At 71.3% G+C, this 57671-nt stretch carries 43 protein-coding genes, 1 tRNA gene and 1 pseudogene (2 of these 45 running past the window's edge); 18 read left to right on the forward strand and 27 right to left on the reverse strand.

What is annotated here, in order from left to right; all coding sequences use genetic code 11:
* Positions 1 to 46 carry the start of a 5'-methylthioadenosine/S-adenosylhomocysteine nucleosidase family protein gene (locus LIV37_RS12595; RefSeq protein ID WP_020867498.1) on the reverse strand. The gene continues 1148 nt to the left of window position 1, outside the view, so the window shows 46 of its 1194 coding nt (coding positions 1-46); the start codon lies at positions 44 to 46; the stop codon falls past the left edge of the window.
* A gap of 6 nt (positions 47 to 52) precedes the next feature.
* The gene (locus tag LIV37_RS12600) at positions 53 to 811 is read right to left on the reverse strand and encodes an NUDIX hydrolase (RefSeq protein ID WP_020867499.1); all 759 of its coding nucleotides are present in this window, start codon (positions 809 to 811) and stop codon (positions 53 to 55) included.
* A 286-nt stretch (positions 812 to 1097) separates the two neighbouring features.
* Here LIV37_RS12600 and LIV37_RS12605 point away from each other — a divergent pair, with 286 nt between their 5' ends.
* The 3 genes from LIV37_RS12605 to LIV37_RS12615 all read left to right on the forward strand — a co-directional run bounded on the left by LIV37_RS12605 (position 1098) and on the right by LIV37_RS12615 (position 3040).
* Positions 1098 to 1679 carry a transposase family protein gene (locus tag LIV37_RS12605; RefSeq protein WP_349345250.1) on the forward strand — a complete coding sequence of 194 codons (582 nt, stop codon included), beginning with the start codon at positions 1098 to 1100 and terminating at the stop codon, positions 1677 to 1679.
* 21 nt (positions 1680 to 1700) lie between these two features.
* Positions 1701 to 1991: a cupredoxin domain-containing protein gene (locus LIV37_RS12610; protein ID WP_020867500.1), complete on the forward strand. Its 291-nt coding sequence runs from the start codon at positions 1701 to 1703 to the stop codon at positions 1989 to 1991.
* A 245-nt stretch (positions 1992 to 2236) separates the two neighbouring features.
* Positions 2237 to 3040: a hypothetical protein gene (locus tag LIV37_RS12615; RefSeq protein WP_020867501.1), complete on the forward strand. Its 804-nt coding sequence runs from the start codon at positions 2237 to 2239 to the stop codon at positions 3038 to 3040.
* Positions 3041 to 3046: 6 nt separating this feature from the next.
* Here the strand turns inward: LIV37_RS12615 and LIV37_RS12620 are convergent, their stop codons facing one another.
* Positions 3047 to 3277: a hypothetical protein gene (locus LIV37_RS12620; RefSeq protein WP_020867502.1), complete on the reverse strand. Its 231-nt coding sequence runs from the start codon at positions 3275 to 3277 to the stop codon at positions 3047 to 3049.
* A 568-nt stretch (positions 3278 to 3845) separates the two neighbouring features.
* On the opposite strand from LIV37_RS12620, the gene LIV37_RS12625 reads away from it, so the two are divergent.
* Positions 3846 to 6374, forward strand: a complete 2529-nt coding sequence (locus LIV37_RS12625) for a hypothetical protein (protein WP_020867503.1) — start codon at positions 3846 to 3848, stop codon at positions 6372 to 6374.
* Positions 6375 to 6848: 474 nt separating this feature from the next.
* Here the strand turns inward: LIV37_RS12625 and LIV37_RS12630 are convergent, their stop codons facing one another.
* A complete protein-coding gene (locus LIV37_RS12630) occupies positions 6849 to 7361 on the reverse strand; it encodes a hypothetical protein (protein ID WP_020867504.1) in 513 nt (170 codons plus the stop codon).
* Positions 7362 to 7887: 526 nt separating this feature from the next.
* On the opposite strand from LIV37_RS12630, the gene LIV37_RS12635 reads away from it, so the two are divergent.
* Both LIV37_RS12635 and LIV37_RS12640 read left to right on the forward strand, forming a co-directional pair.
* Positions 7888 to 8340 (forward strand): ASCH domain-containing protein, encoded by a 453-nt coding sequence (locus LIV37_RS12635; RefSeq protein ID WP_020867506.1) that lies wholly within the window; start codon positions 7888 to 7890, stop codon positions 8338 to 8340.
* 173 nt (positions 8341 to 8513) lie between these two features.
* The gene (locus LIV37_RS12640; protein ID WP_020867507.1) at positions 8514 to 11090 is read left to right on the forward strand and encodes a GmrSD restriction endonuclease domain-containing protein; all 2577 of its coding nucleotides are present in this window, start codon (positions 8514 to 8516) and stop codon (positions 11088 to 11090) included.
* Positions 11091 to 11297: 207 nt separating this feature from the next.
* Here LIV37_RS12640 and LIV37_RS51740 read toward each other — a convergent pair whose 3' ends face one another.
* Both LIV37_RS51740 and LIV37_RS12655 read right to left on the reverse strand, forming a co-directional pair.
* The gene (locus LIV37_RS51740) at positions 11298 to 15560 is read right to left on the reverse strand and encodes a caspase family protein (protein WP_148717849.1); all 4263 of its coding nucleotides are present in this window, start codon (positions 15558 to 15560) and stop codon (positions 11298 to 11300) included.
* A 10-nt stretch (positions 15561 to 15570) separates the two neighbouring features.
* Positions 15571 to 16425 (reverse strand): lipase family protein, encoded by an 855-nt coding sequence (locus LIV37_RS12655; RefSeq protein ID WP_020867509.1) that lies wholly within the window; start codon positions 16423 to 16425, stop codon positions 15571 to 15573.
* A gap of 247 nt (positions 16426 to 16672) precedes the next feature.
* On the opposite strand from LIV37_RS12655, the gene LIV37_RS12660 reads away from it, so the two are divergent.
* The 3 genes from LIV37_RS12660 to LIV37_RS52560 all read left to right on the forward strand — a co-directional run bounded on the left by LIV37_RS12660 (position 16673) and on the right by LIV37_RS52560 (position 18738).
* Entirely contained in the window at positions 16673 to 17128 is a 456-nt protein-coding gene (locus LIV37_RS12660) for an aldo/keto reductase (protein WP_158634912.1), read from the forward strand.
* A gap of 230 nt (positions 17129 to 17358) precedes the next feature.
* The gene (locus LIV37_RS12665; protein WP_158634911.1) at positions 17359 to 17607 is read left to right on the forward strand and encodes a hypothetical protein; all 249 of its coding nucleotides are present in this window, start codon (positions 17359 to 17361) and stop codon (positions 17605 to 17607) included.
* A 765-nt stretch (positions 17608 to 18372) separates the two neighbouring features.
* Positions 18373 to 18738, forward strand: coding sequence for a hypothetical protein (locus LIV37_RS52560; RefSeq protein WP_373920612.1), 366 nt, complete (start codon positions 18373 to 18375; stop codon positions 18736 to 18738).
* On the opposite strand, the gene LIV37_RS12675 is transcribed toward LIV37_RS52560, so the two are convergent.
* The 4 genes from LIV37_RS12675 to sucC all read right to left on the reverse strand — a co-directional run bounded on the left by LIV37_RS12675 (position 18703) and on the right by sucC (position 22676).
* A tRNA-Leu gene (locus LIV37_RS12675) sits at positions 18703 to 18787 on the reverse strand. The genes LIV37_RS52560 and LIV37_RS12675 overlap by 36 nt on opposite strands.
* Before the next feature lie 134 nt (positions 18788 to 18921).
* Positions 18922 to 20466: an aldehyde dehydrogenase family protein gene (locus LIV37_RS12680; RefSeq protein WP_020867511.1), complete on the reverse strand. Its 1545-nt coding sequence runs from the start codon at positions 20464 to 20466 to the stop codon at positions 18922 to 18924.
* Between the two features lie 176 nt (positions 20467 to 20642).
* Positions 20643 to 21539 (reverse strand): succinate--CoA ligase subunit alpha, encoded by an 897-nt coding sequence (gene sucD, locus LIV37_RS12685; protein WP_020867512.1) that lies wholly within the window; start codon positions 21537 to 21539, stop codon positions 20643 to 20645.
* Between the two features lie 12 nt (positions 21540 to 21551).
* Positions 21552 to 22676, reverse strand: a complete 1125-nt coding sequence (gene sucC, locus LIV37_RS12690) for an ADP-forming succinate--CoA ligase subunit beta (RefSeq protein ID WP_020867513.1) — start codon at positions 22674 to 22676, stop codon at positions 21552 to 21554.
* Between the two features lie 199 nt (positions 22677 to 22875).
* Between sucC and LIV37_RS12695 the strand changes: the two genes are divergently transcribed.
* The 4 genes from LIV37_RS12695 (at position 22876) to LIV37_RS12710 (ending at position 29608) form a co-directional block, all read left to right on the forward strand.
* Positions 22876 to 24591: a thiamine pyrophosphate-binding protein gene (locus tag LIV37_RS12695; protein ID WP_020867514.1), complete on the forward strand. Its 1716-nt coding sequence runs from the start codon at positions 22876 to 22878 to the stop codon at positions 24589 to 24591.
* A gap of 12 nt (positions 24592 to 24603) precedes the next feature.
* A complete protein-coding gene (gene frc / locus LIV37_RS12700) occupies positions 24604 to 25851 on the forward strand; it encodes a formyl-CoA transferase (RefSeq protein ID WP_020867515.1) in 1248 nt (415 codons plus the stop codon).
* A gap of 2 nt (positions 25852 to 25853) precedes the next feature.
* Positions 25854 to 27989 carry an acetate--CoA ligase family protein gene (locus LIV37_RS12705; RefSeq protein ID WP_020867516.1) on the forward strand — a complete coding sequence of 712 codons (2136 nt, stop codon included), beginning with the start codon at positions 25854 to 25856 and terminating at the stop codon, positions 27987 to 27989.
* Positions 27990 to 28216: 227 nt separating this feature from the next.
* Positions 28217 to 29608 carry an OFA family MFS transporter gene (locus LIV37_RS12710; RefSeq protein WP_121825533.1) on the forward strand — a complete coding sequence of 464 codons (1392 nt, stop codon included), beginning with the start codon at positions 28217 to 28219 and terminating at the stop codon, positions 29606 to 29608.
* Positions 29609 to 29630: 22 nt separating this feature from the next.
* Here the strand turns inward: LIV37_RS12710 and LIV37_RS12715 are convergent, their stop codons facing one another.
* From LIV37_RS12715 to LIV37_RS12795, 17 genes and pseudogenes are all read right to left on the reverse strand, one after another.
* A complete protein-coding gene (locus tag LIV37_RS12715; RefSeq protein ID WP_020867518.1) occupies positions 29631 to 30677 on the reverse strand; it encodes a sugar phosphate isomerase/epimerase family protein in 1047 nt (348 codons plus the stop codon).
* Entirely contained in the window at positions 30674 to 32113 is a 1440-nt protein-coding gene (locus LIV37_RS12720) for an alkaline phosphatase family protein (RefSeq protein ID WP_020867519.1), read from the reverse strand. The genes LIV37_RS12715 and LIV37_RS12720 overlap by 4 nt, the downstream gene beginning before the upstream one ends.
* Positions 32110 to 33288 (reverse strand): metabolite traffic protein EboE, encoded by a 1179-nt coding sequence (eboE, locus tag LIV37_RS12725; protein ID WP_020867520.1) that lies wholly within the window; start codon positions 33286 to 33288, stop codon positions 32110 to 32112. Before eboE ends, LIV37_RS12720 begins: the two co-directional genes overlap by 4 nt.
* Positions 33289 to 33298: 10 nt before the next feature.
* Positions 33299 to 34183, reverse strand: a complete 885-nt coding sequence (locus tag LIV37_RS12730) for a TatD family hydrolase (RefSeq protein WP_020867521.1) — start codon at positions 34181 to 34183, stop codon at positions 33299 to 33301.
* Positions 34183 to 34917: an EboA domain-containing protein gene (locus LIV37_RS12735; protein ID WP_020867522.1), complete on the reverse strand. Its 735-nt coding sequence runs from the start codon at positions 34915 to 34917 to the stop codon at positions 34183 to 34185. The genes LIV37_RS12730 and LIV37_RS12735 overlap by 1 nt, the downstream gene beginning before the upstream one ends.
* Positions 34911 to 35813 (reverse strand): sugar phosphate isomerase/epimerase family protein, encoded by a 903-nt coding sequence (locus LIV37_RS12740; RefSeq protein WP_020867523.1) that lies wholly within the window; start codon positions 35811 to 35813, stop codon positions 34911 to 34913. Before LIV37_RS12740 ends, LIV37_RS12735 begins: the two co-directional genes overlap by 7 nt.
* Before the next feature lie 995 nt (positions 35814 to 36808).
* Positions 36809 to 37543, reverse strand: a pseudogene (locus tag LIV37_RS52565) (SCO3242 family prenyltransferase); the annotation flags it as partial.
* A complete protein-coding gene (locus tag LIV37_RS12750; protein WP_373920613.1) occupies positions 37540 to 38745 on the reverse strand; it encodes an inositol-3-phosphate synthase in 1206 nt (401 codons plus the stop codon). The gene LIV37_RS12750 and the pseudogene LIV37_RS52565, both read right to left, overlap by 4 nt.
* A gap of 249 nt (positions 38746 to 38994) precedes the next feature.
* Positions 38995 to 40434 (reverse strand): ThuA domain-containing protein, encoded by a 1440-nt coding sequence (locus LIV37_RS12755; protein ID WP_020867527.1) that lies wholly within the window; start codon positions 40432 to 40434, stop codon positions 38995 to 38997.
* Between the two features lie 78 nt (positions 40435 to 40512).
* Complete coding sequence (locus LIV37_RS12760; RefSeq protein WP_020867528.1) at positions 40513 to 42966, reverse strand: carbohydrate-binding protein; 2454 nt, start codon at positions 42964 to 42966, stop codon at positions 40513 to 40515.
* A gap of 271 nt (positions 42967 to 43237) precedes the next feature.
* Positions 43238 to 44245 carry a sugar phosphate isomerase/epimerase family protein gene (locus LIV37_RS12765; RefSeq protein ID WP_020867529.1) on the reverse strand — a complete coding sequence of 336 codons (1008 nt, stop codon included), beginning with the start codon at positions 44243 to 44245 and terminating at the stop codon, positions 43238 to 43240.
* Between the two features lie 13 nt (positions 44246 to 44258).
* Complete coding sequence (locus LIV37_RS12770; protein WP_020867530.1) at positions 44259 to 45449, reverse strand: Gfo/Idh/MocA family protein; 1191 nt, start codon at positions 45447 to 45449, stop codon at positions 44259 to 44261.
* Between the two features lie 60 nt (positions 45450 to 45509).
* Complete coding sequence (locus LIV37_RS12775) at positions 45510 to 46568, reverse strand: substrate-binding domain-containing protein (protein WP_020867531.1); 1059 nt, start codon at positions 46566 to 46568, stop codon at positions 45510 to 45512.
* Positions 46565 to 47512 carry an ABC transporter permease gene (locus tag LIV37_RS12780; protein ID WP_214663417.1) on the reverse strand — a complete coding sequence of 316 codons (948 nt, stop codon included), beginning with the start codon at positions 47510 to 47512 and terminating at the stop codon, positions 46565 to 46567. Before LIV37_RS12780 ends, LIV37_RS12775 begins: the two co-directional genes overlap by 4 nt.
* Positions 47513 to 47637: 125 nt before the next feature.
* A complete protein-coding gene (locus LIV37_RS12785; protein WP_020867533.1) occupies positions 47638 to 49167 on the reverse strand; it encodes a sugar ABC transporter ATP-binding protein in 1530 nt (509 codons plus the stop codon).
* Between the two features lie 361 nt (positions 49168 to 49528).
* On the reverse strand, positions 49529 to 50710 hold the full coding sequence (locus tag LIV37_RS12790; protein WP_121825531.1) for an ROK family transcriptional regulator: 1182 nt from the start codon (positions 50708 to 50710) through the stop codon (positions 49529 to 49531).
* Positions 50711 to 50955: 245 nt separating this feature from the next.
* Positions 50956 to 51633, reverse strand: a complete 678-nt coding sequence (locus LIV37_RS12795; protein ID WP_020867535.1) for a GntR family transcriptional regulator — start codon at positions 51631 to 51633, stop codon at positions 50956 to 50958.
* 158 nt (positions 51634 to 51791) lie between these two features.
* On the opposite strand from LIV37_RS12795, the gene LIV37_RS12800 reads away from it, so the two are divergent.
* The 5 genes from LIV37_RS12800 to LIV37_RS12815 form a co-directional block, all read left to right on the forward strand.
* Entirely contained in the window at positions 51792 to 53180 is a 1389-nt protein-coding gene (locus tag LIV37_RS12800; RefSeq protein WP_020867536.1) for an L-lactate MFS transporter, read from the forward strand.
* Positions 53177 to 53299: an MFS transporter small subunit gene (locus LIV37_RS51745; RefSeq protein WP_020867537.1), complete on the forward strand. Its 123-nt coding sequence runs from the start codon at positions 53177 to 53179 to the stop codon at positions 53297 to 53299. The genes LIV37_RS12800 and LIV37_RS51745 overlap by 4 nt, the downstream gene beginning before the upstream one ends.
* Before the next feature lie 154 nt (positions 53300 to 53453).
* Complete coding sequence (locus LIV37_RS12805; protein WP_020867538.1) at positions 53454 to 54452, forward strand: 2-dehydropantoate 2-reductase; 999 nt, start codon at positions 53454 to 53456, stop codon at positions 54450 to 54452.
* Between the two features lie 27 nt (positions 54453 to 54479).
* Positions 54480 to 56429, forward strand: coding sequence for a molybdopterin oxidoreductase family protein (locus tag LIV37_RS12810; protein ID WP_020867539.1), 1950 nt, complete (start codon positions 54480 to 54482; stop codon positions 56427 to 56429).
* 2 nt (positions 56430 to 56431) lie between these two features.
* Positions 56432 to 57671: the 5' portion of an NADH-ubiquinone oxidoreductase-F iron-sulfur binding region domain-containing protein gene (locus LIV37_RS12815; protein ID WP_020867540.1), read on the forward strand. It continues 599 nt past the right edge of the window; 1240 of the gene's 1839 nt are visible here — the first part of the coding sequence; its start codon is at positions 56432 to 56434; its stop codon lies off the right edge, out of view.

The following is a 57671-nucleotide window of genomic DNA, read 5'->3' on the forward strand; positions in this document are numbered from 1 at the left end:
ATTCAAGATTGAGGGCGGTGAGAATCACCACCAGGTCATTTGGCATTTCTTCTCATTCCTTCGCGTCTTCCTCTGTTCGTTCTTCCGCCTGCTGTTCCGCCGGTGCCGGCACGGGCCGGACCAGCGGAGGCGAGAGCACCGTGGTCGGTCCCGCGCGGAACAGGCGTGCGGGGCGCCCCACCGTGGTCCTGCGTCCCGTCCCGGCCGGAACGATGAACCCGTCCACGGCCTGGACCTTCCGGTAGAAATTCCGGGTGTCGAGCGTGACGCCCCACACCGCCTCGTACACCTGCCGCAACTCGGCGATGGTGAAAAGGTCTCCACAGAACGCCGTGGCCAGTGCGGAGAACTCGAGTTTCGTACGGGCGCGTTCAATTCCGTCCGTCACTATCCGATCGTGATCGAAAGCGAGCTTCATCTGCCCGGAAAGGACCGTGTCCGTCGGAATCCATGAGGCATTCGCGGCATCCGTTCCCGCGACCGGCTCAGGAAGGCGCGGCGCGATCGCCAGATGCGCAACCGAGACGACCCGCCCACGCGGATCGCGCCCTGGATCCCCATAGGTGGCCAACTGCTCCAGATGAAACTGCCGGGCATCAACAGCGGTTTCCTCGCCCAGCTCGCGGCGAGCGGCCTCCGGGATCGCCTCACCGGCGTGGTTGAGGAAACCGCCGGGCAGCGCCTGCATGCCAGCGAAGGGTTCCTTGCCCCGCTCCACGAGCAGGACACACAGCCGCCCCTCACGCAACGTCAGGATTACAAGGTCAACTGTGAGCAGAACGGACGGCGGCGCCCAGGAATCATCACGCATGGTGCCGACCGTATCGGGTTGCTGTCACATTGACAATAAGCGTCCTCGATCTGCCCTCTGCGGCAGATCACCTCTATGACCCGGACGAGCAAGAACCGGGACTGCAAGACGTTCGGCTCCCGTAATCGGTGGCAACCAGGAGCGACAAGCATCGTTGGCGTGGTGTGCGAGATGTCAAGGAGCTTGTGAACGTGGTGATTTCGAGGTTGTCGGTACTGGTCATCGAGGGTGTGACGGACGAGGGCGATCTGATCCGGGTGACGGCGCGGACCCAGGATGGTCTCCGGTGTCGTGCCCCACGTGTGGGACGCCTCCAGGGCGGGTGTACGGGTTCCACGGGCGGGTAGTGGCGGACGTTCCGGTGGACGGACGTCGGGTCGTCGTCTCGGTGCAGGTCCGGCGCCTGTCAGTGATTACTACACAGCGCTACCACCGATTACGGTACAGAGCCGCTCGTTTGACAGATTCCCACTCAGCGCACAACAGATCCGGGATACCGCCGGAGTCTCGGAGGGACTGCGCAACGTATCCGCACAGTCAGCACAGGGCAGAAAGACCCGCTCCACGATGCCCCCGACATCACCATCAGCTACGAACACGCAACAAGGGCCGCGACCGTAAGGTCGAGGCCCTTGTCTCCGTATCGCCAGGCTCGTGTCCGAGGGGGTATCTGGACCAATACCCCACGGCTCACACCCCTCACGACGGTGCTGGCGCTGGCGTAGCCACGGGATTGACACGTGAGGCGGTTCCCGGACCACGGCCGGGAGCGCGACGGACGGCAGCGTCTACCGCCGGGCCCGCAGCACGAGACCATGGACGTCAGCGGGAGGGATCCCCGCGGAGCCGCGCTCAGGTGACGTGGTAGTTCGCGATCAACCTGCACCTGGTGCGGTTCCACATGCTGGACCGTGCGCCCTTGACCTCGGGCCAGGGCCCGCAGACCTCTGCGCTGACAAGCATCAAGGTCGGCAAGGCCCAGCCACCCAGCCCCACCGAGCAAGGCCCGAAAGACCCGGTGCAGATGCCGTCCGGCCAGGTCACCCGTGACAAGGCGCTGTCCGACAAGCGCGGGCTCTACGTCCGGCCCTGCCACATCGTCGAACACGAGGACAACAAGATGATGCGGGCCCAGAAGTGGGCTTGGCCGTCCGAAGCTGTCGGTGTCTCCGAGCGGTAGCAGGCCGCGGGTGCGCGTCGGCGGCTTGTCGACCATGTACGGCGACCTTTCCGTTCTGGTCCAGGGGTCGGCTGATGCACAGCTGAAGGAATGGTGTCAGCGGTGGGGGTGGCCGGGGTTCCGTCGGAGAAGCGGGTCGGGGCGCCGTTGGCGAGCGTGCGCTGAGATCCCCGCAGGCCGCGGAAGCCGACGATCAGGTCCGCCCGCTCCCCTGGAGAGATCACCAGTAGTGCGTCCCCAGGGGCGTGCGCGGAGAGGGCAAGTGGGAGCACACCGGTCGCAGCTACCGGAGCATCGCCCGCTACTGGCATGTCCTGGACCCGATCCTCAAGGGGTGGCTCGCGGACGGTACCGAGAGCCTGCGCGAGATCACTCAGGACGACGTCAAGCGCGCCATCGCCACCCGCAAGGGGACGCCGGCCCGCTCGATCCACATCGTCCTTCGGAACGTCTTCCGGGCCCTTCGGCAAGAAGGTGTGATCTTCCGCGATCCCACCCGCGGCCTCGTCTTCGCCGGGATCAACAAGCCCCCACCTTCCGTGCCCTCGGACCGGCTGGCTGGCGTCCTCAGCCACGCACGGAACGAATTCCAACGCTTCGTGATGGTGCTGGTCTGCGTTCACGCGCTCAGCGGCACCGACATGCGCCACCTGCTACTCACCGACCTCGACCTGTCCCGTGAGCGCCTCATCGTCCGGCGCCCCGGCAAACGGCACATCATCTACCTGGACGAACTCACCTACCGTTGCGCCTCCGCGTGGCTGCGTGAACGTCACCGCCGCTGGCCGGTAACCACCAACCCGCATCTGCTGATCAACCGATGGACTGCGGTAGACACCACTCACTCGCCCATCGGCACCACGTTCGCCAACATCTTCCGGCCCACCGGACTCACGATGCCGACGCTGCGGCAAGACCGAATCCGCGATGAGGCGTTCGAGGTCGACGACCCGCTCCACCTGATGCGCCTGTTCGGCATCTCCTCGCAGACCGCCATGCGGTACATCACCGCGGCCCACCCTGAACGCACCGCGAAGCTGCCCCGGTAGACCACGCTACGGGGCGGGACCTACCGGGGCATCGGAGCTGGGGGTGTGGAGGGCGGGTGGCGGGAAGGCGTCGACCGCGACCAGCAGGTCCTTCGCCGCGCGCCTCAGGTCTGGCGGGTCAGGGGCGCCGGGCAGGCTCAGCAGCGCGTCCGCCGCACTGCGCACACACGCTGCGGCAACCTCGTCCGGCCATTCCGTCAGCGAGCCGGTCAGGACCCGGTACGCGTCCCGCAGCATACCCAGCGCCCGTATGCCCGACGCGCCCCGCGCGGTCAGGGCCTTCCCCAGGTCCTCGTCGATTTCGGGAGTTCGCCCGCACCCGTGAGCGGCGTCTCATTGCTCACCAGTGCACCGTAGAGCCGGCCGGACCACATCGGGGCCAGAACCAGGCACCCCGTCGCCCACCGCCGCACGGCTACCTCAACCCAGGCGTCCCGCAGTCTGGTTGCGGCGGCCGCTCACCTGATTGGGTGAACTCCACGGCTCTGGGCGGTGGTTGTGTCGCGGACAGTGGCAAATTCCGTGCTGCACGTCGGTGGCTCATCACCGGCGTCCGCCTCATGCCGCCTCCGGCGGAGCAGGAGCAAGCTGCGAGAGGTCCAGGCGCCACCGAGGCGCTGTTGGGGCTGATCGTTCTTCGGACGCTGGCCGGTGGACCGTACGGGGCGAGGACCGCCGCACACCCTCACGGTGTCGGCCCGATTCCTCGTCGGCACGAGGCTTCGGCACTCGGGCGCGTGACACGCTCCCGATGGTCGGGAGTTTCTGTGCTCGCCCGGGATGCCCCGGGTGGAAGGACGACACCATGGCCGTGAAACGGTCCGACGACATCTACCCGCAGATCGGCAACGCCCTCTGGGCCGACCGTCTGGCGGACGCAATCGAGAACACCTGCGCGGACTACGAGGTCGTACCGCCTCCGCGGCAGGCGATCCTCGAGGGTCTGGCCGCCGCGCTCCCGGACACCGAGATCAAGGCCCTGATCGCCACCCAGCGCGGCAGGAAGGTCCTCAAGCCCACCGTCTGCCGGCCCGCGAAGGCCGGCGACGAACAGGTGCTCCTGCTGACCTGCGATGTCCACGGCGCCGCGGTGGTTCCGTGGGACCTCAACGACCGCACGGCCAGCTGCTGGTCGTCGCCCGCCCCGGAGGCCAGCCAACGCGTCAAGGACCTCGTCGCCGTCGAGCTAGCGCTCCAGGACGCCGCGAAGGGCGCGAAGTCCGCCGAGAAGGAGCGGGAGGCGCTGCGCCGGGCGCCCGGGGACGACACGTACGCGTCGCAGGCGTTGGCGGCGGCCACACAGAAGCATCAGGACGCCATCCGTCACCTGCACGAGCTTGAGGCCGAGAAGCACGCTCTGCTCGCCGCGCTGGGCCACCGGCGGCCGCGCCCGGTGGTCCGCGCCGTCCATGAGGACGGGCAGCCGAAGGCGGCGCTCACCCTCGCCGAGCAGCCGTACGCGGTGGCCGTGCACATGCAGCGGTACGCCGCCGATAACCTGAAGCGCGCCGGCACGAAGCGCGGGTACGACCTGGCCGAGTCCCTCGCGGACGCGGGCCAGCTTTCCAAGGGCATGAACGTCCTGCAGCAGTGGCAGATCACCCACGCCGACGGCACGGTGTCGAAGCCGTGGCGGCTGGCTGCGGTGACGGGGAACAACCGTGCGCTGGCCCGGTTGGATGTCTTCCGGGTACGTCCGGAGCACCTGGTCATGGGCATGCCGCAGTCTCTCGTGCCCCTGCCGAAGGACAAGAAGGACGGCCCCGAGCCCCTGCTGCTGAGTCTGCGGGAGATCCTGAACCGCCTCTCTGCCCGGCTCAACCGGGATGGTGCGAAGCCGGAGACGGAGGCGACCGACCCGTCGCTCCGGGCGGCGAAGATCGCCACGGTGTCCGCGGAGATCGTGATCGGCTGCACGAATCCCGAGGCCCTGGAACACGTCCTGCGGGCCCTGAACGTCAACGACCACCTGCGCGGCATCCAGCCCTACGACGAGGACGCGCGGCTGATCGCCCTGTTCGCGACGCTGGTCGACGCCTACGCCAGGGAGTCCCTCCTCGCGGACGCGCTCGCTGAGGCGTTCCCCGACGCGCGCGGGGCGGACCTCCTCGATCTGACGGGGGTGCGCGACGCGCTGACGGTCAACGGGCCGCTCGATCCGCTGGAGCCGCTCGTGCCCGCGGGCGCCGACCTCTCCCCGGTCGTGCTGCGTGACATCGCGGTGCAGGCCATCACCGCCTTGGTGTTCCCCGGGATTCCGCCCGAGGCGCCGCAGCAGGCGAACGGGCGCACCGTCCGCGACACCGGACGGTTTTGGCCGGTCGTCAGGGGGACGCTGCAGGAGCCGGCGTGGAGCCAAATCCGGGCGAAGGCAGCCGAAGGGCGTATGCGTCTGTGGTCCGCCGCCGTCGCGCAGCTGTTCGTGCACCGGGGCAACATCCTCTCCGCCCTCGGCCTCTTCGGCACCACGGAGACCAAGGAGGGCGCCGGACAAGATCCGAGGCCGCTCACGGAGCTGCTCCTCGGGGCGGAGGCCGGTGACGCGACCGCCTGGACCGCCCTGGTCCGGCGGATGACACCGGCGCTGATCCACGCTCCGCAGCCGTTCATCACCCCGGGGCAGGGCAGCGAGGCCAGCGATGGGCGCAAGGGAGTGCGCCGCACCCCCAAGAGCGCCCTCGCCGCCTTGACACTGGCGTACACGGTGGGCGCGCCAGGTGTCAGCCGGGCCCTTCTGCTCGCGTTCGCGAAGGCAGTGCTGAAGCAGCCGGATGCGCCGCGGCCGCCCGAGCCGGACGATGGCACGCCCCTGATCTGTTACGGCGAGCAGCATTGGGCCGAGGCAGACCGGACGGCGATCACTGCGGGGATGGTGATCGCCCCTGACACCGAGGGCCGGCCCACCCGTTACGTCGCCGACAAGGCGTGGTTCGACGAGCTGTTCCCCGTGAGCCTCGGTACCCCTGCGCCGACCGCGTCCGCAAACTCCGCCGACGCACCTGCGGGCGCCGGGAACACCGCGGACGCCGACACCCCGCCCATCGCGCACGGCGAGGCGGCCCCCGACCCGCGCGACCAGCTCGCCAAGCTGCGCCGGGAACTGCCGGCGCGGGTCGAACTCGCCGAGGGGAATTACCAGAAGGCGGTGGACGCCTCCCACGCCCTGATGACGGACTTCGAGGAGGCGCACCGCCTGCGTGTCCAGCTTGAGGAGGAGTCGCTCCCGGCCGAGCGGCGGATCGAGTGGATGGAGAAGCTGTCGAAGGCCCGGGCCGCGGCGCAAGCCAGCGTGACGACGCTCGAACAGGTGGAAGCGCTGATCCTCAAGATCTGACCGGTCAGATCGGGTACGGGCGGGCCCTCGGCACGGTCGAGGGACCGCCCCCTCGTTCCTGCTCCGCGAACACCGCCGGCCCGCAACGGCCTCGAGGCACAGGTCCGCGGTCAGATACCGCTCCTCACCGTGCCCCGAGCGCTGGACGACGCCACGGTCAGCGCGATCGTCGGTCGGCCGGTCGACAGATGGGAACAGGCCCGTCTGGTGCTTGAGGTGATCGAGGCCGAGCACGGGATGGCGCCGCAAGGTCGCCGAGATGGCCCGCAAGGTCGCCGAGATGGCCCGCCTTGCCCTGGCCGTGCGCGAGGCCGAGGGAGCTGAGCGGCTGCCCGAGGCCATGCTGCGGGACCTGCCGACCAACGGGGACGCGGCGCCTGGCCCTGCTGCGGGCCGGGCTCCTGGAAGAGGCCGGCAAGCCCATTCGGTTCCCCCTGAACGAACCGCCAAGCTGCCCCGGTGACCGAGCCCAGTTCAGGCGTCCTGGGAGCTCTCGGTACTGTCCTTGGACTCGGCCATCACTCTGCCGCCGACGAAAGCCACACCGAGGGCGACTGCGGCGGTAGCGCCGACCAGCACCTTTTTGAGCGCCCCATCCAAGAACTGCTTGTTCTCGCTGTCCTTTTGAGATTGCATCCTTGCAGTTTCCTGGATCTGCTCGATCAGAAACTTCTTCTCTTCCCGGCTCAGGTCGTCTTTGCCGAGTTCGCCCTTGAGGATGTCCCTGACCTCCTGCCAGGCCCGGTGGACATGCTCCTGACTTTGGTTGTTGGCTGAGAACGTAGACTGGTGCGCTCTCTCGATGGCACTCACAGCATCCTTGGCGAAGTCCTTGAACGCGGGGAACTGTTCGACGATCTTGAGAGCCACCTCGGTGTCCATGTTGGGCATCATGGCTGCGAACCTGACCATCTTATCTTTGGAGAGGTTCCTCCAGGACTCGATCCCAAGCGCCTTCATGATCTGAGCTTCGTTCTTGTACTTCATGCCACGGACCCCCTTGACTTCAGCCGGGCAGCCATGGGGGCAAAGGCCCACAGACGCCGCCAATCGCTCCAGACCCCCTGGGCTGATCTGCCTGTAACCTAACGCGAGTTGGCCCCGAACCCATGCGTCTCCTGACGCAATGCGCCGGCCGCTCGGTCCGGTTCGAGCTCTACCGAGTCTCAGATTCTGTGAACTGGCGCGCTTTCGCCTGTTCGCGCCTCGATGAGGTTTTGGTCAACGAAGCGGGCGCGTTGTACGACCGCTTCCGCCACCTCGGAGTCTTCGACCGAGCACAGGTCAGGAACATCGCACTCCGCCACGAGGGACGCGTGATGGCACTCCGCTTCTCCGATACACAATTATTGTCGCGCCCTGTGCCTTTGGCTCGTCTCCGGCACCTCGCCGAGGCGCAGGGGCATAAGTTGTCCCTGCGGTCGAACTTCCGGATCAGCCCGCGACTGTTCCGCGCCGTGTATGAGGAAGGGCACGCCAGACCGTGACACCGCCATCGAGGAAACCGGTCCTGATGTCGATCCACCCGCGCTTCGCCTCGGCGACTCTCGACGGCACCAAGACCGTCGAGCTGCGTCGGCGTCGGGTCGCCTTCCCGCCGGGGGCCCTCGTGGTGCTCTACGCCTCCGCGCCCGAGATGGCACTGGTCGGCACCGTCCGCGTCGACACCGTCGTCACCGCTGAACCAGGCCACCTCTGGGAGAGCGTTGCCGCGCGATCCGGAATCACCCGGCGCGAATACGATCAGTACGCGACCGGGGTCGGCGCGCTGTCAGCGCTCTTCCTCGATACTCCGAGGAAACTGCCCGCGCCCGTGCCGCTCACCACGCTGCGCCGAGCGTGCTCGTCCTTTACCGTCCCGCAGAGTTACCGCTATTTCAACGTGGAGGAACTCAAGTCCATCGCAAGCGCCGACGCAGCAGGTGCCGAACTCCTCCAGCGGGTCATCGACTCCGGTTCCGCCTGATGAGGAACCCGAGGGGTTGCCCGGGCCGCTGTGGTGTACGCGTGTCTGGACAAGGACTGATCCGACGGTCGGGCACGCGGGCCGGGCTGCTTCGAATTCCACGCCTGTCGATGCGAGGCCATAGGGTCTTTCCCATACGCTTCGACCGCATCGAGCACCAGTGGGGGGCCACTATGCAAGCCAAGGAGACGCTGTTAGCCGACCTCGTTCAGGGACGCGCCCAGCAGTTCCAGGTGCCGCTCTACCAGCGGACGTATTCCTGGACGGAGAAGCATCTGAAGCAGCTGTGGAGCGACATCCTGGAACAGGCCGAGCTGCTGGAAACCGGAGGGAAAGCCAGCACGCACTTCCTCGGTTCGCTCGTGCTCGCCCCGTCCCCGCAGAACGAGGCCACGTTCCCCCGCTGGCTCGTCGTCGACGGTCAGCAGCGGCTGACCACGCTCGCCCTCGCCCTCGCCGCTATCCGTGACCACATCGCCGGGACCCAGCCGGAGGAGGCCGAGCGCATCGATGAGGAATACCTGATCAACAAACGCAAGAGCGGCCACGACCACCTACGACTGCTGCCGACCCAGGCCGACCGGCCCCCGTTCGCCGCGCACATCCGCGGCGCGGTCACGGACCAGGCCGCCGGCGGCGGCGTCGCGGCGGCTTACGGCTTCTTCCGCCGCAAGCTCGTCGAAGCGGACGATCCTGCGGCCCCGCAGGACGTGTTCCGCCTCGAGCAGGCCATCACCTCCCGGCTCACGCTGGTGGCGGTGACCGCCGAGCGCGGCGACAATGTGCACCGCATCTTCGAGTCCCTCAACAACACCGGACTCAAGCTCAGCCAGGCCGACCTGCTGCGCAACTACCTCTTCATGCGGCTGCCCACCCGCGGGGAGCACATCTACGAGACCTACTGGCTGCCGCTGCAGAACAGCCTGAGCAACGACGAGCTCGAACAGCTCATGTGGCTGCAACTGGTGCTCGATGGGGACGACCGGGTCCGCCGCCAGGACCTGTACACCGCTCAGCAGCAGCGATTCGAGCACGGGGAGGTGGGCGAGCCGGAGATCGAGGCGTACATCAGGGAACTGCACCGCCACGGGACTCTCTTCCGTCGGCTGCTCCACCCCGAAGAGGAGCCTGACGCATCGGTCCGCGCCCATCTGCACCGCCTGGACGCCTGGCAGGCCCAGGTCACCTACCCCGCGCTGATGCTGCTGCTCGACCGGCGCGAGCGCGGGGAGCTCGACTCCCCCGCCACGGCCCGCGCCATGTCGTACATCGAAAGCTTCCTGGTCCGCCGGATGATCTGCCGGGTGCCGACGAACAACCTCAACCGGATCTTCCAGGCCATGCCCGGTCAGCTCCCGCTCGACGTGCCGGTCGACCAGGGCCTGCACCAGCTGCTCTCCGCGGACAACCGCTTCTGGCCCGACGACGACGAACTGCGCGAGAAGGCCCGCACAGCCCCCTTCTACCAGTACGGGCGCTGGAATCAGCGCAGGATGGTCCTGGAGCGGCTGGAGGAAAGCCACGAGCATCCCGAGCCTGTGGACTTCGCCGCCGCCCAGCTCACCATCGAGCACGTCATGCCGCAGTCGCCCGGTGACGAGTGGCTGGAGATGCTGCGCGAGGACGCGGCCGACTCCGAGAGCACGGAGGACCTGCACGCCCGGCTGCAGCACACCCTCGGGAACCTGACCCTCACCGCGGTCAACTCCGAGCTGTCCAACCACCCCTTCGAACGCAAGCAGGGCTTGCTACAGGGCAGCCACCTGGAGATGAACCGCCGTATCGCCGCCACCGAGCGCTGGGGAGCCACGGAGATCCTGGCCCGCGCCGACGAGCTCGCCGAGCGCGCGATCGGACTGTGGCCGGCCCCGCTGCGAGGCGTCGGCCGCGCGGAGCGCAGCCGGGACTGGCATCTGGCCCACCAGGTGCTCGCGGCGCTGCCGCACGGCACATGGACCTCCTACGGCGACCTCGCCGCGTTCCTCGGCTCGGGAGCCCAGGCCGTGGGCACCCATCTGGCCAACACGCCCCAGGTGGCCAACGCGTACCGGGTGCTCACCTCCGACGGAAAGGTCTCCGACGGCTTCCGCTGGGCACCCCAGGACACCGGCGGCGACATCCGCGCCCGACTGGCCGCCGACGGCATTCGCTTCACCATCTCCGGAGCCGCCGACCCGGCACAGCGCCTCACCTCCGACGATCTCGCCCTGCTGATCGCCGGCGCCGACGAGGACCAGACGGACGGCGAGGACACCACACAGGACACCGCGACAGCCGGCCAGGGCGAGGAGACACGCGCAGACCGGTTCATCCGCCAGCTCACTGCGGACGACTCCCCCGAAACGGTGGAGGCGGTACGCACGCTCCTCGCTCGCTGGGAAGCACTCGGCGGCTGGATCGGCTACGGCGCGGGACACGTCACCACCAGCGCATTCCTCGTACTCGGAGAGGCAGGCGGACCCGGACACGGCATCTGGCCGCTGACGCTCTACCCGGGCAGCGGGCGCGGCGGCACGGCCGAGGTGGTCTTCCAGCACCTCGCGGCGCGCGAGCCCTTCACCGACCGAGCCCTGCGAGCCGAACTCCTCAGGCGCCTCAACGAACTGGAGGGCGTCGACATCCCGGAAGGCAAGCTGGAACTCCGGCCCAGCTTCCGGCTGTCCCTGCTGGAGAAGGACCACAACCGCAAGCTGCTCACTGAGACCCTGACCTGGTTCCGGGACCGCTGGGAGAGCGGGCGCACGTCCTGAGAAGCGGGCCGGACGAGGGAAACCAGGGGGGACTGTCCTGGGCTACGGACGATCTCGTGAACGTCCGTAGAACGTGTCCGAGGGGGGATTGCAACCATTACCCCACGGATCCAACCGCTGATCACGGTGCTGGAACTACTGGCGCCCCAGTGAACGGATGCGCAGGTCCGAGCCCTCAGTGGGGCGCCCGGGACGTGGGAAGCATCGTCACTCTCTGACCAGCCGGCCCGAGGCGAGGACAGCGATGTGATCGCCGAAGCAGCAGATCAGGTGCCCCTCTTCGCTGAGCGCCACCGCGCGGCAGGGGGCCATGAGGTGCACCACACCGGTCTGCCGACGCATCGTCAGGTCCCAGACTCGCACCGTCCGGTCACCGGAGCCGGTCACCGCGACGGCGCGACCGTCCAGGGACGCGCAGGCGACGGCGGTCACCGGCCCGGTGTGGCCGGCCAGCGGCCCTCCGATGGGTGTTCTCGTGTCCAGGTCCCACACCCGCGCCGTCCGGTCATCCGAGCCGGTGACCGTGACCAGTCCACGGGCGAGCGCGGTGACGGCCAGCGCGCGCACCGCGCCCGGCCGGTCGTGATCGCCGAGCGGGGACGTGCTCCCGGTGGCCGGATCCCACACCCGCAGCTCCCCACAGGCGGAGGCGACGACGCCAACCGGCCGACCGTTCAGCGCCCCGCATGCCACGGCGCGCAGTGGGCCGTCGGACACGGTGACCGGCTCGCCGAACGGCTCCCCGGTCGCCAGATCCCACGCCCGCGCCGTGCCGTCCTCGGCCGCGCCGACCACGAGGGGTCGGTCGTCCAGCGTCATGCACGCCACCGCCGTGATACCGCTTCCGCCCCGGGCCATCCGGGTGGCGAGAGCCTGCCCGCTCGTCAGGTCCCAGACCCGCACTGTGCCGTCATCCGAGCCGGTGACCGCGACCGAACGCCCGTCGAGCACCGTGCATGCCACCGCGACCACCGTGGCGATGTGCCCGGTCAGGGGCTTGCCAAGGGCCTGCCCTGTCGACGCGTCCCACATCCGAACGGTCTTGTCGCTGGCGCCGGTGACCGCCACCGGCCGGTCGCCCAGCCGGGTGGCCACGGCCACGGTGACTTCGCCGGTGTGGCCAGTGCGCCATGCACCGACCCGCTTCCCGGCGGTCAGCAGGTCCCAGACCCGCACCGTCCGGTCGTCGGACGCCGTCACGGCGATGGGGCTGCCGTCGAGGACCAGGCAGGCCACCGCGTTCACGCCTCCGGTGTGTCCGGTCATCGGCTCCCCGGCGGACTCCCCGGTGGCCAGTTCCCAGGCCCGCACCGTCCCGTCGCTGGAGGCGGAGACGGCGACCGGCCGCCCGTCCAGCACCGCGCAGGTGATCGCGACAACGGCCCTGGTGTGCCCGAACATCGGCCCGCGGACCAGCCGCCGCGTTCCCAGGTCCCATACCCGAAGCGTCCCGTCGCTGGAGGCGGTGACCAGGACCGGGCGACCGCCCAGCCGCGCGCAGGCCACCCCGTTCACCCAGGCCCCGTGCCCGGTCTGCATCGGGTCCAGGACCGGCCGGCTGGTCTCCAGGTCCCACACCCGCACCGTGCGGTCACCCGAACAGGAGATCGCCACCGGGCGGCCGTCCAGCTCGGTGCAGGCGACCGCCGCCACTGTGCTGGTGTGCCCGGTCATCGGCTGCCCGATGGCCTTGCCCGTGGCCAGATCCCACACCCGTACCGTGCCGTCGTACGAGCCGGTGACGGCGACCGGGCGGCCCAGCTCGGTACATGCCGCCGCGACCACGGGCCCGGTGTGTCCGGCCAGTGGCCCGCCGACCGGCGTGCCCGTGTTCAGGTCCCACACGCGCACCGTCCGGTCGCCGGACCCGGTGACGGCGACCGGCCGCCCGTTCAGTTCGATGCACGCTACGGCGGTCACCGCCCCGGTGTGACCGGTCAACGGTTGCCCGACGGACCTGCCGGTGGCCAGCTCGTGCACCCGGACCGTGGTGTCGCCGTGTCCGGTGACGGCGACCGGATGACCGTCGAGCAGCGCGAGTGCCATGGCACGCACCGGCCCGGCGGCGGACGGCAGGGTGTCGCGCAGCGTGGGGGAGAGCGTGCCACCCGACCCCCACAGGGGTTTCCACATGTGGTCCGCGGCACGGCCGTTGAGCGCCGCGAGGAAGGGCGAGACGTTGTACCGGGCCGCGTCCAGGGCGAGGATCTGGCGTCGTTCGTCGGTGCCGGTGCGGCGGTGGGTGCCGAAGGAGGTGCGGTAGATGGTGGCGGGGAGCTGGGCGGCCGGGGACCGGGCCATGGGCAGGTGGGGCATCAGCCCGGCCGGGTCGGCGTGCACCAGGTACTCGGGGTCGGTGACCAGTTCGTCGAGCAGCCCGCCGTGCGCTGCGTGCCCGGCCAGGTGGCGCCGGGTGTACGGGTGGGCGCGGCTCCAGTCGCGAGCGCCGTCAGGGCCGTAGGGGACCCGGGAGACCAGGGTGCGCGTGAACGCGGCATGTACCGCGGCCGTCTCCACGCCCTCGCGTAGATGCTCGGCGAGCGCGCGGTGGTAGAGCCGGTAGGCGGACCGGCCGTCCTCGGTGACCTCGACCACGTAGGCCCCGGCGGCCTCGCGCAGCCACAGCAGGTCGTCGTCGACGCAGGGGCGTTCGGACACCGCCTCGGCCAGCGGTGCCCAGATGTCCTCCCAGGGCAGCCCGCGGCCCTCTGCGAAGGCCAGCGGGCGCAGCAGGTCGGTGGCGCGGGCCGCGTCCGCGCCCAAGCGCTGCCGCAGGTCCCGGCGCATGGCCTCGCTGGGCAGCTTAGGCAGGCTGGCCCGCCAGGCAGGGTCGGCCGGGTCGGGCAGCGCGGGGTCGGCCGCCAGGGTGCCCGCGGAGATCCGGGCGACGAGGAACGACCGGCCGGCCGCCGCGGCGATCCCGCGGGCGACGGCCATCCGCAGTGGAGGCGGGCAGTTCTCGTAGGGAGAGCGGGGGTGGGCCCTGATGAGGGTGCGGATCGTGTACTCCAGCAGGGCGTCCGGGTCCGCGTACCGGTCGGCGTCGAGATCGACGACGTCGATCCGCCCGGTACGCTCCAGTTCAAGCCAGGGCAGCAGGTGCGGGCGGGTGCCCATCAGCAGCCGGACCCGGCCGCTGGCGTGTGTGATCAGGGGGCGCAGTACCTGGCTGCACAGGAGGATCGGGGTGGCTGCCTCGTCGAGGGCGTCGATCAGAACGGTGAACGGCCGATCGTCGCTGGACTTCCGGGGCCCGAGGGCTTCCAGGAACTCCCCCAGCGTGCCGGCCCGGACCCGGGCGCCGGCGGCCAGGCCCTGGAGCACTTGATCGTTGGTGAGGTTCTGGGCGTGGATGCTGACGTCGACGGCGTGCTGCGGCAGGGACTGCGGGTCCAAGACCAAGCTGTCGAAAGGGACGGTGCGGCGCCGCTCGGGGTGGGTCAGGGCGGCGATCAGGCCGAGGACGGCTGTCTTGCCCGAGCCCGGGTCCCCGGTGACGGCCAGCGCGGGCTGCGCGGGACTGCGGGCCACAAGCCAATCGGTGATCGTGCCGAGCGCCGCCCGGCGGCCGGCGAACCACCAGCCGGCGTGGTCGGGAGTGGCGCCTTGGGCTCCGGCCAGCAGCCGGGTGCGGAACTCGGTCTCCCGCCGCGCGGCGTGCTCCTCCCACTGGGCGGCCTGCTGAAGCTCCAGGTCGACCTCGGTACGTCGGGTTTGGTGGCGGGGGTTGGCGAGGAAGGGCGGCACCTCGCCGGTCAGGCCGATTTGGGTGAGGCCGATGCGCTGGTGGGGAGGCCGGTCCGGGTGGTCGTTCATCCGCTGAACCACGGAGTCCAGCGCCAGGGTGCGCGGGCCGTGGCCCGCGGTGGCCAGGCTGGTCACAGCCTGTTCGAGGAGATGGGGGAACGCCCCGGTTTCGGCTTGTTCCTGGGGCTGGGCGGCGGAGATGACGATCAGGCCGGAGCCGGTCTCCTCGCCCCACTGGTGGTTCATCCGGTCCAGGGCGGCGGCGGCGAGTTCGTTGCCGCCCCGGCCGGAGTAGCAGGTGTCCAAGAGCATGAGCAGGCGGCGCACATGGGTGCGGCGCAGAATCTTGCGGGCCAGGCGGCGGGTGGGCAGAGCGTCGTCGATGTCCTTGGGGTCGGTGTCCGCGGTGAGCAGGACGTGCTCGCCGTCGTCGTCGAGGACTTCGCCGTGTCCCGCGATGTAGACGGCGACCAGGTCGTCGGGTCGGCGCTCCGCGGACATGCAGAACGCGCGCAGTCCAGTGGTGAGCTGATCGCTGGTCGGATCAAGTCCGAGATCGGTGACGTGACGGTAGCCGAGGCGGTTGGTGAAGAGTTCGACGACGCGTCGGCGGGCGTCGGCCAGGTCGGGGCGGTCCCAGCCGAGATGGGTGGCCTTCGGGTACCGGGTGATCGCCGTTGCGATCAGGAAACGGCGGGGCGCCGAGCCGTCCTCAGCCGGCACCGAGCCGTCCTCAGGCGGCACCGAGTCCTCCGACGATGGCCGCGCCGGTGCGGGCGTCCGTCAGATAGGCGGTCGCGTCGTGAGCGTGAGCTCCGTTGTGAACCACCACGCCGGTCACTCGCGGGCCGAACGCCGGGCGCAGGTCCTTGACCAAAGCCACGACATCGCCGTGGTCCACCACATTCGTCCACGCCAAGTCCGCACCGCCCGGCCACCGGTGGACCGGGCCGGGGTCCGGCTCGAGCCGGTCGAGCACCATGCGCATCCCGAGCGGCGAGCCGAGGGTCACCAGCGCCCGCACCGGATGGCCGGGCAGGGCACACAGCGCCTCATAGGCCACCACCGAGCCCAGCGAGTGTGCCACGACGACCCGGGTGTCGTCGCCGATGGCCGCATGCACCCGACCCCGAACCGCCTCGCGCAGCCCCGACTCGGTCAGGTAACGGCGGGTCTGCTTCAGGTCGAAGACCAAGGCCCGGAGTGCCAGGCCGGAGAAGAACCGCGACCGGGACAGGGCGCGCAGGGCGGCCTGCACCGACCGGGGAGTGCGCGCCAGGGTGTCGCCGCGCGGCGGCGCCACCCGGTCGTCCACCGCCGCAGCAGCCTCCCACCAGGCGAGGAGCAGATCCTGCTCGAAGCCCTCCGCCACGTCGGCGGAGGTGTAGGGCGGGTCGCCCACCGCCAGCGGGCGCCCGGCCGGCCGGAACAGGTCGCCGTAGAAGCCCATGGCCAGATCCCCCTCCCCCGGCAGTGCGCCGCCGGCCTGCCGCAGGCCGTCCCGCAGCGCCGGTCGCCATCTGCTCAGCAGGCTCTCTTGCCCCAGTACTTGTTGGCCCACCCCGTGTACCCCGACCACACGCGCCATGCCACCCTCGCGTCCACATCGCCCCACCAAGAACACTATATGAGGGCGCCCCGGCGGCCCGCCCGCATCCGGCGGCCGTGAGCGATGGGAAGTCGGGGAGCACGCCCAGACCTGAAGTCGAGGCCCTGCTGACGGATTCGGCCACTGACGATACGGCTGTGGTGACACAAGGAAGGCTCCGCGGTAGCCCGAGCCACGTTCCCACTCATCGCCCGAGATGCGAGCCTCTCATACGGACCGGGACCGGATGGTGGATGTGCTGCGTATCGCGGCGGGGAACGGCCTGCAGGACGAAGGCAAGATCGGGCACATCGGCCTGTCGAAAGTCACCCCCGAGGACATCGACGACGCCCGCCAGGAATTCACCGTCGCCGCGGTCCAGAACGTCCTCAACATAACCGTGCTCCGACCCGCGCTGAAAAACTACAGCGACCTCGACATCGCCTACGTCGCATACCGACCACTCGACGCCGTCGCCCTCGCTGCCACCTGGGGAGTCGCCGAGCCCTCCACTGGCTCTTCAACCGCGGCGACCACATCGCCCCACCCTCAGCACAAGCCAACCGCAACACATCGAACCCCTCGTGACCGCTGCCATGGACTCGACATGACGGCGACGCGAACGACCTCTCCCACCGCGTCCAGCCCAGCACCCGCACCAACGCGAAAGAGCGCTCCTACGAGAACTGGCGGCCACCAGTAACCGCGGTATCGCTACTCGTCCCCGTCGGGCCCGGGTCTCTGCTCGTGCCCGAAGCCCTGGGCCACATCGACCTACCCATCGGCACAGTGCACGACGGCAGACCCCATGGCAGGCCCGCCCAACAGATGCTGATGGGCCCGAACGGCATCCCAGTCGCGCGAAGGGCCGTCGTAGACGAAATGAGGACCGGGCCACTCCGAGGCCGGTACAGCGAGGCGACCGACGGCGACTTGCCCGCGTTCTTCCCCGTTTTGATCGTCAGCCTCTTCGCGATGTCGAGTACCGGCACGCCCTTGTTCTTCAGCGCGATGGCGAAGGTGAGCATGTCCCCGTCGATGACCTTCGGCCGTCCGCCGTGGTTGCCCTTCGCCTCGGCGGTCACCTGCCCCTCGAGGACGACCAAGCCCCTATCCCAAGTGCAGCAACGCGAAGCCAGCGGCGCACAGGACGCCTCCTGCGAGGGCTATGAAGCCTCCTGACATCCTCATCCGCGCTTCCGGGGAGACCGGATGGACGGGTTCGGCAAGGCTGCCCCTGAGCAGGCGGGCTTCGCGGACACGTGCTCTCATTCGCGCGGCTTGGCGGGTGGACATCCCGCGTACGTCGAAGGCGAAGCCCAAACCGAAGATCACGGCGATCGCACCGGCGCCGAGGGCCCCGACGCAGAATGCCAGCGGCGGGCCAGAGCGAGCGGCCAGCGGGAGCAGAGCAAACATCCCGGCATCCTATCTGAACTGCACATCTTACGATTGGGGACTGACGGTCAATCCGTGCCGGACCGCGGTGCCCCCGGCAACAGCAGCGGCTGACCAGACGCCCGGTGGGGAAGCGGCGTCGCGTTGCCCGGCAATGATTTCTGCCTCCTGCACGGACGGCTCGTGCAGTTCAACCACTTCACCGGGACAGGGAACTGAGCCGACAAGGAACCTTCGTCCCCTCCTTGAGGCACTGGACCTGCTGGAAGGCGCCGTCCGAGCCCCGGCCGACGGCCCGCGCACGCAGATCGACAACGTGCGGACCAGGCTACGGAAGGCCGAGAGACACACCTCGAGTACCTCGCGATCGCCCGCAAGACCGTCAGCGGCCTCGCCGACCGGCTCCCCACATCCCCGCTCGAGCTGCCCGAGCACCCGGACTACCCGCACATCCTCGCCGCCTTCAACGAGGCGAGCTTCTCGATCGCGCCGGGCGGGCACCGTGGCCCAGCATCGGGGTCGGGCGGTGCCCGGTCGGGTCATCCTCGGGTGAGCACGCATCTCAGCGGTCTGCCGGTCGGCATCATCCGTGGCATCAGTGACCGGGCGGACGGCACGAAGAACGGCGCGGAGGACCGCGAGCGGCAACCGCGTGCCGCGGCGAACGCGGCGGCTTTCGCGGTACGGCTGTCGACGAACCTCACGACCGAGCGGATCCAGCGGATGGTCACCGAGCTCGGCTCCGTCAAGGACCGGCTCCTCGCCGCCGCCCCCGAACGCAAGCAGCCCCGGTACGAGAGCCTCGGACTCGCACCCATCTTCGACGTGAAAAAGAGGACCGTGATCGTGGAATCACAGCCCTCATGTACGTACGGAGAGTGTCCGAGGGGGGACTTGAACCCCCACGCCCGATAAAGGGCACTAGCACCTCAAGCTAGCGCGTCTGCCATTCCGCCACCCGGACCAGGTGTGCTCCGCGGCTCGGCCGCGGCGACACGGACCACGATACCAAGGTTTGGGAGTGCGTTTCACCTGCGTATGCCGGGCGCCCACCCCCGCGCCGACCTGGGGGGACGCGGGGGTGGGCACGGAGGGTGGTCAGTCGGGCATCAGGTGGTAGTCGGGGAAGTTGCCGGGGAGGCGCTCGGGGTCCGGGCCGTCGGTGACGGCGCGGACCAGGAGGTCTCCGCCGACGAAGGCGCCGCGCCAGGAGGCGCCGAAGCCGCCGAAGAGCTCATCGCGGTCGCCGCGGGAGCGGGGCTTGCCGTGGCCGGTCTTGAAGGCGCGGATCTGGGGGGCCAGGCGGTCGTAGGTGTCGGGGTCGTCGCAGGAGAGGGTGGCGACGAGGGCGCCGTTGCTGGCGTTCATGGCGGCGAGCAGTTCGGCCTCGGTGTCGACCAGGACGAGGGTGTCGACCGGGCCGAAGGGCTCGGCGTGGTGGAGCGGGGAGGTCGAGGGCGGGTTGAGGAGGGTGACGGGGGCCGTGTAGGCGGAGAGGTCCTGGCCGGGGAGGAAGTGGCCGTCGGCGAGGTCGCCGCGGTGGAGCGGGACGGCGCCGCGGTCGATGGCCTCGGACACCTGGTCGGCGAGTTCCTTGGCCTTGGCCGCGTTGATCAGGGGGCCGAAGTCCAGGTCGGGGAGGTTGTCGGTGGGGTTCTCCACCGCCAGGGGGTGGCCCACGCGGATGGAGCGCGCCGCCGGGAGGTAGACGGAGAGGAAGGCGTCGAAGGACGAGCGCTGGACGACGAAGCGCGGATAGGCGGTGCAGCGCTGCTTGCCGTAGTCGAAGGTCTTGCGGATCAGCGGGGCGAGGGCGTCCCAGTCGGTGAAGTTCCAGATGCCCCAGGCGTTGAGCCCCTCCTGCTCGAGGATGTGGCGCTTGCCGAGGTCGGCGACGGCGGTGGCGACCCGGGCGCCGGTGTCGCGGCCGCCGACGAAGGAGACGCAGCCGATCTCGGGCGAGCGGACGAGGGCCTCGGAGAGCTCGCCGCCGCTGCCGCTGAGGAGGGTGACCGGGATGCCCTCGCGGGCGGCGAGCGCGCAGGCGAGGGTGAGGCAGGACAGCCCGCCGTCGGTGGGTGTCTTGGCGATGACGGCGTTGCCGGCCAGCGCCTGGACGAGCATGGCGTGGGCGAGGACGCTCATCGGGTAGTTCCAGCTGGCGATGTTGGAGACCGGGCCGGGCAGCGGGGTGCGGCCCTCGGCCATGCGGTCGATCTCGTCGACGTACCAGCGGACGCCGTCGATGGCCCGGTCCACATCGGCCTGGGCCAGCCGCCAGGGCTTGCCGATCTCCCAGACCAGGAGCAGGGCGAGCAGCTCGCGGTGTTCGCAGAGCGCGTCGAGGGTGGCGGACACCCGCGCCCGGCGCTCCGGGAGGGCGATGTGGCGCCAGCCGCGATGCTGGTCGAGGGAGGCGCGTACGGCCTGGTGGGCGGTGGTGGCGTCCAGCCGTGGCGGGCCCGCGATGGGGGTGCCGTCCACGGGGGTGGTGGCGGGGAGGGCCCGGCCGTCGCGGTGCCAGGTGCCGTCCCAGAGGTTGAGGACTCGGTCGTCCTGGAACGCCTCGGGGGCGACGGCCAGGCAGCGCTGCCAGGCGTCGTCCCAGGCGGTTCCGGGCTTGAGGGTGAGGGTGGGTGCCATCGGTGATCTCCGCTCTCGTTGCACAGGCGGGGCGGGATGTGGCGGCCGTACGGCAGGGACGCCCATACGGCATGAGTCTGCGTACGACGCCCGTACGGCATGGGCGTGCGTACGGGGAGGAAGGTAGTGGCACGGAGTGTGACCCTGACCCGGTCGCGGACCGGGTATGGCTCACATCACGCGAGGTTGCCGGGTGTTTCGGCCAGAAGGGCCAATACCAGCCCGGCGGTCTCGGTGGGGGTCGCTCCCACGCTCACGCCCGCCGCCTCCAGCGCCGCCTTCTTGGCCGCCGCGGTGCCCGAGGAGCCGGAGACGATGGCGCCCACGTGGCCCATCGTCCTGCCCTCGGGGGCGGTGAAGCCCGCGATGTAGCCGACGACCGGCTTGGTGACGCGGTCGGCGATGTACCGCGCGGCACGCTCCTCCGCGTCGCCGCCGATCTCCCCGATCATCACGATCAGGTCGGTGTCGGGGTCGGCCTCGAAGGCGGCGAGGGCGTCGATGTGGGTGGTGCCGATGACCGGGTCGCCGCCGATGCCCACGCAGGTGGAGAAGCCGACGTCCCGCAGCTCGTACATGAGTTGGTAGGTGAGGGTGCCGGACTTGGACACCAGCCCGATCCGGCCCGGCTTGGTGATGTCGGCGGGGATGATCCCGGCGTTGGACTGGCCCGGGGAGATCAGTCCGGGGCAGTTCGGGCCGATGACCCTGGTGGCGCGGGCCCGGGCGTACGCCTGGAAAGCGACCGCGTCATGGACCGGGATGCCCTCGGTGATGACGACGGCGAGCGGTATCCGGGCGTCGGCGGCCTCCGTGACGGCGGCCTTGGCGTGGGGCGGCGGGACGAAGAGGACGCTCACATCGGCGCCGGTGGTGTCCATGGCCTCGCGTACGGAGCCGAAGACGGGCACCGTACGGCCGTCGATGTCGACCCGGGTCCCGGCCTTGCGCGGATTGACCCCGCCGACGATATCGGCGCCCGCGGCGAGCATCCTCCGGGTGTGCTTCATGCCTTCCGCGCCGGTCATGCCCTGGACGATGACCTTGCTGTCCTTGGTGAGGAAGATGGCCATGATGTGCGCCCCCTACGCGGCGAGTTCGGCGGCGCGCGCGGCGGCGCCGTCCATGGTGTCGGCCTGGTGGACGAGTGGATGAGCCAATTGGCCAAGGATGGCCCGGCCACGTGCGGCGTTGTTGCCGTCGAGCCGGACCACCAGCGGTTTGGTGAGGGTCACGGTGTCCAGTGCGCGCACGATGCCGTCGGCCACCGCGTCACAGGCGGTGATGCCGCCGAAGACGTTGACCAGAACGGAGCGCACATCGGGGTCGTCGAGGACGAGGGAGAGACCGTCGGCCATCACCTGGGCGGAGGCGCCGCCGCCGATGTCGAGGAAGTCGGCGGGGCGGGCGCCGCAGCCCGCGACGACGTCCAGGGTGGACATCACCAGGCCCGCGCCGTTGCCGATGACGCCCACCTGGCCACCCAGCTTCACATAGCCGAGCCCGGCGGCCGCGGCCCGGGCCTCCAGCGGGTCCCGGGCGCGGTCGTCGGCGGCGTCCCATGACGGCTGCCGGAAGCGGGCGTTGCCGTCCAGGGTGACCTTTCCGTCCAGGGCCACGATCGCACCGTCCCGGGTCACCACCAGCGGGTTGACCTCGACGAGGAGGGCGTCGTGCGCGGTCAGGACGGTCCACAGCCGTCGTATGGTCTCGGTCGTCTCGCGCGGCAGTCCCCCGGCGGCGGCGATCTCGGCGGCCTTCGCCTCGGTCACTCCCCCGGCCGGGTCGACGGCGATCCGGGCCACCGCCTCGGGGCGGCGCGCCGCGACCTCCTCGATCTCCATACCGCCCTCGGCGGAGGCGATGGCCAGGAAGCGGCCCGCGGCCCGGTCGAGGGTGAAGCCGAGGTACATCTCCCGTGCCACCTCGACGGGTTCGGCGACCATCACGCGGTGGACGGTGTGGCCCTTGATGCCCATGCCGAGGATCCGGCGTGCGGTCAGTTCGGCCGCGGCCGGGTCGTCGGCGAGCTTCACCCCGCCCGCCTTGCCCCGGCCTCCGGTCTTCACCTGGGCCTTGATGACGACGCGTCCGCCGAGCCGTTCGGCGGCCGCGCGGGCGGCCTCGGCCGTGTCCACGACCTCCGCCCTCGGCACCAAGACACCGTTGTGATGGAGGAGTTCCCGTGCCTGATGTTCGTACAGGTCCATTGCCCGCTCCCTGTGCTCCCTGATGGCCCGTCAACAGCGCTTGATCCAGCGCTGGATTCAACGAGTGGTGCACGCCCCCTGGACATCGCTCGGCCGATGGTGGGATAACAAAGTTCATACAGGATAACGTCGACTGTATGCAATCCAGCGATCCATCCGCGAGGCAGCACCGAACCCCTACGAAGGGACGCGATTCGCCATGCCCGACGACAGCCAGGACCTCATCTCCGGCGGGCACTTGGTCGCCAAAGCACTCAAGGCAGAAGGCGTCGAGGTCATCTACACCCTCTGCGGCGGCCACATCATCGACATCTACGACGGCTGCGTCGACGAGGGCATCGATGTCATCGACGTACGCCATGAACAGGTCGCCGCCCACGCCGCCGACGGCTACGCCCGGATCACCGGCAAGCCCGGCTGCGCCGTCGTCACCGCCGGCCCGGGCACCACCGACGCGGTCACCGGCGTCGCCAACGCCTTCCGCGCCGAGTCACCCATGCTGCTGATCGGCGGCCAGGGCGCCCACAACCAGCACAAGATGGGCTCCCTCCAAGACCTTCCACACGTGGACATGATGGCGCCGATCACCAAGTTCGCCGCCACCGTCCCGGACACCGCCCGCGCCGCCGACATGGTCTCCATGGCCTTCCGCGAGTGCTTCCACGGCGCTCCCGGCCCCTCCTTCCTGGAGATCCCGCGCGATGTGCTGGACGCCAAGGTGCCGGTGGACAAGGCGCGCGTCCCGCAGGCCGGGCACTACCGCGCCTCCACCCGCAACGCCGGCGACCCCGAGTCCGTCCAGAAGCTGGCCGATCTGCTGGTCCAGGCCGAGAGGCCGGCGATCCTGCTGGGCAGTCAGGTGTGGACCACCCGCGCCACCGGCGCGGCCACCGAGCTGGTGCGCACCCTGAACGTGCCCGCGTACATGAACGGCGCCGGGCGCGGCACCCTGCCACCCGGCGATCCGCACCACTTCCAGCTCTCCCGCCGCTACGCGTTCTCCAACGCCGACCTCATCGTCATCGTCGGCACGCCCTTCGACTTCCGGATGGGCTACGGCAAGCGGCTCTCCCCCGATGCCACCGTGGTCCAGATCGACCTCGACTACCGCACGGTCGGCAAGAACCGGGACATCGACCTCGGCATCGTGGGCGACGCGGGGCTGATCCTCTCCGCCGTCACCCAGGCAGCCTCGGGGCTAGGGGGGTTTGGGGGGGTACCCCCCATAAGGCACAGTAACGGGGGCGCGGGCAAGCGCAAGGAGTGGCTGGACGAGTTGCGCGCCGCCGAGCAGACGGCGCTCGAGAAGCGGCTGCCCAACCTCCGGTCGGACGCCTCCCCCATCCACCCCTACCGCCTGGTCAGCGAGATCAACGACTTCCTCACCGAGGACTCGATCTACATCGGCGACGGCGGCGACATCGTCACCTTCTCCGGTCAGGTGGTCCAGCCCAAGTCGCCCGGCCACTGGATGGACCCGGGCCCGCTGGGGACGCTCGGCGTCGGGGTGCCGTTCGTGATGGCCGCCAAGCAGGCCCGCCCCGACAAGGAGGTGGTGGCGCTCTTCGGCGACGGCGCGTTCTCCCTGACCGGCTGGGACTTCGAGACACTGGTCCGCTTCGACCTGCCGTTCGTCGGCATCGTCGGCAACAACTCCTCGATGAACCAGATCCGTTACGGCCAGAAGGCCAAGTACGGCGAGGAGCGCGAGCGGGTCGGCAACACCCTCGGCGATGTGCCCTACGACCAGTTCGCGCGGATGCTCGGCGGCCACGGCGAGGAGGTCCGCGACCCGGCGGACATCGGCCCGGCGCTGCGCCGCGCCCGGGAGTCCGGCAAGCCGTCGCTGATCAACGTCTGGGTGGACCCGGACGCGTACGCCCCCGGAACCATGAACCAGACCATGTACAAGTAGGGAGGCGCCACCATGTCCCAGGCTCTCGAGGCCAATCAGGCTCTGTCGGGCATTCGCGTCCTCGACATGACGCATGTGCAGTCCGGTCCCTCCGCCACCCAGCTGCTCGCCTGGCTCGGCGCGGATGTGATCAAGCTGGAGAACGTCACCGGCGACATCACCCGCAAGCAGTTGCGCGACCTCCCGGACGTGGACTCGCTCTACTTCACGATGCTCAACTGCAACAAGCGGAGCATCACCCTGAACACCAAGAGCGAGCGCGGCAAGGAGCTCCTGACCGAGCTGATCCGCCGCAGCGACGTCCTGGTGGAGAACTTCGGTCCGGGCGCGGTGGACCGCATGGGGTTCTCCTGGGAGCGCATCCAGGAGATCAACCCCCGGCTGGTCTACGCCTCGATCAAGGGGTTCGGCGACGGCCCGTACACCAAGTTCAAGGCGTACGAGGTGGTCGCGCAGGCCATGGGCGGCTCGATGTCCACGACCGGCTTCGAGGACGGCCCGCCGCTGGCCACCGGGGCCCAGATCGGCGACTCCGGCACCGGAGTGCACTGTGTGGCGGGCATCCTCGCCGCGCTCTACCAGCGCACCCACACCGGGCGCGGCCAGCGGGTCAACGTGGCGATGCAGCACGCGGTGCTCAACCTGTGCCGGGTGAAGCTGCGCGACCAGCAGCGGCTGACGCACGGGCCGCTCGCCGAGTACCCGAACGAGGACTTCGGCGACGAGGTGCCGCGCAGCGGCAACGCCAGCGGCGGCGGCCAGCCCGGCTGGGCGGTCAAATGCGCGCCCGGCGGGCCCAACGACTATGTCTACGTCATCGTGCAGCCGGTCGGCTGGGAGCCGATCACCCGGCTGATCGGCCGCCCCGAGCTGGCCGATGACCCGGAGTGGGCCTCGCCCGAGGCGCGGCTGCCGAAGCTGGCCAAGATGTTCCAGCTGATCGAGGAGTGGTCCAGCACGCTGCCGAAGTGGGAGGTGCTGGAGCAGCTCAACGCCCACAACATCCCGTGCGGGCCGATCCTGTCCACCAAGGAGATCGTCGAGGACGCGTCGCTCGCGGCCAACGAGATGATCGTCGAGGTCGACCACCCCGAGCGCGGCGCCTTCACCACGGTCGGCTCCCCGCTGAAGCTCTCCGACTCCCCGGTCCGGGTCGAGCGCTCCCCGCTGCTGGGTGAGCACAACGAAGAGGTGTACGTCGGGGAGCTGGGGCTCGGCGACGAGGAAGTGCGGCTGCTCAAGACGAACGGAGTGATCTGACGGTGACGTATGACAACGATGCCGTGCGCGCGGTGCTGGACGCCGCCCGCGCCGAGGGGCGCACGGCGCTGACCGCCCCCGAGGGGAAACGGATCACCGACGCGTACTCCATCCCGACCCCGGCCGAGGGGCTGGCGGAGACCGCCGACGAGGCGGTGGCGCTCGCCGACCGGATCGGCTTCCCCGTCGTCCTCAAGATCGTGTCCCCGGACATCCTGCACAAGACCGACGCGGGCGGGGTGCGGGTGGGGCTGGCGTCCTGCGCCGAGGTGCGGAGCGCGTTCACCACGATCGTCGACAACGCCCGTGGCTACGACGCCAAGGCCCGGATCCAGGGCGTCCAGGTGCAGCAGATGGTCCCGGACGGCGGGCAGGAGGTCATCGTCGGCGCGGTCACCGACCCCACCTTCGGGAAGGTGGTGGCGTTCGGGCTCGGCGGGGTGCTGGTGGAGGTGCTGAAGGACATCACCTTCCGGCTGGCCCCGGCGACCGAGGACGAGGCGCTGTCGATGCTGGACGGGATCCGCGCCGCCGAGGTGCTGCGCGGGGTGCGCGGCGGGGAGGCGGTGGACCGCGCGGCGCTCGCCGATCTGATCGTGCGGGTCTCCCGGCTGGTGGCGGACTTCCCCGAGATCACCGAGGTCGACCTCAACCCGGTGTTCGCCACCGCGAGCGGGGTGCTCGCCGCCGATGTGCGGCTGCTGATCGGGGATCCGGCCCCGCGGACGCGCCGCCGCTACTCGCGCGAGGAGATCCTGGGCTCGATGCGCCGGCTGATGCAGCCGCGCTCGGTGGCGGTGGTGGGCGCCTCCAACGAGCAGGGGAAGATCGGCAATTCGGTGATGCGCAACCTCATCGACGGCGGCTTCCCCGGCGAGATCCACCCGGTGAACCCCAAGGCCGACGACATCCTGGGCCGCAAGGCGTACAAGACCGTCACGGACGTCCCCGGCGAGGTGGACGTGGCGGTCTTCGCGATCCCCGCGAAGTTCGTGCCCGCCGCGCTGGAGGAGGTCGGCCGCAAGGGCATCCCGAACGCGGTGCTGATCCCGTCCGGTTTCGCCGAAACCGGTGAACACGAGCTCCAGGACCGGATCGTGGCCATCGCCGAGGAGCACGGGGTGCGGCTGCTGGGGCCCAACATCTACGGCTACTACTCCACCTGGCAGGATCTGTGCGCCACGTTCTGCACCCCGTACGACGTCAAGGGGCCGGTGGCGCTCACCTCGCAGTCCGGTGGCATCGGGATGGCCATCCTCGGCTTCGCCCGGACGACCAAGACCGGTGTCTCGGCCATCGTCGGCCTCGGCAACAAGTCGGACCTGGACGAGGACGACCTGCTCACCTGGTTCGGTGAGGACGACCGCACCCAGTGCATCGCGATGCACCTGGAGGACCTCAAGGACGGCCGGGCCTTCGTGGAGGCGGCACGTGCCACGGTGCCCCGGAAGCCGGTGGTGGTCCTCAAGGCGGGCCGTACGGCCGCGGGCGCCAAGGCCGCCGGGTCCCACACCGGCGCGCTGGCCGGGGACGACGCGGTCTACGACGACATCCTGCGGCAGGCCGGGGTGATCCGGGCGCCGGGCCTGGGCGAGATGCTGGAGTACGCGCGGGCGCTGCCCGTGCTGCCCGCACCCCAGGGCGACAACGTCGTCATCATCACCGGCGCCGGGGGCTCGGGGGTGCTGCTGTCGGACGCGATCGTCGACAACGGACTGTCCCTGATGGAGATCCCCGAGGATCTGGACGCCGCCTTCCGCCGCTTCATCCCGCCGTTCGGCGCGGCCGGGAACCCGGTGGACATCACCGGCGGCGAACCGCCGTCCACCTACGAGGCGACCATCCGGCTGGGCCTGGCGGATCCACGGATCCACGCCCTGGTCCTGGGCTACTGGCACACCATCGTCACACCGCCGATGGTGTTCGCCGAGCTGACCGCGCGGGTCGTCGAGGAGTTCCGCGCCCGGGGCATCGCCAAACCGGTGGTGGCCTCGCTCGCGGGCGACACCGAGGTCGAGGAGGCGTGCGCGTACCTCTTCGAGCGCGGGGTCGTGGCCTATCCGTACACCACCGAGAAGCCGGTGGCCGTCCTGGGCGCCAAGTACCGCTGGGCCAGGTCGGCGGGGTTGCTCACCTAAGCGCTCCGCTGGAAGTGCCCCGACCTGCCGTCGATCGTCTGCGGCACCGTCGTGGCTGGTCGCGCCCGCGTGGCGGAGCCGCATATCGACACGGCCCCGCGCCCCTTCGGGGCGCCACCGAACCGCGACCGACTTCCACCGATCCGCATAGCAACCCGCGTTTCCCGGAGCACGAAGAGTTTGGACAGGGGGCGCTGGCCGGGTTCCTTCGAAGCCAAGGGGACGACATGAGCACAGCAGAACAGCCGGAAGGGGTCCTCCCCTTCCGTGAAGTGCAGGACAGCAAGGGACGTACGTATCGCATCGGCGAGACCGACCGCGACATCCTGGGCCACAGCCGGAAGCTGATGGTCTATCTGCCGTGGATCGCGATGATGGCCATCAGCGTGTCCGAGTACGCGTACGGCTCGGCGGAGGACACGCTCTCGGAGGCGCACGGCTGGACCCAGAGCAACACCTTCTGGATCCTCAGCGTCTGGGTGTTCTTCCAGGCGGGCATCGCCTTCCCGGCCGGATGGCTGCGGGAGAAGGGGATCCTGACCGCCCGCAGTGCGATGTTCCTGGGTTCGGGGCTGTGTCTGATCGGCTTCCTGGCCCTCTCGCACCTCGACAACGTCTTCGCGGCGATCGTCGGCTTCGGTGTCATCGGGGGCCTCGGCTCCGGGTTCGTCTACGCCACCTGCATCAACATGGTGGGCAAGTGGTTCCCGGAGCGGCGCGGCGCGAAGACGGGGTTCGTCAACGGAGGGTTCGCCTACGGCGCGCTGCCGTTCATCTTCATCTTCAACTACTGGTTCGACACCGGGAACTTCGACGAGGTCCTGGACCTCATCGGGGTCTATGTGCTGATCATCGTGGCGGTCTGCGCCTGGTTCTTCAAGGACCCGCCGAAGAACTGGTGGCCCGCCGACATCGACCCGCTGAGCTACGCCGGCAACGCCAAGAGCGCGGCGAGCCTGGCGAAGAACCCGCCTGCGGTGCGGCAGTACACGCCCAAGGAGGCCATCAGGACCGGAATGCTGCCGCTGATGTGGTTCTCCCTGGTGCTCACCGCGGGAGTGTCCATATTCGGCATCTCCTTCCAGGTCGACTACGCCAAGGAGGTGGGCTTCGGCCCGCTGGTGGCGGCCTCGTCCATGGGCATCATGTCCGTCATCAACGGTGTCGGACGCGGGGTGGTCGGCTGGCTCTCGGACCTGTGGGGGCGGAAGACGACGCTGGTCTTCGTCATCGTGGTGCTGGGCCTCGCCCAGTTCGGGGTGATCTGGGCCGGCGACATCCACAACGAGGTGCTGTTCCTCTTCTTCGCCTTCCTCTCCGGGTTCGGCGGCGGCGCCTTCTACCCGATGTTCGCGGCGCTGACCCCGGACTACTTCGGGGAGAACTACAACGCCACCAACTACGGCCTGGTGTACAGCGGAAAGCTGATCAGCGGGCTGTTCGGCGGCGGCCTCGGCTCGATGGTGGTCGACTCCTGGGGCTACGACGGCGCGTACGCGCTCGCCGGAGGCATCTCCATGGTGGCGGCCGGGGTGGCCCTGCTGCTGCGGCAGCCCGGCCGGCCGCGGGTCCGGGACATCGCCCCGAACCCGCAGCCGATCAGCCGCGAGGCCGTCTAGCCCGGCCGCGCGGGACCCTCGCTCAGCCCCGTCCGCCGCAGCGCAACGACCGCAGATAGCGAGCGGAGCGGCGGGCGGTGGTGAGCGAATCGGCGGGCTGGTCGTGCTCCACCATCCAGTGGTGGTCACGCCGCCCGCCATGGGTCTTGCCCACCGCGCTCAGGAAGCGGCGGTAGTCGATGTCACCGTCTCCGACGTCCACCATCCGGTAGCCGTCGGGGACGGTTTCGTCGTGCTCCCCGTCCTTGACGTGGAAGAGCGGATAGCGGTGCGGGGCCCGCAGGACGTAGGTCAGCGGCTCGAAGGGCGCCGGGGAGCCGTCGGCCTTCCTTCCGAAGCGGTACTGGGCCACGTACGCCCAGTAGATGTCCATCTCCAGGTGGACCAGTTCGGGGTCGGTCTCGGCGAGCAGCACATCGTAGAGGCGGACGTCCGGCCGGTCGGTGGCGAAGGAGAACTCCTCGGCGTGGTTGTGCTGGTAGAACTTCATCCCGCGCGCCTTGGCCGCCGCGCCGTAGGTGTTGAACTCCTCCGCGCAGCGCTTCCAGCCGTCGACCGTGGAGCCGTAGCGCCAGGGCCCGGAGGCGGTGCCCACATGCGGCAGGCCGAGCGCCTCGGCGTCGTCGAGGACCTGGGTGAGGTTGGTGGCGAAGGTGTACGCCTTGGGGTCGTCGGAGTAGTAGCCGACGTGGCTGCCGATACCGCGCAGCCCGTTGTCCCGCATCAGCCGCTTGAGCTGCTTGAGGGTGATGTCGCCGGTGCCCTGGGTGTATCCGGCGAACTCCACCTGGTCGTAGCCGTACCGGGCCAGTTCCTCGAAGACACCGGCGAAGCCGATGGACTGCACCTGGTCGCGGAGGGTGTAGAGCTGGATGCCGAGGTGGCCGCGGGGCACCAGCGGGCCGCCCCGGCCGTGCTGGGCCGACGCGGCGGTGGCGCCGCCCGTCTGGGCGGCCGCGGCGGTGCCGGTGCCGAGCAGACCGGCGGCCGTGGCGCCCGCGGCGACGCCGAGGAATCTGCGGCGGCGGAGGGTCTCGGCGAGTTCGGGGTTGTCCTGGGCCCTCTTCACGGGGTGTCTCCTTCGGTTGCGTTCGTCAGGCCGGCGAGGCTGAGGAGCAGGTTCTTGACGTCGGTGGCGGCCACTTGGCCGCTCACCGCGCCGGGCTGGGAGCAGAGGAGGACGGGGCTGTCCTCCTCGCGGTCCGGGAGGCGGCCGTGGCTGCCGCGCACCGGGGACGGATCGAGCGGGACGACGGCCATGCGGTAGCGCATCCCCGTCTTCTTGCGGGCCAGCGCGGTGGCGGCCCGCACCCGCACATAGGGGTCCTTGGGGTCCATGAACAGTTCGGCCGGGTCGTAGCCGGGCTTGCGGTGGATCTCCACCAGCTGGGCGAAGTCGGGGGCGCGGGCGTCGTCGAGCCAGTAGTAGTACGTGAACCACGCGTCCGGCGCGGCCACCGCGACCAGTTCCCCGGAGCGGGGATGGTCCAGGCCGTGGGCCTTCTTGCCCTCGTCGTCGAGGAGTTCGGCGATGCCGGGCAGCCCGGCCAGGGCGGCGCGGGTGGCGTCCAGGTCCTCCGCGCGGCGCACATACACATGGGCGAGCTGGTGGTCGGCGACCGCGAAGGCGCGGGAGGCGCCGGGGTCGAGGTACTCCATGCCGTCCTGGGTGTGCACTTCGAGCAGCCCGGCGCGGCGCAGCGCCCGGTTGATGTCCACCGGCCGGGAGACCCGGGTGATCCCGTACTCGGACAGCGCCACGACGGTACGGCCACGGGCGGTGGCGTCGTCGAGCAGCGGGCCGAGGGCGGTGTCGAGTTCGGCGGCGGCGGAGTGGGCGCGGGGGTCGTCGGGGCCGTACCGCTGGAGGTCGTAGTCCAGGTGCGGAAGGTAGGTCAGCACCAGATCGGTGGGGCTGGTGCGCAGGATGTGGCGGGTGGCGTCGATGATCCACTGCGAGGAGACCAGGTCGGCGCCCGGCCCCCAGAAGTGGAAGAGGGGGAAGGTGCCGAGCTTCGCGGTGAGTTCGTCGTGCAGGGCGGGGGGCCGGGTGTAGCAGTCCGGCTCCTTGCGGCCGTCGGCGTAGTAGACGGGGCGCGGGGTGACGGTGATGTCGGTGTCCGAGCCCATCGCGTACCACCAGCAGATGTTGGCCACGGTGTAGCCGGGGTGGGCGCGGCGGGCGGCGTCCCACAGCCTGTCGCCGCCCACCAGTCCGTTGTGCTGCCGCCACAGCAGCACCTCGCCCATCTCGCGGAAGTACCAGCCGTTGCCGACGATGCCGTGTTCGGCGGGTGTGGTGCCGGTGAGGAACGTCGACTGGGCGGCGCAGGTGACGGCGGGCAGCACGGTGCCCAGCGTGGCGCGGGAGCCGGAGCGGGCCAGGGCCTTGAGGCGGGGCATGTGGTCCAGCAGCCGGGGGGTGAGCCCGACGACGTCGAGGACGAGGAGGGGGGTGGGGCCGGTCCTGTCGCTCCTGTCGCTCCGGTGGCTCAGGTCGCTCATGGCAGCTCCTTGAGGCCGAGGTCGGTCAGCAGGTCGCGGGCGAGGGCGAGTTCGGCGGCGATGCCGTCGGCGAGCCGGTCGCGGGTGCGGGGGCGCAGCTCGGGCGGGAGCGCCTGCCAGGTGTAGGTCTCCACTTCGAGGTGGCGGGTCAGCGGGGCCGGCCCGCCGACGAGACGGGCCAGGGCGTCGGTGAGCACCGGGAGGGTGGAGGTGAGCGGGGGTTCGGGCGGGGCGTGCAGCGGTACGTGGAAGTGCGACCGCCAGGGCGCGGTGTCCGCCAGCCCGCCCGCGAGCGCCTGGTCGAGGTCGTCGGTGCCGGTGACGCCGCCCCCGGGGGCCCGGGTGCGGGTCTGGTGGAGGAAGCGGGGCTCGGCGAAGGCCGCGAGGGCCTCCCGTACGGCGGGCCGCTCCGGGTCCTCGGCGTGCAGCGCGGCGGACAGCTGTGCCTTGACGACCGGGACCCCGGCGGCGGTGAGCGCGCCTGTGGCCGTGTGCGGATCCTCGAACTGGGTCGCCAGGTGGCAGGTGTCCAGGCAGATCCCGACGCGGTCCAGGGGCGGGCCGCCGGGCGCGGTGAGCGCCTCGATGGCCTGCGCGGTGGTCTCCACTGTGCAGCCCGGCTCGGGCTCCAGGCCGATGCGGACGGAACGGCCGGTGAGCTCCTGGATGGCGTCGAGCCGCTGGGCGAGGGTGGTGAGGTGGCGGCGGGCGGCGCGGGCCCGTTCGGCGTCGAAGGGGGTGCGCCAGGCCAGCGGCAGGGTGGAGACGGAGCCGTCCGCGATGTCGTCGGGGAGCAGCGCGGCCAGCAGGCGGGCCAGATGGGTGGTGTGCTCCAGCCGCTCCGGATCGGTCCAGTCGGGCTGGTAGACGCGGTACTTGACCTCCTGGGCGCCGAACCCTTCGTACGGGAAGCCGTTGAGGGTGACCACCTCAAGGCCGCGGGTGTCCAGCGCGGTGCGCAGTCTGCGCAGTTCGGCGGGGTCGGCGCTCAGGGTGCGGGCGGCGTCGCGGGCCAGCCACAGGCCGATGCCGAGCCGGTCGCGGCCGAGGCGGCGGCGGACCGGTTCGCAGTGCAGCCGGAGCTGCTCCACTACGCCGTCGAGGTCTTCGGCGGGGTGGACGTTGGTGCAGTAGGCGAGGTGGACGGTGGAGCCGTCGGGGTGGCGGAAGCGCATGGGGTCCTCCTCACCGTTCCGTCGGCGCGGCGGCCGGGGCGCCGCCGCGCAGGATGGAGTTGCCCTCGTGGGTGGCGGTGGCCGCGGTCTCCTCGGTGTCGAGGTCCAGGTCCAGGCGGCCGCTGAGCCCGTAGAACGCCACCGGGTTGCGCCACAGCACGAGGTCGACGTCGTCCTCGCTGAACCCCTCGGCGCGCATCAGGTCGCCGACCCGCCGGGTCTTGAGCGGGTCGCTCCTCCCCCAGTCGGCGGCGGAGTTGACCAGGACCTTCTCGGGCCCGTACGCCCGCAGGATCGCGACCATCCGCTCCTCGTCCATCTTGGTGTCGGGGTAGACCGAGAAGCCCAGCCAGCAGCCGCTGTCCTTGGCCTCCTTGACGGTGGTCTCGTTGAGGTGGTCCACCAGGACCCGGTCCGGGGGCAGCGCGGACTCCCCGACGACGTCGAGGGTGCGGCGCAGCCCGGCCAGCTTGTCGCGGTGCGGGGTGTGGACGAGGGCGGGCAGCCCGTGGTCGGCGGCGAGCTGCAGCTGGGCGGCGAGGGCGGTGTCCTCGGCGGGGGTCATCGAGTCGTAGCCGATCTCGCCCACGGCCACGACGCCGTCCTTGACGAGATAGCGCGGCAGCTCGTCCAGGACGGGGGTGCAGCGCGAGTCGTTGGCCTCCTTGGGGTTGAGGGCGAGGGTGCAGTGGTGGGCGATCCCGTGCTGGGCGGCCCGGAAGGGCTCCCAGCCGAGGAGGGAGTCGAAGTAGTCGTAGAAGCTGGCGGGCGAGGTGCGGGGCTGCCCGAGCCAGAAGGACGGCTCGACGAGGGCGCGCACCCCCGCGGCGTACATGGCCTCGTAGTCGTCGGTGGTGCGGGAGGTCATATGGATGTGGGGATCGAAGATGCGCATCAGGACTCCTCGCGGGTCAGGGCGCGGGGCGCGCCGGGCAGGGCGCGGGTCATGGCCAGTACGCGGTCGAGATCGCCGGGCACGGGGCGCCCGGCGGCGGTGCGCTCATGGGCGTAGTCGCCGAGCATGCGGCCCAGCTCGCCGTCGCCGCGCGCCCGCCGCTCCCAGTCGGCCACGGCGGTGAGGGGCACTCCCGTGAACAGGCACTTGAGCACGGCCTGCCGCCAGCTGTGCGGAGGGAGGTGCCGGGCGGCGTACGGCCCGACGGCGGCGGCCACGAGCCGGGTGTCGTTGGTCCGCAGGGCGTCCTCGACGAGCGGCACGGCGTCGGCCCCGGCGAAGAGCGCGAGACGCGGAAGCGCCCGCAGCACGGCCCGGCGCTCGGCGCCCGTGCCATGCGCGTACAGCCTGGCGACGGTGGGCGCGTCCGCGCGCGCGGCGTGGAGGATGAGGACGCGGGCGGCGTCGGGGAGGTCGTGGGGGGCGAGGTCGGCGGCGGGTCCGGGGGCGAGGTCGTCGGCGGCGGGTCGGGGGGCGCGGTCGTGGGCGACGGGTCGGGGGGCGCGGACGTGGCGGCCCGCGGAGGCGAAGTCCAGCTCCCAGCGGGCGGGGCCGGGAGCGTCCGGGAGCGGCCCGGTCTTCGCCGCGTCCGTCAGCGCCTGTTCCAGCCAGACGCGGCCCGCCTCGTCCAGGCGCCGCTCCACGGCGGCGCGGAGTTCGGTCACGGTCAGCATCGGACGCCTCCCTCGTTCGCGGCCCGTTCGGCGTCCTTGAGGAACCGCAGGGAGGCGCGGGCCAGTTCGGGACCGGCGTGGGAGTGGCGGGGCAGCTCGACGCCGACGAGTCCCCGGTACCCCGCCGCGCGCAGCGCCTCCAGGACCGGCGGGAAGTCGATCTCCCCCTCGCCGAACGGCAGATGTTCGTGCACCCCGCGCCGCATGTCCTCGATCTGCACATGCCGCACCCAGGGCGCCGCCGCCCGGACGCACTCGGCGGGCGGGTCGGGTTCCAGGCACTGGCAGTGGCCGATGTCGAGGGTGAGGCCGAGGGCGGCCGGATCGCCGAGCGCCGTGCGCAGCCGGTGGAAACCGGCAAGGTCGGCGAGGAGATGCCCCGGCTCCGGCTCGATCGCGAGGGAGACGCCCACCGCCCCGGCGGCCACGACCACCGGCCCGAGGGCGTCCGCCAGCCGCCGCCACGCCGTCTCCCCGGACTCACCGGGCGGCAGCACCCCGCTGAAGCAGTGCACGGCCGGGGCCCCGAGGTCTCCCGCCACCCGCACGGCCCGCAGCAGCAGACCGACCCGGGCGCCACGGGCCTCGGGGTCCGGGTCGAGCAGGGTGGGGTGGTGCTTGCGCCGGGCGTCGAGCACATACCGGGCGCCGGTCTCGATCGCGACACCGAGGCCGAGCCGCTCGAGCTCGCGGGCCACGCGGCGGGTGCGGGCGGCGAGGTCCGGGGCGAGCGGGTCGAGGTGCATATGGTCGAGGGTCAGCGAGACGCCGTCGTAGCCGAGGTCGGCGAGGAGGGCGAGGGCGTCGCTCAGGCGCAGGTCGGTCAGACCGTTGGTGCCGTAGGCGAAGCGGAGGGGTTCCGGGGTGGGGCGGCCGGGGTCGCCGGTACGGCTCATGTCGCGCTGACCTTTCTCGACAGCCGTCGGGCGACGGGCATGAGCGCGAGCAGCCCCGCGGCCGTACGGTGCGCCCCGGCGCGGGAGGCGAGTACGGCCTGAAGCGGGATCATCGCGCGGATGCCGCTGCCGACGGCACGCTGGAGGAGGTACGGGGACGGGTTGAGCGCGGCGTGCGCCAACGGCCGGGCGACCGTGGCCACATACCCGCCCGCGAGGGCGACCCCGGCGACGGCCGCGAAGCGGCTTACCGCCGCGCCGCGCGAGGGGATGGTCAGGGGCGCCCCTGCCCCGGCACGCGGCCCGTCCGGCGGGCCGCCACCGGTGGCCGCCGCAACGAGCCGCCTCGCCGGACCACCGCGCCCTGCCCGTACGCCCTTGCCCCGCGCGAGCTCGTGGGTAACTGCGGCCGTGGTGCGCTGGACGACGGCCGCGAAGCGGCTGACCGCCGCGCCGGGCGAGGGGATCCCGGTGCGCCGGGGCATCGCGGCCCCGGCACGTGTGCCGCCCGGCGGGGCGGCGTGTCGAGTGGCGGCTGTAGCCGCCGCGACGAGTCGCGCCGCCGGACCGCCGCGCCGTGCGCCCGCGCCCGTGCGCCGGGCATGGGCAAGTCCCTGAGTCACGGCGGCCACGGCGCCCTGGACGACGGCCGGGGCGGACGCGGCGGCCTTGGGCGACGCATCCGCCCGGACGGTGGCGGCCATGTGCCGCGCCGCCGCGCTCCGGCTCCGCATGCTGGTGACCGTCCGGCCAACGGCCGCGCCCCCAGAGGGGCCTCGCCCCGACCTGGACACGCGGCCCACGGCCGGGAGGCGGCCCAGCTGTGCGAGGGCGCGCCGAGGGACCCACCGCCGACCGGGGCGGTTGCCCCGGCCCGAAGGAGCCGGGGCGGCCAGGGCCCCGGCGAGTCGCCGAGCCGGACCACCGCGGCGCAGGCCCGCGCGGGAGAGCTCCCTCGTGAGGGCCGCGGCGGCACCACCGGTGGCCGGGTCACCTGCCGGAGTGCCGCGGCGGCTCGGCGTGGTGGCACCGTTCGCACCCGCGACCGGCGCGCCGTGGCCCGCTTCAGGACCACGCTCCGAAGCGGGCGCCGGGCGCCTGGTGGCGGCCCAGGCGATCGCCGCTCCCGTCGCGAGGGCGCCGAGAGGGGCCGTTGAGGAGCCGCCGACCGCCTCGTGGCGGGAGACCGTGGTCACCGCGAGGGTGTGGGCGCCCAGGAGGGCGGCCGGGCGGAGGGCCGGGCGTATGTGCCCGGCGGAGGCCGTGGCGCCGAGGAGGAGGTCCAGCGCGCGGGCGGCGGCCATGGTGGGCGGGCCCGCGGGCGTGTTCTTCAGCCCCAGGTCGTACGCCCACACCGTGCCCGCCAGGGCCGTCGCCGTGGTGAGGGCCGGACGGCCCGCGGCGGCGGCGCAGAGCAGTCCGGCGGCGGTCAGCCCGGTCGCGGCGGTCAACGCGGCGGCCGGGGCGATACGGCCCGACGGCAGCGGGCGGCCGGGGCGCTCCACGGCGTCGATGTCCCGGTCGGCCCAGTCGTTGAGCGCCATGCCCGCCTCGTACAGGCACAGCGAGGCGCAGACCGCGAGCGCCGTGCCACGGTTGGGGCCGCGCCGGGCCGCGGCCGCGCCCGCCAGGGCGTCACCCGGCACGGTGAACAGGGCCGAGACCCTGAGGAGTTCGGCCCAGTCGCCCCACTTGCCGAGGGGCCCCCGTTCCCCCGCCTCGGCCGTCACGACCGGCCCCGCAGCCGCCCGGCGAAGCCGATGAGCGCCGCGTACTGGTCGGCGAGGGCGGCCGGGCCGCCGTCCGGGTCCTTGAAGTAGAAGCCGAGTTCGGGGAGCGGTCCGGTGAGGCCGCACTCATGGGCGCGGGCGGTCAGCCGGGCCAGATCGAGGACGAGCGGGGCGGCGAGGGCCGAGTCGCAGCCCTGCCAGATGGTCTGGAGGACCATCCGCGAGCCGAGGAAGCCCTCGAAGGAGACGTGGTCCCAGGCGGTCTTCCAGTCGCCGAGCGCGGGCACGTTGTCGATGTGCAGTTCGCCGTCGGGGAGTTCGCCGAGGGTGTCGGAGAGGACCCGCGCCTTCCCCGCGTTCTTGGCGGCCGCGGCGCCCGGGTCGGCGAGGGCGGCGCCGTCGCCGCCGCCGAGGAGGTTCGTACCGGACCAGCTCCGTACGGCCAGCGCCCGCTGGGCGAACATCGGCGCGAGGACGGACCGCAGCAGCGTCTGCCCGGTCTTGCCGTCGCGCCCCGCGTACGGCAGCCCGGAGCGCTCGGCCCGCTCGCGCACCCGGGGGTGGTGGAGCCCGGTGGAGGGCGTGAAGTTGACGTACGGGCATCCGGCGCGCAGCGCGGCGGCCGCGTAGAGGGAGCTGGGCGGCAGCGTCCCGACGTCCTCCGGGGCCGCTTCGGTGGAGGCGACGTTGACGACGACGGCGCGGGCGAGGCCGTGCGTACGGAGGAACTCGGTGAGGTCGGCCGCGAAGGCCGCGATCAGCTCCTCCTCGCCGCGGCCGTCGCCGGGCTGTGGCCCGCCCGGGCGGACGGCCGCGTCGGCGGCGGCGAGTTCGCCGCGTACGGCGGCGGGCAGCCCGTGCGGCAGCACCCCGTCGGCGGCCAGCGCCTCGGCCCGCTTGGGCAGCGGGGTGGCGGCGGTGTCATGGCCGCCGAAGACGAGGTCGGCGAGCGCGGGCAGGCCGCTGTCCGCGAACGCCGCGGTCTCGGTGACCATTCCGGTGGCCGGCTGCAGCCCCCCGGCGACGGCGGCACAGCCCGCCACGGCGGTGGTGGCGACCGAACCGCGGGCGCCGATGAGCCAGACCCCCGTACGGGGTGCGTCGCGGAGTGGGGTGATGTCGTCGGGACGGGTGGTCACTGGCTGCCTCCCGGGGGCTGGGCGTGGGTTGCGCAGATGGTTCGGGGCTCCGCGGATCCGCATGGCGGCGCCGGTCCGGTCGTGGCGTAGGGGTGGTGTGGTCGGGCGGGCGTGGCCGAGGCCGCCCCGCGCCCGGGAGTCGGGGCCGGGGCGGGGCGGCCGGAGCCGCCGGGCGGGTGACCCGGGGCCGTCGGGGTGGCGGCGGCGGACAGGTGGTGGGGGTGGCGGCGGGAGGAGGCGGCGTACTCCTGCCCGCCGCCACGCCGTCCCCACGGCTCCCCTCGGGCCGTCGGGACGGCGGACCGTGGGCGCCTAGCCGTCGTGGTGGTGCTGGTGGTGGCCGCCGCCCTTCGCCGGCAGGTCCTTGACGCGGATGTCGCGGAAGGAGACCTCGTCCCCCTCCCCGTGGTTCTGGATGCCGACGTAGCCCTGGAGCAGGCTGCGCGCCGGGTCCCGGTTGGTGAAGTCGTTGATCTTCACGCCGTTGAGCCAGATCCGCAGCCGCTCGCCCTGTACGCGGATCTCGTACGTGTTCCACTCCCCCGGCGGGTTCAGCGCCGCGTCCCGCTTGGCGAGGTCCGCGGACTGGAAGCCGTAGACCGAGCCGGTGGTGTGATCGGGGGTGTCCGTGGCGTCTATCTGCACCTCGTAGCCGTTGTCGACCGCCGACCAGGGGTCGTCGGAGGCGGGGAAGCCGACGAAGACGCCGGAGTTGTCGTCGCCCGCCATCTTCCAGTCCAGCTTGAGCGAGTACGAGCCCAGCTCGCGCGCCTGGTACCAGAGCATGCCCATGCCGCCGGTCGAGGTGAGGGTCCCGGACGCGGTGTCGAGGGTGAAGCTCCCGGGGCCCGCCTGCTTCCAGCCGTCCGTCGAGGTGCCGTCGAAGAGCGGGCGGTAGCCCTGCTCGGGGCGGCAGTCGGCGTGGGCGGCGCCGGTGGCGTAGCGGATGCCGCCGAGCAGGTGCCGGCGGAAGGCGGGGTCGGCGTAGGACTCCTTGGTGTGGCCGAAGCCGGTGTAGAAGGCGCGGCCGCCCCGGTACTCCTGGCACCACGAGATGGGGTGGTCCTCGCCCATCGCGCCGCCCTGGTACGAGGATTCGTCGAGCGTGGCGAGGACCCGCACCCGCTCCCTCGGGTTGGTGCGGTAGTTGTACCACTCATCGGTCCGCTCCCACGTCGGCGCCAGATGCGCGGTCGCGGGGTTGGCCCGGTCCTCGACGTTCACGGTGGCCTGCTGGATCGCGGGGTGGGACTGGAAGTACGCCCCGGCCAGGCCCTCGTAGAAGGGCCAGTCGTACTCGGTGTCGGCGGCCGCGTGGACGCCGACGTAGCCGCCGCCCGCCCGCACATAGCCCTCGAACGCGGACTGCTGGGCGGTGTCGAGGACGTCGCCGGTCGTGGAGAGGAAGACGACGGCGTCGTAGCGGGCGAGGTTGTCGGGGGTGAAGGCGGCGCCGTCCTCGGTGGCGTCCACGGCGAAGTCGCTCTGCGCGCCGAGTTCCTTGATGGCGGCGACGCCGTCGGGGATGGAGTCGTGGCGGAAGCCGGCCGTCTTGGAGAAGACCAGGACCCGGTCGTCGGCGGCGCCGGACGTGGCGGCCCCGGACGCGGCGGCGGGCAGGGCCGTCAGGGCGAGCAGCAGCGTGGCCCCGACGGCGGCGAGCCGCGCCCCACGCCGGGAGCGGGTACCGGAGCCGGGTCCGGAGTCGCGTCCGGAGTCGGGTCTGGAGTGCGGAGAGGTGTGCGGGTGCATATCCGTCGTGCTCCTTCCTCCCGGGCCGGGGGCGGCGGCCGGGTACGGCCGCCGCCCCCGGCCCCGGGCGTCAACTCGTCAGCCGGTGCCGATCGTGAAGTCGTCCACGTCGAAGAGCGCTCCCGCACCGCCCTTGAAGACGAGGGACAGCGTGGTGGTGCCGGTCGGGGGTTTCGTCAGCGTCGTCTTGACGTCCTGGAAGGTCTCCCAGTCGCCGGTCACCGGCACGGTGACGGTGCCGAGCAGCCGTCCGGCCGGGGAGCCGCTGTGGATCTCCAGCGTGCCGCCGGCGCCCGCCGAGGAGACCCGTGCGGTGAAGTCCTTGGCGTTGCCCAGCACATACGGGGTGAAGGAGATCCAGTCCCCGTTCTCGATGTTGCCGACCGTCTTGCCGCCGTTGGCCGGGGTGTGGTTGATCACCGAGACGCCCTGGCTGTCGTCGTAGTGCTCGGCCTGGCGGTGCTTGGGCTGGACGATGGACTGGTCGTGGGTGGTCAGCGGCGGCTGGCCGCCACCGCCGCCGTCGGTGTACTCGGCGTCGAAGACCCCGAAGATGTTGGCGTTGGGGTCGTGCTCCCCGTCCGCGTTGGTCTTGATGGTGCCGGAGCAGCCGTTAGCCGTGGTGACGGGGTGGCCGTGGCTGTCATGGCCGAGGATGTAGGTGACCTTGACCTTCGCGCAGTCGACGGTGCCGTCCTCCGGGTCGGTCACCTTGACCTTGAACGGGACCTCGTCGCCGAAGCTGAACAGCTGGCCGTCGGCGGGCAGTTGCAGCGTCACCTTGGGCGCGGTGTTGCCCACGGTGAGGTGCACATTGGCACTGGCGGTGCGGCCGGTGGGGTCCTTGACGGTGAGGGTGGCGGTGAAGGTGCCGTTCTTCTTGTACGTGTGGGTGGGGTTGGTGGCGGCGGAGGTCGTGCCGTCGCCGAAGTCCCAGCTGTAGGCGAGGGTGTCGCCGTCGGCGTCCGAGGTGCCCGCCGAGGAGAAGGCGACCTTCATGGGCGCCTTGCCGGAGGTGCGGTCGGCGCTCGCCTCGGCGATGGGCGAGTGTCCGCCGGTGGCGTTCTCGATCCGGTAGAGCGCGGAGTGCTCGTCGCCGTTGAAGTAGCCGAGGCCGTAGTCGAGTACGTACAGCGCGCCGTCCGGGCCGAAGGCCGAGTCCATGACCTGGGTGCCGGACCACGGGAAGTCGTTGATCTTCTGCACGGCCCCGTCGGCGCCCTGCTCGATCCGCTTGATCCACTGGCGGCCGAACTCCCCCGCGAAGAAGTTCCCGTTGTACGACTCGGGGAACTTCACCGGTGAGTCGAGCGAGGCGTCGTAGCGGTAGACCGGCCCGGCCATCGGGGACTCGGAGCCGGAGCCGAACTCGGGCACGGAGTCGTTGTCGTACGGGATCCAGGCGGGCTGGGCGGGCGGCAGATCGGTGAGCCCGGTGTTGTACCGCGAGGTGTTCTCGGGCGCGGCGCAGTCGAAGGCCGGGCCGGAGGTGCCGGTGGCGAAGTCGTAGTCGCGGTACGGCTTGTTGTCGGCGATGCAGTACGGCCAGCCGTAGTTGCCGGCCTTGGTCACCCGGGCGAACTCGACCGCGCCGCCGGGTCCGCGCTCGGGGTTGGCGGCGCCGGCGTCCGGTCCGTAGTCGCCGACGTAGACCGTGCCGGTGGGCTTGTCGACACTGATCCGGAACGGGTTGCGGAAGCCCATCGCGTAGATCTCGGGCCGGGTCTTCTCGGTGCCGGGCGCGAAGAGGTTGCCGTCCGGCACGGTGTACGAGCCGTCGTCGGCCACCTTGATCCGGAGCACCTTGCCGCGCAGGTCGTTGGAGTTGCCCGCGGAGCGCCGGGCGTCGAAGGCCGGGTTGCGGTTGTCCCGCTCGTCGATGGGGGTGAAGCCGTCGGACTCGAACGGGTTGCTGTCGTCGCCGGTGGACAGGTACAGGTTGCCGTCGGCGTCGAAGTCGATGTCCCCGCCGACGTGGCAGCAGATGCCGCGGGACGCGGGGACGTCCAGCACCTTCTTCTCGCTGCCGGTGTTCAGGGTGCCGTCGGCGTCGAGGGTGAACCGGGAGAGGCGGTTGACGCCGTCGAACTTGGCGAAGTCGGCGGCCGTGCCCGTGGTGGGGGCGTCGCCGGCGGGGGTGTCGAGCGGGGGCGCGTAGTAGAGGTAGATGGCGCGGTTGTCGGCGAAGCCGGGGTCGATGCCGACGCCCTGGAGCCCTTCTTCGTCGTGCGAGTAGACGGGCAGCTTGCCGGACACCTTGGTCTCGCCCGTGGCGTCGGTCAGCCACAGGGTGCCGTCGCGCGAGGTGTGCAGCACGGAGCGGTCGGGGAGTACGGCGAGCGTCATGGGCTCGCCGGTCTCCTCCACGCCCTTGGCGAGGGTCACCTGCTGGAACTGCTCGGCGGCCGGGGCGGGTTGATCCGCTTGATCCGCGCCCGCCTGGGGAGCGGTGAACGCGAGCCCCGCGCCGACGAGCAGTGCGCTCGTGACGAGCGCGAGGGGACCGCGCAGTCGAAGCCTTTTCCTGTGCACGCTGATCCTCCGTGGAAAGAGGGGGGTACGGGCGGGCCGTCAGGCCGCCGTGACTGGCACAGGCGCGCGCCGTCGCGCCGGGATGACCGGTCCGGGGCGAGGGGCCCCTATGTGTCCGGTACATCTCAAGGACCGTAGCGGGGTTTGTCCGGTCCGGAAACCCCTTTGACGCAAAACAGGTGCCACTTCATCCACGGGCAGGACAAAGCTGGGTGGGGGTGCGGTGTGCGGTCCCCCACCCAGGGGCCCTTGGACGGACGGGTCCTCGTCGCTACTTGTCGCCGCCGCCGAAGGCCGCGTCGAACGACGCCGTCGGCGGGTCGAAGTCGAAGTGCTTCAGCCGGGCCAGCGCCTCCGGGGCGCCGGTGAGCCGGTCCATCCCGGCGTCCTCCCACTCGACCGACACCGGACCGTCGTACCCGATCGAACGCAGCATCCGGAACACGTCCTCCCACGGCACGTCGCCATGGCCCGCGGAGACGAAGTCCCAGCCGCGCCGGGGATCGCCCCAGGGCAGGTGGGAGCCGAGGCGTCCGTTGCGGCCGTCCAGCCGCTTCCGGGCCTCCTTGCAGTCCACGTGGTAGATCCGGTCCCGGAAGTCCCACAGGAAGCCGACCGGGTCCAGGTCCTGCCAGACGAAGTGGCTGGGGTCGAAGTTGAGCCCGAACGCGGGGCGGTGGCCGACGGCCTCCAGGGCCTGGTGGGTGGTCCAGTAGTCGTAGGCGATCTCGCTGGGGTGCACCTCGTGGGCGAAGCGCACGCCCTCGGCGTCGAAGACGTCGAGGACCGGGTTCCAGCGCTCGGCGAAGTCCTCGTAGCCCCGCTCGATCATCCCCGGCACCACCGGCGGGAACATCGCCACCAGATGCCAGATGGAGGAGCCGGTGAAGCCGATGACGGTGCGCACCCCGAAGGCGGCCGCGGCGCGTGCGGTGTCGGCCATCTCGGCGGCGGCCCGCCGCCGTACGCCCTCCGCCTCGCCGTCGCCCCAGATCCGGGCGGGCAGGATGGCCTTGTGGCGCTCGTCGATGGGCGAGTCGCACACCGCCTGGCCGACCAGGTGGTTGGAGATGGCCCAGCACTTGAGGCCGTACTTCTCCAGCAGCTCGCGCCGCCCGTCCAGATAGCCGGACTCGCCGAGTGCCCGGTCCACCTCGAAGTGGTCGCCCCAGCAGGCGAGTTCCAGTCCGTCGTAGCCGAAGTCACGGGCCAGCCGGCAGACCTCCTCCAGGGGAAGGTCGGCCCACTGGCCGGTGAAGAGCGTGAAGGGTCTGGGCATTCCGGCCTCCTCCTCAGACGGGTACGGGGGTGTAGACGCAGTTCTTCTCCGCGCTCTCCTCCACGGCGGCCAGCACCCGCTGCACCTGCAGCCCGTCCTCGAAGGACGGCTCGGGGCCGGTTCCGTCGGCGATCGCGAACACCATGTCCCGCGCCTGGTGGACGAAGGTGTGCTCATAGCCGAGGGCGTGGCCCGGCGGCCACCACCCCTCGAGGTAGGGGTGCTCGGGCTCGGTCACCAGGATCCGGCGGAAGCCGGAGTCCACCGCGGGCTCGGTGTGGTCGTGGAAGGACAGCTCATTGAGCCGCTCCAGATCGAAGGCGAGCGAACCGCGATCGCCGTTGAGCTCGATCCTGAGCGAGTTCTTACGGCCCGCGGCGAACCGGCTGGCCTCGAACGACGCCACCGCGCCGGAGCCGAACCGCCCGGTGAACAGCGCCGCGTCATCGACCGTCACCGGTCCGCGCGCCGCCCCGCCCGCCCCGGCGCCGCCGAGCCCGGCCACCGCGCCGGCGGGCAGCGGCCGCTCCCGGATGAACGTCTCGGTGAGCGCCGAGACGCCGACCAGCCGCTCCCCCGCCAGATGCTGCGCCAGGTCGACGATGTGCGAGCCCAGGTCGCCGAGGGCGCCGGAGCCCGCGTACTCCCGCCGCAGCCGCCACACCAGGGGGAACTCCGGATCGACGATCCAGTCCTGGAGATAGGTCACCCGGACGTGCCGCAGCACGCCTATCCGCCCGCCCGCCACCATCCGGCGGGCGTAGGCGATCGCGGGCGCGCGGCGGTAGTTGAAGCCCACCATCGCCACCTGGCCGCGCTCCCGGGCCCGCCGGGCCGCCTCCACCATGGCCTCGGCCTCGGCCACGGAGTTGGCGAGCGGCTTCTCGCACAGCACGTGCTTGCCCGCCTCCAGGGCCGCGATGGCGATCTCGGCATGGCTGTCGCCGGGGGTGCAGACGTCGACCACCTGCACATCGTCCCGGGCGATCAGCGCCCGCCAGTCGGTTTCGGCGGCGGCCCAGCCGTGCCGGTCCGCGGCGGCCCGTACGGCGTCCGCGTCGCGCCCGCAGACGGCGGACATCGCGGGGCGGGCGGGGAGGTCGAAGACACGGCCGACGGTGCGCCAGCCCTGGGAGTGGGCGGCGCCCATGAAGGCGTAGCCGACCATGCCGACGCCGAGTGTCTTCGCTTCAGGATTTTCCATGGGACTCCTTCTGACGATCGCAAACCGACGCGAGGTGGGGGGTCTGGCCCTCAACAGGGCTCAGCTGAATCCCGTGGGGAGGTACTCGTCCACGTTGTCCTTGGTGACGACGGCGGAGTAGAGGGTGAGAGAAGCCGGGATCTCCAGCTCCGCGAGGCCCCCGACGCCCTTGCCCTGCCCCAGCGCGCGGGCGAGGTCGATGGCGGAGGCGGCCATGGTGGGCGGGTAGAGCACGGTGGCCTTCAGCACGCTGTTGCCGGCCTTGATGGCGTCCATGGCGTGCTTGGCGCCCGCGCCGCCGACCATGAGGAAGTCATCGCGCCCGGCCTGCTTGATGGCGCGCTCGGCGCCGACGCCCTGGTCGTCGTCGTGGTTCCACAGGGCGTCGAAGTCGGAGTGGGCCTGGAGCAGCTGGGCCATCTTCGCCTGGCCCGACTCGACCGTGAACTCCGCGGCCTGGCGGCCGACCTTCTTGATGTTGGGGTAGTTCTTCAGGGCGTCGTTGAAGCCCTCGGTGCGCTGCCGGGTGAGCTCCAGGTTGTCGATTCCCGCCAACTCGATGACCTTGGCGTTCTTCTTGCCCTTGAGCTGCTCGCCGATGTAGCGCCCGGCGTTGAGGCCCATGCCGTAGTTGTCTCCGCCGATCCAGCAGCGGTACGCCTGCGGCGAGGCGAAGATCCGGTCGAGGTTGACCACCGGGATGCCCGCCCGCATGGCCTTGAGCCCGACCTGGGTGAGCGCCTTGCCGTCGGCGGGCAGGATGACCAGGACGTCGACCTTCTTGTTGATGAGGGTCTCGATCTGGCCGATCTGCTGGGCGGTGTCGTTGGAGCCCTCGGTGGCCTCCAGGGTGACGTCCTTGTACTCCTTGGCGCGCCGCTTGGCCTGCTCGTTGATGGCGTTGAGCCAGCCGTGGTCGGCCTGGGGCCCGGCGAAGCCGATGGTGACCGCCTTACCGGGCTTGTCATTGGCCGTGTTCGCGGCCTGCTTGGCGTTGTCGCCGTCGTCGTTGTTCTCGTTGCTGGTGCACCCGGCGGCGAACATCGCGCCCGCCGCGGCGGTGCCCAGGAGGAGGTTTCTGCGACTGGTGGTGGCGGAGGAGCTCTTGGCATACCTCATGGCGTCGAACGACCCTTCTGTACCAGGACGGCGGCGACGATGATCGCGCCCTTGGCGATCTGCTGGACATCGCTCTGGAGGTTGTTCAGGGCGAACAGATTGGTGATGGTGGTGAAGACGAGAACGCCGAGGACGGAGCCGGTGATGGTGCCGCGGCCGCCGCTGAGCAGTGTGCCGCCGATGATCGCGGCGGCGATGGCGTCGAGTTCGTAGAGGTTGCCGTTGGTGTTCTGGCCCGAGCCGGTGAGGACGACCAGCATGAAGGCGGCGACACCGCAGCACAGGCCGGAGAGCAGATACAGCATCAGCCGCTGCCGCCGGACGTCGATGCCCGCGAGCCGGGCGGCCTCCGCGTTGCCGCCGATGGCGACCGTGCGCCGGCCGAAGGTGGTGCGGTTGAGCACCAGCCAGCCCACCACGGTGACGGCGGCGAAGATCATCACCAGCGGCGGTATGCCGAGGACATAGGCGTCCGGGAGGCCGAGGTCCAGGACCTGGTTCACGGTGACGACCTGGGTCTTGCCGTCGCTGATCTGCAGGGCGAGACCACGGCCGGAGGCGAGCATCGCGAGCGTGGCGATGAACGGCACCATCCCGCCGTACGCGATGAGCACCCCGTTGACCAGTCCGCAGCCGAGCCCCACCAGCACCGCGCACAGCAGGATGCCGCCGAGCCCGTAGTCCTGGGTGGCGAGCGTGGTGGCCCACACCGAGGCCAGCGCGACGATCGCGCCGACCGACAGATCGATGCCGCCGCTGGTGATGACGAAGGTCACGCCGACGGTGACGACGCCGATGACGGACGCCTGGGTGAGCACGAGCTGGAGGTTGTCGGTGCTGAGGAACTCATCGGGCTTGGTGAAGCCGCCGACGGCGATCAGCACCGCCAGCACCCCGACGAGGGAGAGGTTGCGCAGGTCGGCCAGGCGCCGCAGCCTGCTCAGCGGATCGGTGTCGGTGCGGCCGGCCGGCGGTTTGCCGACCGGACCGGCCGTCAGTGTGGCGCCCGCGCCCGGTACCGGGGCGGGGTCGGCCGGAGGCGGGGACGCCGGCCTGCTCCCGGGTGAATTCACGACGGGCTCCCTTCCATGACGAGATCGAGGACGCGGTGCTCGTCCAGCTCCCGCGCGGGCGCCGTATGGACGACGCGGCCCTCGCGGAGCACCAGCACCCGGTCGGCGAGGCCCAGGACTTCGGGCAGTTCGCTGGAGACGAGAAGGACGGCCATGCCGTCGTCGGCGAGTCGGCGGATCACCGCGTACAACTCGGCGCGGGCGCCGACGTCCACCCCGCGCGTCGGCTCGTCCAGCAGCAGCACCCGGCAGCCGCGCAGCAGCCAGCGGGCCAGTACGGCCTTCTGCTGATTGCCGCCGGACAGGGTGCGCACCGGCCGCTCCGGGTCGTCGGGGTGCAGCGACAGATCGCGGACGCAGCGGCGGGCCGCCGCCCGCTCCGCGCCGCGGTCCACCCATCCGGCGCGGGAGAAGCGGGTCAGCGAGGAGACCGAGACATTGCGGGTGACGGACTCCAGCATCAGCAGCGCCTGCGCCTTGCGCTCCTCGGGGGCGAGGCCGAGCCCGGCGCGCACGGCGGCGGTCACGCTGCCGGGGCGCAGCGGGCGGCCGTCCACCAGGACCCGGCCCGAGGTGGGGCGGCGGGCGCCGTAGACGGTCTCCAGGATCTCGGACCGCCCGGAGCCGACGAGCCCGGCCAGCCCGACGATCTCGCCGGGCGCCACCTCGAGATCGATCGGCTCGAACTCCCCCGCCCGGCCGAGGTTCTCCAGCCGCAGCACCGGCGTGGCGGTGGCGACCGGAGGCGCCGTGGTGCGGCGCGGGAACGCGTACTCCACGTCCCGGCCCGTCATCAGCGCCACGACCTCGCGGGTCGGGGTGGTGCGCGCGGGCAGTCCGCGGGCCGCGGCGCGGCCGTCCTTGAGCACGGTGACGCGGTCGCCGATGCGGCGGATCTCCTCCAGCCGGTGCGAGATGTACACGACGGCCACCCCGGCGGCGGTGAGATCGCCGACGATGCGGAAGAGGTTGTCCACCTCGTCGGGGTCGAGGGCCGCGGACGGCTCGTCCATCACGATCAGCCGGACGTCATGGGAGAGCGCGCGGGCCATCGAGACGATCTGCTGCCCGGCCGCGGAGAGGTCCCCCACCAGCCGCCCCGGGTCGATCTCGGGGTGCCCGAGCCGGGCGAGGAGGGCGGCGGTGGCGGTGCGGGCCGCGCGGGAGCGGACGAAACCGCCGGTGGCCATCTCATGGCCGAGGAAGACGTTCTCGGCGACGGAAAGCCCCTCCACCAGGTCGAGTTCCTGGTAGATGGTGGCGATCCCGAGGCGCATGGCGGCGATGGGCGACTTGAGGGTGACCGGTTCACCGCGCCAGAGGATCTCGCCGCTGTCGGGCTGATGCGCCCCGGCGACCACCTTGATCAGGGTGGACTTGCCCGCGCCGTTCTGGCCGAGCAGACAGTGCACCTCGCCCGCTTCGACATCGAGGTCGACGCCGTCCAGGGCCCGTACTCCGGGGAAGGACTTGGTGATCGCGGACATGGTGAGGAGTGGGCGCGGGTCGGGTGGTGCCGGTGCCATGGCGGGCCTCCTCGGCGGGGTCGCTCGATGCGGTGCGGTCGCTCGTATGCGGTGCGGGACGCTGGGGCGTTCGGGGTGCTGGGCGTGCGGGTGCGCGGCGGGGCGGTGATGTGGTGGTGCCGTGGTGGGGCGTCAGGGCGCGACGGGGTAGCGGCGCGGCCCCGGTGGGAGTGGGGTGCCGGGTGGTGCGGCTCGGTGGTGCCGGTACTGCGGCTCGGTGGTGCGGCTCGTGCCTCGGCATGGCGTACGCCGAGGGGCGGTGCGGTGCGGTGCTGATGCCGTGCTGCTGCGCTGTGCCGAGGTACGGCCCGGCCGGGGCCGGGCGGGGTCGGGCCGTCATGCGTTCATGGCGGCCAGGCCGTCATGCCGGTGAGAAGAGGTGGTCGCTGATCAGGCGGGCCGCGCCGGTGACCCCGGCGGCCGGGCCGAGTTCGCCCAGCACGATGGGGAGGTTGCCGGTGGCCAGGGGCAGGGACTGGCGGTAGACCTGGGTCCGTATGGCGGCGAGCAGCGTATGGCCGAGCCCGGTGACACCGCCGCCGATGACCACCAGACCGGGGTTGAAGAAGCTGACGAGCCCGGCAATGACCTGGCCCGTACGGGTGCCGCCGTCCCTGATGAGGTCGAGCGCGGTCGCGTCGCCCGCCGAGGCCGCCGCGGCGACATCGGTGGCGGCGAGGCTGCCCGCTTCCTCCAGCCGGGCGGCGAGTTCGGCGGACCGGCCGTCGCGGGCGGCCTCCTCGGCGTCGCGGGCCAGCGCCGCGCCGCCGAAGTACGCCTCCAGACAGCCGTGGTTGCCGCAGGCGCAGGGGCGGCCGTCGGGTTCGGCCTGGATGTGGCCGATGTCGCCCGCGCTGCCCGTCGTGCCGCGGTAGACCTCACCGCCGACGACGATCCCGCAGCCGATACCGGTGCCGATCTTCACGCAGAGGAAGTCCTTGACGGAACGGGCGACCCCCGCGTGCTGCTCCCCCATCGCCATGAGGTTCACATCGTTGTCGACCATGACCGGGCAGCCGAGCTCCTGGCTGAGCGCCTCCCGTACGGGGAAGCCGTCCCACCCCGGCATGATCGGCGGCGCCACGGGCACGCCCTCGGGGAACCGAACCGGGCCCGGCACTCCGATGCCCGCTCCGTCGAACCCCTCGGCCACGCCGGACGCCCGGAGCTTCGCGGCCATGTCCAGCACCTGCTCGAAGACCGCGACGGGGCCTTCGCGCACATCCATGGGCTGGTTGAGGTGGCCGAGAATCTCCAGTTCGGCATTTGTCACGGCGACGTCCACGGAGGTGGCGCCGATGTCCACGCCGAGCAGTCGCAGCCCGGGCGCGAGCCGGATGTTGTGCGAACGCCGGCCGCCCCGCGAGGCAGCCAGCCCGTCCGCGACCACCAGCCCGGTCTCCAGCAGCCGGTCGATCTCCACGGCCAGCTTCGAACGCGACAGGTCGATCTGATCGCCCAGCTGAGCACGGGAGTTGGGGCCGCCGTCGCGCAGCAGGCGAAGCAATCGCGCCTGATGCGCGTTCGCCGGTCGTGCCGTCATGCGCCTCACGCTGCCCCTCCCGCCGTCATCGGCATCCACGTGGCCGGGCTTTCACGGGGAACGTAGCAGCGGTTGTCGGGAGTGGGAAGAACTTGCGCCGCAATTGGCTCCGACTTTCTCCTGTCTCAGGACAAAGCCTCGTCGTTTTCGCGACAGGGCACACGAAGGCGCCCGCTCGGCAGCCCGTGCTCGGTGAAAGAGTTGTCACTTGCAGGCCGCACCGCCGGGCGGACCGGCGGATCGGGTCAGGGACGCTCGCGGTCGTGGTAGGTGCGGCGGGTGTGTTCGGTGTGGGCGCGCATGACGGCCGTGGCGCCGTGTTCGTCGCCCGCGGCGATGGCCGCGATCAGCTCGCGGTGCTCGATCCAGGACTGCTTGCCGCGCTGGCGGGCGACCGGGGTGTAGTACCAGCGGACCCTGCGGTCCACCTGGGCGGCCAGCTCGGACAGGACCGCGTTTCCGGCCAGTTCCATCACCTTGGCGTGGAATTCGGCGTTGGCCGCGACCGCGCCGTCCACATCGTCGTCCAGGACCGCGCGCTCGCCCTTCGCGCACAGGTCCTCCAGGGCGGCGACACCGGCCTCGTCGGCCCCGGCGGCGGCCAGCCGGGCGGCCTCGGCCTCGAGGAGCGTGCGCACCGTAAGGAGCTGATCGGCCTCCTCCTCGGTGGGCTCGTGGACGAACGCGCCCTGGGCGGGCCGCAGATCGACCCAGCCCTCGGTGTTGAGCCGCTGGAGGGCCTCGCGCACCGGCTGGCGGGAGACCCCGAGCTGGCCCGCGAGTTCGCTCTCCACGAGGTGCTGGCCGGGGCGGAGGGCACGGGTGGTGATGAGTTCGAGCAGCGCCTCGTAGACGCGCTCGCGGAGTGGCCCGGGCCGCTCCAGCTTCGGCACCGCGCCGTGCGGCAGTCCCCTGGACAGCATCGCGCCCCCTCTGGCTCGCTGTTCACCGAATATCCTGATTCACCGGATGCGTGAATTGGTTATTGTCTACAGTTTACCCAACCTGTCCACGGCGCCGACACATCCCAGGTGCCTTGACGTCTAGTCATCGACTCGTTGAATCCTTAAAGTCCGGGCACATGCTCACCAATGATCGTCTCGGCCCGCTCCATCGCTCACGCACCCTGGCCCCACCGGGCTGGAGCCGCTGGCTGGTGCCGCCCGCCGCCCTGGCCGTCCATCTCTCCATCGGCCAGGCCTACGCGTGGAGCGTGTTCAAGCCGCCCCTGGAGTCCTCGCTGGACCTCTCGGGCACGGCCAGCGCGCTCCCCTTCCAGCTGGGCATCGTGATGCTCGGCCTGTCCGCCGCCTTCGGCGGCACGCTCGTGGAGCGCAACGGCCCGCGCTGGGCGATGTTCGTCTCCCTCGTCTGCTTCTCCTCCGGCTTCCTCGTCGCCGCGCTCGGCGCGGCCACCAGCCAGTACTGGCTGGTGGTCCTCGGCTACGGCTTCATCGGCGGGATCGGTCTTGGCATCGGTTACATCTCCCCCGTCTCCACGCTGATGAAGTGGTTCCCCGACCGGCCCGGCATGGCCACCGGCATCGCCATCATGGGATTCGGCGGCGGGGCGCTCATCGCCTCGCCCTGGTCCAGCAAGCTGCTGGAGCACTTCGGCACCGACAACGGCGGCATCGCCGCCACCTTCCTGGTCCACGGCGTGACCTACGCGGTCTTCATGGCCCTCGGCGTACTGCTGGTGCGCGTACCGCCCGAGGGCTGGCGGCCCGCCGGCTGGGAACCGCCGCAGGAGCAGGGGCACATGATCAGCACGGCCGACGTCTCCGCGCGCAACGCCATCCGCACCCCGCAGTTCTGGTTCCTGTGGGTGGTGCTGTGCATGAACGTGACGGCGGGCATCGGCATCCTGGAGAAGGCCGCGCCCATGATCGGCGACTACTTCAAGGACACCGACACCCCCGTGACCGCCACCGCGGCGGCCGGTTTCGTCGCCCTGCTGTCGGCGGCCAACATGGCCGGGCGGCTGGTGTGGTCGTCCACCTCCGACCTCATCGGGCGCAAGAACATGTACCGGGTCTACCTGGGCGTGGGCGCGCTGATGTATCTGGCCATCTCGCAGCTCGGGGACTCCTCCAAGCCCCTGTTCGTGGTGTGCGCGCTGGTGATCCTCTCCTTCTACGGCGGCGGCTTCTCGACCGTTCCGGCGTATCTGAAGGACCTGTTCGGCACCTATCAGGTGGGCGCGATCCACGGGCGGCTGCTCACCGCGTGGTCGGTGGCCGGCGTCCTCGGCCCGTACATCGTCAACAAGGTGGCCGACCACCAGGAGGAGGCGGGGAAGACCGGCCCCGGGCTGTACTCGCTCTCGCTCACCATCATGATCGCGCTGCTGATCGTCGGCTTCGTCGCCAACGAGCTGATACGGCCGGTCCATCCGCGCTTCCACGAACCGGCCCCGGCGGCGGCCGAGCCCGAGGCGGCCCCCGCCGAGAAGGGAGGGGACCGATGACCGAGCCCACCAGGAACCGCACCGCGCTGACCGTGGCCGTCTGGGCCTGGGTAGTGCTGCCCTTCGGGTACGGGGTCTACGAACTCGTCCAGAAGGCCACCCAGCTCTTCACCGACTGAGCTCGCTCCACCGTCCGGGGCTCCATCACCCAGAGACCGAAGGGGGGTTGAGGTGTCGTCCGACTCCTTGACCCCCTTCTCGGGCATACTGTATTCAATATTCAGTAGACGATACTCATACGCTCGGTCCCCTCAACCGAACGGAGAGTCCCACATGAAAGTCGCAGTAGTCGGTGCCGGTGCGATCGGCGCCTTCGTCGGAGCCGCACTGCACCGCGCGGGCGCCGAGGTCCATCTGCTCGCCCGTGGCCCGCATCTGGCGGCCCTGCGGGCGGGCGGCGTGGTGGTGCGCAGCCCCCGTCCGGACCTGGACTTCACCGCGCATCCGGCCGCCACCGACGATCCGGCCGACATCGGCCCGGTCGATTACGTCTTCCTGGGCCTGAAGGCCACCTCGTACGCGGCGTGCGGGCCGCTCGTACACCCCCTGCTCCATGACCGTACGGCCGTCATCGCGGCCCAGAACGGAATCCCCTGGTGGTATTTCCACGGGCTCGACGGTCCGTTGGCCGGCCACCGGATCGAATCCATCGACCCGGGCGGCGCGGTCTCGGCCACGCTCCCCCGAAGACGCGCGATCGGCTGCGTCGTCTACGTGGCCACCGAGATCGAAGCGCCCGGCGTGGTACGCCACTTGGAGGGCACCCGCTTCTCCATCGGCGAGCCCGACGGCAGCGTCTCCCGGCGCTGCCTCGAGTTCAGCGAGGCGATGTGCGCGGGCGGACTCAAATGCCCTGTCGAGCGCGATCTGCGCAAGGACATCTGGATCAAGCTGCTCGGCAACATCTCCTTCAACCCGATCAGCGCGCTCGCCCGCGCCACCATGGGCCAGATCTGCCGCCACTCCGACACCCGCGCACTCGTCGAGGCGATGATGCGGGAGACGCTCGCCGTCGCCGCCGCCGTCGGCTGCCACCCCGCCATCTCCATCGAGCGGCGGCTGACCGGCGCCGAGCGCGTCGGCGACCACAAGACCTCGACTCTCCAGGACCTGGAGAAGGGCAAGCCACTCGAACTCGACGTACTGCTCGCCGCCGTCGTCGAACTCGCCGGTCTCACCGACACCCCCGTACCCACCCTGCGCGCCGTGCACGCCCTCGCCGATCTGCTCTCGGCGACCAGCACCGGCGCCGGCCTTCCGGACGCCGCATGACGGCGTGACCGCCGTAAGGAGCCCGTCGTGGCCCGTAACCGCCAACGCAACCGACAGCAGAAGCAGTACCCGCGGCTGACCCACCCCCTGGTGCGGGACTCAGTGAGCGGAGAGCTCCGCCGCGCCTCCTGGGACGAGGCGCTCAGCCGGGCCGCCGCCGGGTTCCGGGCCGTGACGGCGGCCCACGGGCCCGACGCGTTCGGCATGTTCTCCTGCGCCCGCGCCACCAACGAGATGAACTACGTGGCCCAGAAGTTCACCCGGGTGGTGATCGGCACCAACAATGTCGACTCCTGCAACCGCACCTGCCACGCGCCCAGCGTCGCGGGGCTGTCCGCAGTCTTCGGCTCCGGCGGCGGCACCTCGTCGTACGGGGAGGTCGAGGACACCGACCTCATCGTGATGTGGGGCTCCAACGCCCGCTTCGCGCACCCGATCTTCTTCCATCACGTCCTCAAGGGCATCCACAACGGCGCCCGGATGTACGCCGTCGACCCGCGCCGCACCTCGACCGCCGAATGGGCGGAGAGCTGGCTGGGGCTGAACGTCGGCACCGACATCCCGCTCGCCCACGCCGTGGGCCGCGAGATCATCCACGCCGGGCTCGCCAACCGGGCCTTCATCGAGCGCGCGACCACCGGCTTCGAGGAGTACGCGGCCCATGTCGAGCCCTGGACGCTGAGCGTCGCGGAGAAGGTCACCGGCGTCCCGGCGGACGCCATCCGCGATCTCGCGCACGCCTACGCCACCGCCGAGCGCGCCCAGCTGTGCTGGACGCTCGGCATCACCGAGCACCACAACGGCACCGACAACGTCCGGGCGCTGATCAACCTCTCCCTGCTGACCGGCCACATCGGCCGGTACGGCTGCGGGCTCCAGCCGCTGCGCGGCCAGAACAACGTCCAGGGCGGCGGCGACATGGGCGCCATCCCCAACCGGCTGCCCGGCTTCCAGGACATCCTGGACCCGCCCGTCCGGTCCAAGTTCGAGCGCGCCTGGGACGTGGTCATCCAGCCGCGCTACGGGCTGAACCTCACCGAGATGTTCGAGGCCATGGAGGCGGGCGAACTGCGCGCCGTCTACTGCGTCGGCGAGAACCCGGCCCAGTCCGAGGCCGACACCGAACAGGCCGTCCGGCGGCTGGAGTCGCTGGAGCACCTGGTGGTGCAGGACATCTTCCTCACCCGGACCGCCGAGCTGGCCGATGTGGTGCTCCCGGCGACCGCCGGCTGGTGCGAGACGGAGGGCACCACCACCAACAGCGAGCGGCGCGTCCAGCGGGTGCGCAAGGCCGTGGAGCCGCCGGGCGAGGCGCGCGAGGACATCGACATCATCTGCGAGCTGGCGCGGCGGCTCGGCCACGACTGGAAGTTCGAGGGCGCGGAGGAGGTGTGGAACGAGCTGCGCGACGTCTCCCCGGACCACTTCGGCATGACCTACGAGCGGCTGGAGGAGCACCAGGGCATCCAGTGGCCCTGCCCCAGCACCGACCGCCTCGAACCCACCTATCTGCACAGCCGCCTGTGGGAGAACGATCCGGCGCTGCGCGGCCCGCTCGCCCCCTTCGGCCCGGTGAAGCACGATCCGCCGGTCGATCTGACCGATGACGCCTTCCCGATCCGGCTCACCACGGGACGGCGCCTGGACTCGTACAACACCGGGGTGCAGAGCGGCGGATTCGCCTCTCCGCTGCGGCGCGGCGAGTACATCGAGCTGTGCCCGGAGGACGCGGCCCGCTACCGGGTGGAGGCCGAGGAACGGGTGCGGGTCTCCTCGCGGCGCGGTTCGGTGGTGGCGCCGGTGTGGATCGATCCCGGGCTGCGGCCGGGGCTCGCCTTCATGACCATGCACTTCCCCGACGAGGTGGACACCAACTCCCTGACGATCGAGGCGAACTGCCCGATCGCGGGGACGGCGGAGTTCAAGGCGTCGGCCATAAGGATCGAGAAGATTCCCGTGACCGCCGTAAGGAGCTGATCGTGGATCTGCGGTTCGGTGACAGCAAGCCCACCGACGAGGAGCGGGCCGCGGTCGACGCGCTGCTCGGCCCGCCCGAGTCCGCATGGGAGGGCGCGGACGACCGTACGGACACGGATCTGCGCTGGGCGCGCGGCGGCCGCGAGGCACGGGAGCGGCGCGAGCTGCTGTTGCCCGGGCTGCACGCCCTCAACGACCGGGTGGGCTGGATAAGCGAGGGCGGCCTGGACTATCTGTGCCGCCGGCTGACGGTCCCTCCGGCCGAGGGCTACGGGGTGGCGACCTTCTACGCGATGTTCGCGGTGAAACCCCGTCCGGCGACCGTCGTCCACGTCTGTACGGATCTGGCGTGCGCCGCCGGGGGCTCCGCCCAGGTGTGCGCGGAACTCGAACGGGACGTGGGCCCGGCGGGCTCGGCGGGGTCCGGGGCCGCCTGGCAGCCCAGCCCGTGCCTGGGCCTGTGCGAACGCGCCCCGGCGGCCCTGGCGATCCGCGCGGGCGAGACTCCGCAGACCGCGGTCGTCGCCCCCGCCACCGCCGGGGCGGTCGCCGACGCGGCGTCGGCGCCGCACGAGGCCGCGGCCGAACCGCCCGCGGCGGCCGCGGTCCCCCAGGCCTGCACCGACGGCCTGGTGCTGCTGCGCCGGGTCGGAGTTGTCGACCCGGGGTCGCTGGACGACTACCGCGCCCACGGCGGATACGCCGCTCTGCGGCGCGCGTTCGCGCTCGGGCCCGCCGGGGTGATCCGGGAGGTGACCGAGGCGGGTCTGGTCGGACGGGGCGGGGCCGCGTTCCCGACCGGGCGGAAGTGGTCGGCCACCGCCCAGCAGCCCGACCATCCGCACTATCTGGTCTGCAACGCCGACGAGAGCGAACCGGGCACCTTCAAGGACCGGGTCCTGATGGAGGGCGATCCCTACGCCCTCATCGAGGCCATGACCGTCGCGGGCTACGCCACCGGGGCCCACCGCGGCTATCTGTATCTGCGCGGCGAGTACCCCCGGGCGCTGCGCCGGCTGCGCACCGCCATCGACCGGGCCCGGTCCCGTGGCTTCCTCGGTAAGGACGTGATGGGCCAGGGGTTCGCGTTCGACATCGAGATCCGGCGCGGCGCGGGTGCGTACATCTGCGGCGAGGAGACCGCGATCTTCAACTCGATCGAGGGGCAGCGCGGTGAACCGCGCAGCAAACCACCCTTCCCGGTGGAGAAGGGGCTGTTCGGCAAGCCGACCGCGGTCAACA

It is taken from the genome of Streptomyces rapamycinicus NRRL 5491, from assembly GCF_024298965.1.
GTDB lineage: Bacteria > Actinomycetota > Actinomycetes > Streptomycetales > Streptomycetaceae > Streptomyces > Streptomyces rapamycinicus.

Bases quoted from the DNA above. Each gene is read 5' to 3' on its own strand.
- LIV37_RS12600 (WP_020867499.1), bottom strand. From the start codon at position 811: ATGCGTGATGATTCCTGGGCGCCGCCGTCCGTTCTGCTCACAGTTGAC.
- LIV37_RS12620 (WP_020867502.1), bottom strand. From the start codon at position 3,277: ATGCTGCGGGACGCGTACCGGGTCCTGACCGGCTCGCTGACGGAATGG.
- LIV37_RS12625 (WP_020867503.1), top strand. From the start codon at position 3,846: ATGGCCGTGAAACGGTCCGACGACATCTACCCGCAGATCGGCAACGCC.
- LIV37_RS12630 (WP_020867504.1), bottom strand. From the start codon at position 7,361: ATGAAGTACAAGAACGAAGCTCAGATCATGAAGGCGCTTGGGATCGAG.
- LIV37_RS12635 (WP_020867506.1), top strand. From the start codon at position 7,888: ATGTCGATCCACCCGCGCTTCGCCTCGGCGACTCTCGACGGCACCAAG.
- LIV37_RS12640 (WP_020867507.1), top strand. From the start codon at position 8,514: ATGCAAGCCAAGGAGACGCTGTTAGCCGACCTCGTTCAGGGACGCGCC.
- LIV37_RS12655 (WP_020867509.1), bottom strand. From the start codon at position 16,425: ATGGCGCGTGTGGTCGGGGTACACGGGGTGGGCCAACAAGTACTGGGG.
- LIV37_RS12660 (WP_158634912.1), top strand. From the start codon at position 16,673: ATGGTGGATGTGCTGCGTATCGCGGCGGGGAACGGCCTGCAGGACGAA.
- LIV37_RS12680 (WP_020867511.1), bottom strand. From the start codon at position 20,466: ATGGCACCCACCCTCACCCTCAAGCCCGGAACCGCCTGGGACGACGCC.
- sucD (WP_020867512.1), bottom strand. From the start codon at position 21,539: ATGGCCATCTTCCTCACCAAGGACAGCAAGGTCATCGTCCAGGGCATG.
- sucC (WP_020867513.1), bottom strand. From the start codon at position 22,676: ATGGACCTGTACGAACATCAGGCACGGGAACTCCTCCATCACAACGGT.
- LIV37_RS12695 (WP_020867514.1), top strand. From the start codon at position 22,876: ATGCCCGACGACAGCCAGGACCTCATCTCCGGCGGGCACTTGGTCGCC.
- frc (WP_020867515.1), top strand. From the start codon at position 24,604: ATGTCCCAGGCTCTCGAGGCCAATCAGGCTCTGTCGGGCATTCGCGTC.
- LIV37_RS12710 (WP_121825533.1), top strand. From the start codon at position 28,217: ATGAGCACAGCAGAACAGCCGGAAGGGGTCCTCCCCTTCCGTGAAGTG.
- LIV37_RS12720 (WP_020867519.1), bottom strand. From the start codon at position 32,113: ATGAGCGACCTGAGCCACCGGAGCGACAGGAGCGACAGGACCGGCCCC.
- eboE (WP_020867520.1), bottom strand. From the start codon at position 33,288: ATGCGCTTCCGCCACCCCGACGGCTCCACCGTCCACCTCGCCTACTGC.
- LIV37_RS12730 (WP_020867521.1), bottom strand. From the start codon at position 34,183: ATGCGCATCTTCGATCCCCACATCCATATGACCTCCCGCACCACCGAC.
- LIV37_RS12735 (WP_020867522.1), bottom strand. From the start codon at position 34,917: ATGCTGACCGTGACCGAACTCCGCGCCGCCGTGGAGCGGCGCCTGGAC.
- LIV37_RS12740 (WP_020867523.1), bottom strand. From the start codon at position 35,813: ATGAGCCGTACCGGCGACCCCGGCCGCCCCACCCCGGAACCCCTCCGC.
- LIV37_RS12750 (WP_373920613.1), bottom strand. From the start codon at position 38,745: ATGCGGATCCGCGGAGCCCCGAACCATCTGCGCAACCCACGCCCAGCC.
- LIV37_RS12755 (WP_020867527.1), bottom strand. From the start codon at position 40,434: ATGCACCCGCACACCTCTCCGCACTCCAGACCCGACTCCGGACGCGAC.
- LIV37_RS12765 (WP_020867529.1), bottom strand. From the start codon at position 44,245: ATGCCCAGACCCTTCACGCTCTTCACCGGCCAGTGGGCCGACCTTCCC.
- LIV37_RS12770 (WP_020867530.1), bottom strand. From the start codon at position 45,449: ATGGAAAATCCTGAAGCGAAGACACTCGGCGTCGGCATGGTCGGCTAC.
- LIV37_RS12775 (WP_020867531.1), bottom strand. From the start codon at position 46,568: ATGAGGTATGCCAAGAGCTCCTCCGCCACCACCAGTCGCAGAAACCTC.
- LIV37_RS12785 (WP_020867533.1), bottom strand. From the start codon at position 49,167: ATGGCACCGGCACCACCCGACCCGCGCCCACTCCTCACCATGTCCGCG.
- LIV37_RS12790 (WP_121825531.1), bottom strand. From the start codon at position 50,710: ATGACGGCACGACCGGCGAACGCGCATCAGGCGCGATTGCTTCGCCTG.
- LIV37_RS12795 (WP_020867535.1), bottom strand. From the start codon at position 51,633: ATGCTGTCCAGGGGACTGCCGCACGGCGCGGTGCCGAAGCTGGAGCGG.
- LIV37_RS12800 (WP_020867536.1), top strand. From the start codon at position 51,792: ATGCTCACCAATGATCGTCTCGGCCCGCTCCATCGCTCACGCACCCTG.
- LIV37_RS51745 (WP_020867537.1), top strand. From the start codon at position 53,177: ATGACCGAGCCCACCAGGAACCGCACCGCGCTGACCGTGGCCGTCTGG.
- LIV37_RS12805 (WP_020867538.1), top strand. From the start codon at position 53,454: ATGAAAGTCGCAGTAGTCGGTGCCGGTGCGATCGGCGCCTTCGTCGGA.